Source organism: Blastococcus sp. CCUG 61487 (genome assembly GCF_005222955.1).
GTDB lineage: Bacteria > Actinomycetota > Actinomycetes > Mycobacteriales > Geodermatophilaceae > Blastococcus.
Genome location: NZ_LWUA01000112.1, coordinates 1 through 55,337, shown reverse-complemented (window position 1 = coordinate 55,337; position 55,337 = coordinate 1). Strand labels below are relative to the sequence as shown.

The window sequence follows — 55,337 nt, the reverse complement described above, 5'->3', positions numbered from 1 at the left end:
CCGGTACGCGCGGTCGAACGAGCGGCGGCGCCCCTGCCCGGCCGAGGCCCGCACCTCACCGGCCGCCCAGCCGAGGCCCGCGTAGAGCCCGGTCCAGACGATGCCGAACGTCTGCGGTGGTGGGTACCAGGACGGCTTGTCGAGCCCCGTGAACGGCGCTGTCCGGATCGGTGGCCGCGCCCCCGAGGACGGCGGCGGCGAGCGGTCCGGCGAAGGCGGTCAGGCGGGTGCGCGCTGCGGACATGCACCGATCCTGACCCTGGCTAGGGTCGTCCGCATGCAGAACGCCCCCGCAGCACTGCCCGACCGCGACCGGCTGCTCGAGCTGATCGTCGACCTCGCCGTCGTCCACGGGAAGGTGACGCTGTCTTCCGGGCGCGAAGCTGACTGGTACATCGACATGCGGCGGCTGACGCTGCACCACGAGGGTGCGCCGCTGGTCGGCCGCGTGATGCGACAGCTGACCGGTGACCTGCGCTACGACGTCGTCGGTGGGCTCACCCTGGGCGCCGACCCGGTGGCCACCGCGATGCTGCACGCCGCCGCCGGGGGCGAGGGCTTCCTCGACGCCTGCGTGGTGCGCAAGGCGGGCAAGGCGCACGGCCTGCAGCGGCGGATCGAGGGCCCCGACGTCGCCGGTCGCGCCGTCCTGGTCGTCGAAGACGTCTCGACCACCGGTGGCAGCCCGCTCACCGCGGCGGAGGCGCTGCAGGAGGCGGGCGCGGAGGTCATCGCGGTGGCGGTGATCGTCGACAGGGGTGCGCGTGCGGCGGTGCAGGCGGCCGGCTTCGAGTACCGCGCCGCCTACGAACTCGCCGACCTCGGGCTCGCCTGAGAGCGCCGTGACGATCAGGTGACCTGGTCATCCGGCGTCTTCCCTCGTGGTCGACCGCGAGGGAGGACGCCTGACGATCAGGTTGGCTGATCATCATGGGGCAGGCGTCGTACGGTGTGACGGTGACCACTGCCTGGCTCGCCGACCTGCAGGCCGCGCTCGGTGCGGACGGCGTCCTCACCGACCCGGACGTCACCGCCGGCTACGCCCGGGACGCCGCGATGATGGCGCCCGCGGGCACCCCGGCCGCCGTCGTGCTCCCGCGGAACACCGCCGAGGTCGTCGCGGTGATGCAGGTGGCCTCCCGCCACGGGGTCCCGGTCGTGCCGCGCGGTGCCGGCTCCGGCCTGGCGGGCGCGTCCAACGCGATCGACGGCGCGATCACCCTGGTCATGACCCGCATGGACGCCGTCCTCGAGGTGTCTCCGGAGGACCGGCTCGCCGTCGTCCAGCCAGGCGTGGTCAACAAGACGCTGCGCGACGTCGTCGCCGGCCACGGCCTCTTCTATCCGCCGGACCCGTCCAGCTATGACTGGTGCACCATCGGCGGCAACCTCTCCACGAACTCCGGCGGCCTGTGCTGCGTGAAGTACGGCGTCACCACCGACTACGTGCTGGGTCTCGAGGTAGTCCTCGCCGACGGGCGCGTGCTGCGCACCGGACGGCGCACTGTCAAGGGTGTCGCCGGCTACGACCTGGCCCGGCTGTTCGTCGGGTCGGAGGGCACGCTCGGCGTCATCACCGAGGCGACCCTCGCCCTGCGCCCCGCCCCGCAGCGCCCGGTCACCCTCGCCGCCTCCTTCGCGACGACGGCGCAGACCGGGCAGGTGGTCGAGCGGGTGGTGACGTCGGGGCTGATCCCGAGCCTGCTGGAGGTCATGGACAACACCTGCATCTGTGCCGCCGACGAGCTGCTCAATGCAGAGCTCGACCGAGGCGCCCACTCACTGCTGGTCGCGCAGTCCGACGCCGGAGGCGAGGCCGCCGCGGCCGAGATCGAGGCCCTGACCCAGATCTGCCGCGAGGCGGGGGCGGACTTCGTGCACAGCACCGACGACGCGGCCGAGGGCGACCTGCTGCTCCAGGCCCGCCGGGTGGCGCTGCCGGCGCTGGCCGCGCTGCGCAGCGGCATGCTCGTCGACGACGTCGCGGTCCCGCGCTCGCGCATCGCGGAGTTCCTCGACGGCTGCGATGCGATCGCGCGCGAGCGGGCCGTCGTCATCGGCGTCACCGGGCACGCGGGCGACGGCAACATGCACCCGTGCATCTCGTTCGACGCGGAGAATCCGGACGAGCGGGAGCGCGCCTACGCGGCGTTCGACGACATCCTGGAACTCGGCCTGGCCATGGGCGGCACGATCACCGGCGAGCACGGCGTCGGCTCCATCAAGGTCGACTGGCTGGAGCGCGAGATCGGACCGGTGTCCCTGGACGTGCACCGGGCGATCAAGGACGCCCTCGACCCGCAGGGGCTGCTCAACCCCGGCAAGGTCTTCCGCCGGGCGTCCGTGCGCGACCTGGCGGCGGTCTCCGAGCTCACCGGCAGCTGAGCCGGACCGCGTTCAGCCACATGGCCTGCGCCGGCCACAGCACCCGCGCCGCCTCGTCGAGGGGCACCCAGCGGAACGCGAAGCGGTGTTCGACGACGTCGCCACCCGAGCGCTCCTCCCACTCCCACCGCTCCTCGGCCGGCGGGTCCACCAACCGGAGGTGGAAGGCGTGCAGGACGTGCTCCTCGAGCCCGGCGGGCATGTTCCCGGTCTCCGACCGGTTCCACGCCTCCCCGAGCTTGCGGACGACGACGACCCGCTCGAGCCCGGACTCCTCCGCGACCTCGCGGACGACGGCGTCCTCCGCGGACTCTCCTACGTGGATGCCACCGGCCGGCACCTGCGTGCCCGCGTCCACGTCGAGGTGGTCGAAGACGAGCAGCCGCCCGGCCGGATCGGTGACGAACCCGACCGCCCGCTGGTAGCAGTCCGGATGCCACGGAGCCATCGCCGTCATCCGCTTCACGCGCGTTCCCCGAAGACGCCGGACATGCGGCGAACCCTAGGACCATCGCGCCGAAGCCACCTCGTCGACGCGAGAGCCGCCGTGTGCGGCGGCTCCGGGTGCTGCGCGGCGGCTTCCGGAGCCACGCTGAGCTGCAGATCCGTGGCGCCGGATGACAGGGTGGCCCCGTGAGCACCGATCGGCTGGTCGTCATCGGCGGGGACGCGGCGGGCCTCTCCGCTGCCGCCCAGGCGCGCCGGCTGCGCCCCGCAGGAGACCTGGAGATCGTGGTCCTCGAGCAGGGCCCGGAGGTCTCCTACTCCGCCTGCGGCATCCCGTACTGGATCGGCGGGCAGGTGACCGACCGCGACGCCCTCCTGGCCCGAACCGTCGCGCAGTTCGAGGCCGACGGCATCGTCATCCGCACGCACGCCCGCGCCGAGGAGATCGACCTGGCGGCGGGGGAGGTCAGCGCCTCCGACGGCCGCCGGTACGGGTACGACCACCTGGTCGTCGCCACCGGAGGCCGCCCGACCCGCCCGCCGGTGCCGGGACTGGACGCCGACGGCGTCCACGGGGTGCACCGGCTCGCCGACGGCGCCGACATCCGCGCCGCCATCGCAGCCGGGGCGAAGCGCGCGGTGGTCCTGGGCGGCGGCTACATCGGCCTGGAGATGGCCGAGGTGCTGCTCGGCCGCGGGCTGTCGGTGACCGTCGTCCTCGCCGATCCGCTGCCGATGGGCCAGCTCGACGACGACATGGGCGAGCGGATCTGCAAGGCCATGGGTGACATGGGCATCGACGTGCAGCCGAACCAGCCGGTGCGCGAGATCGAGGTCGACGCCGACGGCGCGATCCGCGCTGTGCGCACGGACGCGGGCAGCTACGACGCCGACCTCGTCGTCCTGGGGCTGGGCATGGGCCCCGAGGCGACGCTGGCCGAGGAGGCCGGTCTGCAGATCGGCACCACCGGCGGGATCGACGTCGCGCACACCCAGCGCAGCCGCTCGCACCCGGAGGTCTTCGCCGCGGGCGACTGCGCGCAGACCTTCCACCGGATCACCGGCGAGGCCGCCCACGTGGCGCTCGGCACGCACGCGAACAAGCAGGGCCGGGTGGCCGGATCGATCATCGGCGGGCGGCCGGCCCGCTTCGCCGGCGTCCTGGGGACGGCGGCGACGAAGGTCGGCGACCTGGAGATCGCGCGCACCGGGCTGTGCACGACCGAGGCCGAGAAGGCCGGCTACGACCACCGCAGCGAGGTGATCGAGGCGACGACGCGGGCCGGCTACTACCCCGGTGCCGAGCCGATCGCGGTCAAGGTGATCACCGAGGGGGGGGGTCCGGGCTGCTGCTCGGCGCCCAGATCGTGGGCGGGCCCGGCAGCGGCAAGCGGATCGACGTCTTCGCCACCGCCATCTGGGCGGGGCTCACCGCCGAGGAACTGGCCGCCTCCGACCTCTCCTACGCCCCGCCGTTCTCACCGACCTACGACCCGGTGGCGGTGGCGGCCCGCGTGGTCAGCCGGATCGAGACCGGCTGACTCGGGGCTCGCGACCCGCCCCGACTCACCCGGAGGAGCCCCCGGCGGGATACTGATCATCAGGTACAGCGCCGTACACGTTCTCCCGAGGAGTGCCGAGCATGCCCATCGCGACCCCTGAGGTCTACGCCGACATGATCCGCCGGGCCAAGGAGGGCGGTTTCGCCTATCCGGCGATCAACTGCACGTCGTCGGAGACGATCAACGCCGCCCTGCGCGGCTTCGCCGACGCGGGCAGCGACGGCATCATCCAGTTCTCCACCGGCGGTGCCGAGTTCGGCTCGGGCACCCGGGTGAAGGACATGGTGGCCGGTGCGGTGGCGCTGGCCGAGTTCGCGCACGTCGTCGCCGAGAAGTACCCGGTCAACGTCGCGCTGCACACCGACCACTGCCCGAAGGACAAGCTCGACGGCTACGTCCGCCCGCTGATCGCGCTCTCCCAGGACCGGGTGAACGCCGGGCAGGAGCCGCTGTTCCAGTCGCACATGTGGGACGGCTCGGCCATCGAGCTCGGCGAGAACCTGGACATCGCCGAGGAGCTCATGGAGAAGTCCGCGGCGGCCAAGCTGGTGCTCGAGGTGGAGATCGGCGTCGTCGGGGGCGAGGAGGACGGCGTCGCCCACGAGATCAACGAGAAGCTCTACACCGCACCCGGTGACTTCGTCGCCACCGCCAAGAAGCTCGGCCTGGGCGAGCGGGGCGTCTACCTGCTGGCCGCGACCTTCGGCAACGTGCACGGTGTCTACAAGCCCGGCAACGTCAAGCTGCGCCCGGAGATCCTCAAGGAGGGCCAGGCCGTCGTCGCCGCGGAGTTCGGCCTGGACGCGGACGCCAAGCCGTTCAACCTGGTGTTCCACGGCGGCTCGGGCTCGTCGGAGTCCGACATCCGGGAGGCGATCTCCTACGGCGTCATCAAGATGAACGTGGACACCGACACCCAGTACGCCTTCACCCGCCCGGTGGCCGGGCACATGTTCACCAACTACGACGGCGTGCTCAAGATCGACGGCGAGGTCGGCAACAAGAAGACCTACGACCCGCGCAGCTACCTCAAGGCCGCGGAGGCCGGGATGGCCGCCCGCGTCGTCGAGGCCTGCGAGGACCTGCTGTCCGCCGGCCAGTCGCAGGGCGCCTGACGATGAGCCACTCCCACGGGAACCTGCTCGGCGAGCCCGACCCGACCCTGCTGCCGGCGAACCCGGAGGCCGACGCCGAGCTGGCCGAGGGCACCCCGGCGGCCGAGGTGGCCTCCCGCCACCCCACCGTCAGCGCGGCGTGGGCGGCGCTGGCGGAGGAGGCGCTGGGCCGGACCGAGCGGCAGCTCCGCGACACGATCGAGGCCTACGCCTACGCCCGCACCGGCTACCACCGCGGACTGGACGCGCTGCGCCGCAACGGCTGGAAGGGCTTCGGCCCGGTGCCGTGGTCGCACGAGCCGAACCGCGGCTTCCTGCGCTGCGTCATCGTCCTGGCGAAGGCCGCCGAGGCCATCGGCGAGCAGGACGAGCACGAGCGGTGCATCCAGCTGCTGCGCGACAGCGACCCTACCCTCGCCCCCTGATCCCTGCTCGTCCGCGGACGAGCAGGGAGCAGGAAGCGTTACGGTGGGTCACAGATAGTCCGGAGTGCTGACGGCGCTCTGACCTGCGAAAAGGTGCTCGACGTTTCGTAGTTGATCGTGATGGTCACTACTCTCCGTGCCCGGCGCCGCCCCACGGCGCCCGCACGAACGGAGACATCGCATGGAGCTCGTGCTCTGGATTCTCGCCGTCGTCCTCGTGGTGGCAGGCGTCCTCGCCATCATCCGCAAGGAACTGCTCTGGGGCATCGTCCTCATCGTCGTCGGGCTGCTGGTCGGCCCGGGCGGGGTGAACGTCTTCACCTGATCCGGCCCCGCGATCCGGCAGGACCGGCGCGGGGCCAGGACCCGCGAGAGGCCCTCTTCCCCACGGGGAGGAGGGTCTCTCGCGTGCGTCAGCGCTCGCCGAGCTCGGGGTGCAGTGCCGTCAGCGTCTCGGTGAGCACGCTGAGCTGGTCCCCGCCGGCCATCAGCGCCGTCAGCATGTCGGCATCGACGTCCTCGCGCGTCAGGTTGCCGGCCACCTGGCCGTTGGCCAGCAGCAGGAAGCGGTCGCCGATCAGGTGGGCGTAGCGCGGGTTGTTGGTGACGACGACGACCGCCAGCCCCTGCGCCCGGGCGGCGAGGATGGCCTGCCCGAACATCGTCTGCCGGGCGACGGTCACCGCCGTCGTCGGCTCGTCGATCACCAGTGCCCGGGCGCCGAAGTGCAGGGCGCGGGCCACGGCGAGGCTCTGCCGCTCGCCGGCCTGCAGTCGGCTGGCCGGCTGGTCCGGGTCCAGGGCGGTGACGCCGACCCGGGCCATCGCGCGGGCCGTGACCTCGCGGGCGGTGTCGAGATCCAGCCGGCGGGCCGGCCACCGCCCGCGGGTGGGTTCGGCGCCGAGGAAGAAGTTCCGCCAGACGGAGAGCAGCGGGGCCACGGCGAGGTCCTCCCACACCGTCGCGATGCCGGCAGCGCGTGCCTGGCGCGGGGAGCGGAAGCGCATCGCGCTGCCGCCGACGAGCAGCTCGCCGTCGTCGTGCCGCACCAGCCCCGACAGCAACGACACGAGCGTCGACTTCCCCGAGCCGTTCTCGCCCAGCACGCAGGAGATCTGCCCGCCCGGGAACGTCGCGCTCACCCGGGACAGCGCCGGCACGCTGCCGTGGCGGACGGTGACGCCGCGCAGTTCGAGGCCGGACGGTGGGTCGGCCGCGGGGAGATCGGTGCTCACGAGCGGGGCACCCCCCTGAGCCGGCTGGCCACCACGCCGTTGGCCAGCACCGCGACCAGCAGCAGCACACCGAGCAGCGCCTGGAACCAGGGCGGGTCCCAGCCGGCCCGATCGATGCCTTCCCGCAGGACGCCGTACAGCAGCGCGCCGACGGCCGCGCCGAAGGCCGAGCCGTACCCCCCGACGAGCAGGCTGCCGCCCAGGACGGCGACCACGACGAACTCGATGCCGATGATCAGCCCCTCGCCGTTCGCCTCGATCCCGCCGAACCGGACCAGCCCGAGCGTGCCGATGAGCCAGCCGGCCGTCGCGCTGAGGCAGAACAGGCCCACGGTGGTCCGTCGCACGGGCACCCCCAGCTCTCGGGCCGCGGTTCGGGCGCCTCCGGTGGCGAAGACGGCGTTGCCGAACTTGGTCCGCCACAGCGCCCAGGTGGCGACGGCGGTGACCCCCAGCCACCACAGCAGCGAGACCCGGAACTCCCCGTCGCCGACGCGGGCCGTCGAGTCGAACACCGTGGTCGCCGACGCCCATCCCGATGCGTCCTCGAGCCCCCCGATCCGGGCGGAGCCGGCCAGGTTCTGCAGCACCACCAGCGTGGTCCCCTGCAGGATGAGCACCGTCGCGAGCGTCACGAGGAAGCTGGGCAGGCCGGTGTTGACCACCAGCACGCCGTTGACCAGGCCCACGAGCAGCGCGCCGGCGAGCGAGGCGGCCAGCGCGGGCCAGATCCCCCAGCCGGCCTGGTCGACGAGCAGCGCGGTGGTCGCGGACGACGCCAGGGCGAGCATCCCCACGGAGAGGTCGAACTGGCCGGCCACCAGGAGCAGGGCCACGGCGACGCCGCCGATGCCGAGCATCGCGGCCACCTCGAGCACGCCGGCGATCCCGGCGCTGGACAGCAGATCGGGGGCCTGCAGCGCGAAGAAGCCCAGCAGGAGGACGAGGGTGAGCACGGCCGGGAGGCTCGGCCGCGCGAGGATCCACCGCCCCCAGGTGGTTCCGGGAGGGGGTGTCGCGGGCCGCCTCGTCCCGGGCAGGCGGTCGACCATCACCGGCGCGCTCCGGTGGGGCGGTGGGACGACGGCAGCGTGTTCTCCTGAGGTCGGGTGACCCAGTCTGCCCGACCCCGGTGGCCCCCTTGCAGGGCCCCGCAGCGAGCGGAGCGAGGTGTGAGGGGGCGAGGGGGCCCGTCTAGGGATGCAGCAGCCAGCGGACCCGGTCGTCGGCGTACCAGGTCCACCGGTGCACGGGCCGCGGGAAGCGCACCCCGTCGCGGATGACACGCGCGGGGTCGCAGGCCACCTGGAGTGCCCGGCCGCTCGTGCGGCGGGTCGGCCGCAGCGGCTGGACCATCACCGTCACCCCGATCGTGTCCACCGCCGTCCAGTCCGGGCGCACGTCGATGCGGGTGATCTCCCCGTGGGCCACGCGGATGTCGTCGTGGTAGGCCTGCAGGCCGAGGCGACGGCTCAGCGAGCGGCGGCCGTCGCCGTCGGCCTCGATCCGGCCGTGGTGCAGCAGCACCCCGCCGTGGTCGTCGCGGACCAGGGTCAGCTCCCGCGGGCGGCCCTCGCCGATGCCCAGGTCGCGGGCCAGGCCGGTGGAGTCCTTGTCGCCGCCCGGCTCCCAGGACACCGGCACCTCCGCCGTCCGGCCCGCCTTGTGCAGCACGGCGAGCACCGCCGACAGCCCGGCGACGGGGCCGCGCACGAGCACCGACGAGGCGTCGGCGGCGTCGGCGACGACGGCGGCCCGCGGCGCCTCGCCGGCCGCCAGCCGCCGCAGATCCAGCTCGACCGAGGCCATGCGGATACCCTGCCATCCGGACCGGCCGGCACCACCGGCCGGCGTGCACCCGACCAAGGAGAACCACTCCCGATGCCGGCAGTCGTGCTGATCGGCGCCCAGTGGGGCGACGAGGGCAAGGGCAAGGCCACCGATCTGCTCGGTGGGCGCGTCCCCTACGTCGTTCGCTACCAGGGCGGCAACAACGCCGGTCACACGGTGATCACGCCGGACGGCGAGAAGTACGCGCTGCACCTGATCCCGTCGGGCATCCTCACGCCGGGCTGCACGCCGGTGATCGGCAACGGCGTCGTCATCGACCCCGAGGTGCTGATCCGCGAGCTGGCGGGCCTGGAGGAGCGTGGGGTGGACACTTCGCGGCTCACCATCTCCTCCGACGCGCACCTGATCATGCCGCACCACCGGGCCCTCGACCGCGTCACCGAGCGGTTCCTGGGCAAGCGCAAGATCGGCACCACGGGCCGCGGCATCGGCCCGGCCTACGGCGACAAGGTCGCCCGCACCGGCATCCGCGTGCAGGACCTGCTGGACCTGTCGATCCTGCGGCAGAAGCTCGAGGGCACCCTGCAGGAGAAGAACCAGATCCTGGTCAAGGTCTACAACCGCAAGGCGATCGACGTCGACGAGGTCGTCGAGGAGTACGCCGGGTACGCCGAGCAGCTCAAGCACCGGATCGCCGACACCCGGCTGCTGCTGGGCAAGGCGCTCGACGCCGGCGAGTGGGTGCTGCTGGAGGGCTCGCAGGGCACGCTGCTCGACGTCGACCACGGCACCTATCCGTTCGTGACCTCGTCGAACCCGACCGCCGGCGGTGCGGCCGTCGGCGGCGGCGTCGGGCCCACCCGGATCGAGCGGGTGGTCGGCATCCTCAAGGCGTACACGACCCGCGTCGGGTCCGGCCCCTTCCCCACCGAGCTGTTCGACCAGTGGGGCGAGTACCTGCGCAAGCAGGGCGGCGAGGTCGGCGTGACCACCGGCCGCGACCGCCGCTGCGGCTGGTTCGACGCGGTGATCGCCCGGTACGCCAGCCGGGTCAACGGGATCACCGACTACTTCCTCACCAAGCTCGACGTCCTGTCCGGCCTGGAGACCGTGCCGATCTGCGTGGCCTACGAGATCGACGGCGTGCGGCACGACGAGATGCCGATGACGCAGACCGACTTCCACCACGCGACGCCGATCTACGAGGAGATGCCGGGCTGGTTCGAGGACATCCGGCACTGCCGCACCTTCGACGAGCTGCCGGCGAACGCCCAGGCCTACGTGCGCCGGCTCGAGGAGCTCTCCGGCGCCCGGATCAGCGTCATCGGGGTCGGCCCCGGGCGTGACGAGAACGTCGTCATCCACGACCTGCTCGGCTGAAAATCGCGCGACGGCGCGGCCGTCGCGCGCCACCATTCCCGGCGTGGATCTCCTCGCGCTGGGCTGGACGGCGGCCCGGGACGGCCAGCTCCCCGCCGGGTGCACGCCCGCCCGGGTGGCCCGCGTCGACCGCGGCCGGCTGACGGTCCTCGGCGGCGCCGGCGAGACCCACGCAATCCCCGCCCAGGCCCTCTACGCCGACGAGCCGACCGGGCCGGCGGTGGGCGACTGGGTGGCGCTGCGCGGCGAGCTCGCCGTGGCCCTGCTGCCCCGGACCAGCGCGTTCGTCCGGACGGCGGCGGGGCGCACCTCGTCGGCGCAGGTGGTCGCGGCGAACCTCGACCTGGTGTTCGTCGTCGACGCGCTGACCGCCGATCCCCGTGCGCGCCGGGTCGAGCGGTACCTGGCCGTGGCATGGAACAGCGGGGCGACGCCGGTCGTCGTGCTCACCAAGGCCGACCTGTGCGACGACGTCGCCGCCGCGGTCGAGTCGGTGCGGGAGGACGCCCTCGGCGTGGACACCGTGCCGGTGAGCGCGCTCACGGGAGAGGGGCTCGACGCGGTGCGCGCGCTGCTCCCGCCCGCCCGGACCGCGGCGATGGTGGGCCCCTCCGGCGTCGGCAAGTCCAGCCTGCTCAACGCCCTGGCCGGTGGGCCGGTGGCGAGCAGCCGCGGCATCCGCGCGGACGGCCGTGGCCGGCACACCACCACCGCTCGCGAGCTCCACCTGCTGCCCGGCGGAGCGCTGCTGGTCGACACCCCGGGCATGCGGGAGCTGGCGCTCTACGAGGACGCGGCCGGGGTGGCGACGATCTACGGCGACATCGCCGAGCTGGCCGAGCACTGCCGGTTCCGCGACTGCGGGCACCGCTCCGAGCCGGGGTGCGCGGTGGCCGCCGCCATCGACGACGGGCGGCTCGACCCCGCCCGGTTCTTGGGCTGGCGCAAGCTGCAGGCCGAGGCGCACCACCAGCGGCTCCGCGTGGACGCCCGCCTGCGGGCGCAGGAGAAGGCCCGGCTCCGGTCGTTCAGCCGCGCCCTGCGTGAGCAGCCGAAGCGGCCGCGGTGAGCCGGTCGGCCGCGGGCACGGGCAGCCGGCTCCGCAGCGCCGTCACGACCTGGTCGGGGGAGTCGGTGATGATGCCGTCGAGGCCCAGGTCGAGCAGCTCCTGCGCGTGGGCCACGACGTCGCCGGCCCCGCCGGCCTCGTCGCCGTTGCGGAGGTGCGCGGGCAGGAAGGCGTTCTCCGCGCGCAGCGTCCAGCAGAACACCGACAGCGCGGCCCGGTGGGCCTCGACGACGAGCGGGCAGCTGCCGTCGGAGGCGGCGGCGGCCAGGATCCGCTTCCGGCCCGGGCCGATGCCCTGGGCGTAGGTGGAGATCTCGCGCAGCCCCGCCCGGGTGACCATCCGGTCGCCGTGCTCGAAGTCGCTGACGAGCTGGACCAGCCGCGGCCCGTGCTCGCCCAGCCGATCGCGGAGCTCCCGGAGCAGCGCGGTGTCGAACGACTGCACGATCACCGGGCCGGCCGCGTGTGCGACGCCGAGCCTCCGCAGCTCGTCGGCGGCCAGCGCCGCGAGGGTCGGCCCGGAACCGCTCGGCCAGACGACGTTCTTGAGCTCCACGAGCACCTGGACGTGGTGCTCGGGGGTGGAGCGGCGGCGGGCCAGCTCGATGACCTCGGCGAGGGTGAGGATCCCGTACTGCCCGTCGTAGGCGGTGTTCAGCGGCCGCAGCTCGGGCATCCGCTCGACGGAGCGCAGCGTGCGCAGCTCGTCGAGGGCGAAGTCCTCGGTGAACCAGCTGGTCACCTGCTCGCCCCGGACCAGCCGCGTGGTGCGGCGGTCGGCGAACTCGGCGCGCTCGGCGACGTCGGTCGACAGCGACAGGTCGCTCTCGTGCCGGACGACGAGGACGCCGTCGCGGGTGACGACGACGTCGGGCTCGATGAGGTCGGCGCCCTGGTCGATCGCCAGCTCGAAGCTGGCCGCCGTGTGCTCGGGACGGTAGGCGGGGGCACCGCGGTGCCCGATGACGGCAGGACGGGGAAGGCGGGTCACGGGCGGCATGGCCAGCGACTCGGTCGCGCGCATGGATCCCACAACACCTCAATCGGGTGGCCAGGCGGTGAACTGGAGCGAACGTGTTGCGCACGGTCCGATGCACTCGGCGTTGACCAGGCACGGCGCACGCCCCTAGTGAGCCAGCTCACATGGTTGAGATCTGGTTGCCGGCCGTGTCGCGCCGGATCCAAGTTCTCCCGCCCGTCCCGCTGGTCTCGCCGGTAGATTTCCGCCACGTGCGCGTGCTCGTGATCGGCTCCGGTGCCCGGGAGCACGCCCTGTGCGTGGCTCTGACCTCCGACCCCGCCGTGTCGGCGCTGGCGTGCGCGCCGGGGAACGCCGGCACGCGGACGCTCGCGGAGTCCTTCCCGCTCGACGTCCGCGACCCGGACGCGATCGCGGGCCTGGCCCGGGCCTGGCGGGCCGACCTGGTCGTCGTCGGCCCCGAGGTGCCCTTGGTGGCCGGCGCCGCCGACGCCGTCCGGGACGCCGGCATCGCCTGCTTCGGCCCCTCGGCCCAGGCGGCGCAGCTCGAGGGCAGCAAGGCCTTCGCCAAGCACGTCATGGAGGCCGCGGGCGTGCCCACGGCGCGGGCGTGGCCGGTCGGCGGTCCGGCCGAACTGGAGACGGCGCTCGACGAGGTGGCCGCGCTCACCGGCGGGGCGCCCTACGTCGTCAAGGACGACGGCCTGGCCGCCGGCAAGGGCGTGCTGGTGACGCCGGACCGCGACGCCGCGGTGGCCCACGGGCGGGCGGTCCTGGACGCCGGCGGAGCGGTCCTCGTCGAGGAGTACCTGGACGGCCCGGAGGTCTCGCTGTTCGCCGTCACCGACGGGACGACGGTGCTGCCGCTGATCCCCGCGCAGGACTTCAAGCGCCGGGACGACGGCGACGGCGGACCGAACACCGGCGGCATGGGCGCCTACGCGCCGCTGCCGTGGGCGCCCGCCGGGCTGGTCGACGAGGTGCTGGCGACCGTCCTGCAGCCCACCGTCGACGAGATGGCCCGCCGCGGCGAGCCGTTCAGCGGGCTGCTGTACGCCGGGCTGGCGCTCACCTCGCGCGGCGTGCGGGTGGTCGAGTTCAACGCCCGCTTCGGCGATCCCGAGACCGAGGTCGTGCTGCCCCTGCTGGAGACGCCGCTCGCCGGGCTGCTGCACGCCGCGGCCACCGGCACGCTGGCCGACCACCCGCCGCTGGAATGGCGGCCGGGTGCGGCGGTCACCGTCGTCGTCGCGGCGCACGGGTACCCGGAGGCGCCCCGCACCGGCGACCTCGTGACCGGCGCCGACGGCGAGGGGGTCCTGCACGCCGGGACGGCGCTCGGCGACGACGGCACGGTCGTCTGCGCCGGGGGACGGGTGCTCGCGGTGACCGCGGTCGGGCCCGACCTGGCCGCCGCCCGCCAGGCCGCCTACGAGCGGGTCGCCGCCGTCCGGCTGGAGGGGTGCCACTGGCGGACCGACATCGCGCTGGCCGCCGTCGAGGGGCGGATCCTCCCGGGCTGACCGGCCTGCGGAAGACTAGGGGGCGTGCCGATGGCGACGAGGTGGGCCGGATGATCGAGCGCTACACGCTCCCCGAGATGGGGCGGGTCTGGAGCGACCAGCACAAGTACGACCTGTGGTGCCGCGTGGAGACGCTCGTGCTCGAGGCGCACGCCGCCGCCGGACGGGTGCCCGCCGACGTCGTGGAGCCCGTCCGCAACGCGCCTCCGCCGACCCCGGAGCGGGTCGCGGAGATCGAGGAGACGACGCAGCACGACGTCATCGCGTTCCTCACCGCGTGGGCGGACAACACCGAGCCCCGCTCGGCCGCCGCCTACGTGCACCACGGCATGACGTCGTCGGACCTGCTCGACACCGCGCTCGCCGTCCAGCTCACCGACGCCACCGACGTGCTGCTGGCCAAGGCCGACCGGCTGGTCGCCGCGCTGCGCGACCACGGGCTGGCGCACCGGGAGACGATCCGGGTCGGCCGCACCCACGGCGTGCACGCCGAGCCGGTCGTGTGGGGGCACCGGGTCGCCGACCTCGCCTTCGCGATGGCCCGGTCGCGGGACCGGCTGAAGGCCGCCCGCGAGCGGGTCGGCGTCGTCGCCATCTCCGGCGCCGTCGGCACGTACTCCCTCATCGACCCGTCGGTCGAGGTGGCGGTCGCCGACGCGCTGGGGCTGAAGCCTGCCGACGCGTCGACCCAGGTGGTCATCCGCGACTCGATCTCGGAGTGGGTCTCGGCCCTGGCCGTGATCGCCACCGTCTGCGAGGCGATCGCGCTGGAGGTCCGGCACGGGCAGCGGACCGAGGTGCGCGAGCTGTCCGAGGCGTTCGGGTCGGGCCAGAAGGGCTCGAGCGCGATGCCGCACAAGAAGAACCCGATCCGCTCCGAGCGCATCGCGGGCCTCGCGCGGGTGGTGCGGGCGGCGATCGTGCCGGTGATGGAGGGCATCCCGCTGTGGCACGAGCGGGACATCTCGCACTCGTCGACCGAGCGGGTCTTCCTGCCCGACGCCGCGATCACCACCGACTACCTGCTGCACCTGACCACCGGGCTGGTCGAGAACCTGGTCGTCGACGCCGACCGGATGCGGGCCAACCTCGAGTCGACCGGCGGGCTGATCTACACCTCGTCGGTGCTGCTGGAGCTGGTCGAGGGCGGGCTCTCCCGCGAGGACGCCTACGCGCTGGTGCAGGGGGCGGCGATGGAGACCTGGAACTCGGGTGTCCCGTTCCGCGAGACGCTGCGCGCCCGGGCGGCGACCGACGGCGTGACGCTCGACGAGGCGCGGCTGGACGAGATCTGCCGGCCGGAGCGCTACGTCACCAACCTCGGGCCGCTGTTCGACCGGCTCGCGGCGCTGAGCTGATGGACCTCCCGCTCGTCGCCCGCGGCAAGGTGCGGGAGATCTACGACGCCTCCACCCCGGCCGCCCCCGACCGGCTGCTGCTCGTCGCCTCCGACCGCATCTCGGCGTACGACCACGTGCTGCCCACCCCGATCCCCGACAAGGGGAAGGTGCTCACCCGGCTCTCGGTGTGGTGGTTCGACCAGCTGGCGCCGGTGCTGGCCCGGTTCGGGGCGTCGCACCACCTGGTGTCGGCCACCGACGTGCCCCCGGCCGTCGAGGGCCGGGCGATGCTGGTGCGCCGGCTGGAGATGCTGCCCGTCGAGTGCGTGGCCCGCGGCTACCTGTCGGGGTCGGGAACCGTGGAGTACCGGCGCACCGGCTCGATCTGCGACGTGCCGCTGCCCCCCGGCCTGGTCGAGGGGTCGCGGCTGCCCGAGCCGGTCTTCACGCCGTCGACGAAGGCCGCCGTCGGCGAGCACGACGAGGCGATCGACTTCTCCGCCGTCGTCACCGCCGTCGGGGAGGAGCGGGCGATCCAGCTGCGCGAGCTGACCCTGGCGCTCTACGCGCGGGCGGCCGAGATCGCCGAGGCCGCCGGGATCATCCTGGCCGACACCAAGTTCGAGTTCGGCCTCTCCGGGGACGAGCTGGTGCTCGGCGACGAGGTGCTCACCCCCGACTCGTCCCGCTTCTGGCCGGCGGCCACCTGGTCGCCCGGTGACGTGCAGCCCTCCTACGACAAGCAGTTCGTGCGGGACTGGCTGACGTCGTCCGGCTGGGACCGCGTCTCGCCGCCGCCGGAGCTGCCGGCCGACGTCGTCGCAGCCACCCGCGAGCGCTACGTCACCGCCTACGAGACGCTCACCGGTACCGCGTTCGGCTGACCGCGGCCGAAGGGGTTCCGTCTCCGCGGGCCTGACTGCAGACTGCGCCGATCGCAGCCACGGGAGCGCGCGCGGTCGAGGAGCGGACAGGTGAGCGGACGGGGACGGAAGCAGCCGCAGCGGAAGTCGCGGCCGCACGGATCGCAGCCCAAGGCCAGGAAGAAGCCCGCGGCGGCCAGGAACCCGTCGTCGGGCGAGACCGTCGAGATCTCCGGGACGACGGCCCCGTCGGAACCGGACGCGAAGCGCGGTGCAGGTGCGCGGCCGGCGAACCGCAAGCCGGCGCGTCCCCAGCGTTCCGCCGCGGAGAGCTATGCGGCCCGCTCGCGACGGCGGAAGCGGAACCAGAAGATCGGCGTGATCGTCGGTGCCCTGGCGCTCGCGGGCGCCGCCGTCGGGACGATCATCGCGGGACAGGGAGGGAACTCGACGCCGGCCGACACCTCGGCGGAGGTGCAGGCGGTCACGCCGACCACCCCGGCTCCGGGTGCCGCTCCGACCGCTGCAGCGCCGACGACCGGCTCTCCCGCCCCGCCGCCGGCCCCCGGCTCGGCCGCGACGGCCTCGGCGGCCGGGCTCTCGATGACACTGACCTGCCCCGAGGGGGCCGGCGCCTCGCCACGCTTCCCCCACGAGATCACCGCGCCGACGCCCTACGAGGTGACGATCGACTACGGCGACGGCGACATCTACACCGACACCAGCAGCCGCCTGGGCGCGATCTTCTCGCACACCTACGAGCAGCCGGGCACGTACCGGGTGAGCGCCGTGCTCACCGACCCGGCGGGCCGGACGGCGGCGGCCGACTGCACCTACACCTGGCGGCAGTGACCGCTCGGATGCCTCACCGGTAGGTGATCTGCGGTCCCCAGCCGGTGATCGCGATCGTGCCGCCCTGGAAGTTCTGCCGGTAGGCGCCCGCCCAGAAACCCTCGCCACCGAGTGGGTAGCCCAGCCGGCCCATCGGCCCGCCGTACCGCAGCCAGGTGTCGCGGAGGCCGCCGAAGACGGCGTGGATCCCACCGGCCGGCGACCAGTAGACGGAGGCGCCCTGGAACTCCTGGCGGCAACCGCTCGCCGTGCAGATCTCCTCGGTCAGCGGGTAGCCGAACCGGCCGGCGTCCCCGCCGTGCCGGGCCCAGACCTGGCCGTAGGGGGTGAAGACGGCGTGCATGCCGCCGACCGGGGACCAGTGGATGGTGCCGCCCTGGAAGTTCTGGTGGCAGCCGCGGCCAGGCGTGCAGATCTCGTTCGAGGTCGGATACCCCAACCGGCCGGCGTCTCCACCGTGCCGGGCCCAGACCTGGCCGTAGGGGGTGAAGACGGCGTGCATGCCGGTGGCCGGCGACCAGTGGATGGTGCCGCCCTGGAAGTTCTGGTGGCAGCCGCGGCCTGGCGTGCAGATCTCGTCCGTCGTCGGTGCGCCCAGGCGGCCGGTGATGCCGCCGCCGCGGTTGCCCCAGAAGTCGTTGTAGGGCGTGAACACCGCGCGCACTCCGGTGGCCGGCGTCCAGAACAGGATGCCGCCCTGGAACTGCTGGTAGCAGGCGCCGACGGGGCCGCACTCCTCGTCCTTGGTCGGGTAGCCGAGCCGGCCCTCCTCCCAGCCGTGCCGGGCCCAGACCTCCTCGTACGGCGTGAAGACCGAGTGCGTTCCGGTGGCGGGGGACGAGTAGATGGACCCGCCCTGGAACTCCTGGAAGCAGCCATCGGCGCGCAGGCCGCAGATCACGTCGTCCGTCGGGTAACCGAGCCGGCCGCTCTCCCGCGAGTGCCTGGCCCAGGCGATATGCACCTCGTCCAGGACGATCCGGGGATCCGCGATCTGCCACGCCCAGAGGCCACCGCCCTCGAAGGACTGCGCGCAGCCGCCGTCCCGCAGTCCGCACTCGAGGGGGGCGATCGGGTAGCCGAGCTCGCTCGAGACGCCGCCGGCCGCCACGTAGGTGGTGGCGAAGTCGTAGAGGACGGCAACGGCTGGGCCGCCGTCCCGCTGCGCGATGAGGCCGTTGACGTGGTCCTGCTGGCGTCCTCCCGGGACGGCGCGCTCCGGAACCGTCACCGCGCCGAGGTCGCTCTCGCCGGCGCCGCTGCCGCGCACCAGGTGCAGCAGGTAGAGCCGCGCTATGGGGCTGAGCGGTGCGGGGGTGGCCCGGACGACGTCGGTCAGGGCGCTGTCCGGGCTGACGTCGTAGTCGAAGGGCGTGGGCCGGTCGACCAGTTGGACCTGGTAGCCGTACTCGCGGCCGGTCACCAGACCCCGGTCCACCCACCTGGGGTCGTTGGTCGTGGCCACCAGGGCGCCGTCCCGGTACACGCGCCAGGGCCCGGAGCTGCCGTGGCGCTGCCAGACGAGCGACACCGCGGCCGGATCGTCGACCGGGAGCACCCTCAGGTCCGACGGCGTCAACAGCCGCTGGTTCCGGGTGAGCCACTGCGGGAGCCCCTCGAAGCCGCCGCCGTTGAGCCCCGCGATCGCGTACCGGTAGGCGGTGCCGTCGAGCAGCCCGGAGTCGGTCCAGGTGAGCGCGGAGGTGGTGTCCACGACCACGCCGTCCCGGTAGATCCGGTACTGGACCGCGCCCGGGGCCGCCGTCCAGGTCATCGTCGCCGACCCCGGCGCCGGGATGGTGATCGCGGGGGTGCGTGGCGTGCCCGGGTCCACCCAGAGGGCGACGGTGACGGTGCCGGTCGCGGTGTTGCCCTGTCCGTCGGTGACCGTGTAGGTGAACGTGTCCGTGCCCTCGGCGCGATAGGGGAAGCGGTACATGAGTCGCCCGCCCTCGAGGGTGGCGGTCCCCCGCGCCGGAGGCGTCACAGCGGTGTAGGTGAGCGGGTCGCCATCGGGGTCGCTGTCGTTGGCGAGCGCGTCGATGGGCACGGGGCCGGCGTCGACGATGCTGCTCCTGACGTCGACGGCGTCGTCGACGGCCACGGGAGCGGCGTTCGCCGCCCATGCGGGGGCTGCGGGCAGAAGGACCAGCGCGGCGGCAGCGACGACCGTCAGCGAACGCACTTCGAACTCCTCGGCGGGGCGCGCAGCTGACCAGGCCGTTCGCCCGCTCAACACCCCCGTCGGGGAGGAGGCGGCTCAGTGTGCACAACGCGAGGCCCGGAGGGAAGAAAAAAGTTCCGGGTAGTCTCGTCAGCGTGTCCCGGGTGGTCGTCGACGTCGTCCTGAAGCCGGAGATCTCCGACCCCCAGGGTCAGGCGGTCCTCGGCGCGCTCGGCCGGCTCGGCCACGACAGCGTGCGCAGCGTCCGCCAGGGCAAGCACTTCGTGCTCGAGGTCGACGGCACACCCGACGAGGCCGAGCTCAAGCAGATCGCCGAGACGCTGCTCGCGAACCCGGTGATCGAGGACGTCGAACTGCATCTCCCCAAGGACTGAAGCGAACCGTGCGCATCGGTGTCATCACCTTCCCGGGCTCCCTGGACGACGTCGACGCCGCCCGCGCGGTGCGGCTCGCCGGCGGTGAGCCCGTCTCCCTCTGGCACGGCGACCACGACCTGAAGGACGTCGACGCCGTGGTCCTCCCCGGCGGGTTCTCCTACGGCGACTACCTGCGGGCCGGTGCCATCGCCGCCCGCTCGCCGCTCATGCAGGACGTCGTCGCGGCCGCGGGGCGGGGCCTGCCCGTGCTCGGCATCTGCAACGGCTTCCAGGTGCTCTGCGAGGCAGGCCTGCTGCCGGGCGCGCTGACCCGCAACAGCCACCTGCACTTCCGCAACCGCGACCAGTGGCTCCGCGTCGAGCGTGCCGACACCGCCTGGACCAGCGCCTACGAGCAGGGGCAGCAGATCCTCATCCCGGTGAAGAACGGCGAGGGGCGCTACGTCGCCGCCGACGCCGACCTCGACCGGCTCGAGGGCGACGGCCGGGTCGCCTTCCGCTACGTGGGCGGCAACCCCAACGGGTCCAGCCGCGACATCGCCGGCGTCACCAGCGAGAACGGCCGAGTCGTCGGCCTCATGCCGCACCCGGAGCACGCCGTCGAGGAGCTCACCGGCCCCAGCACCGACGGCCTCGGCTTCTTCACCAGTGTCCTGAAGGCGGTCGTGAACGCGTGATCGACACCGTCGAGAACGCCGCCACGAGCCCCGACGACCCGCAGCCCTGGGCGGAGCTCGGACTCAAGGCCGACGAGTACGCCCGCATCAAGGAGATCCTCGGCCGCCGCCCGACCACCGCCGAGCTGGCGATGTACAGCGTCATGTGGAGCGAGCACTGCTCCTACAAGAGCTCCAAGGTGCACCTGCGCCGGTTCGGCGACCTGCCGAAGAGCGACGCCCTGCTCGTCGGCATCGGCGAGAACGCCGGCGTCGTCGATGTCGGTGACGGCCTGGCGGTCACCTTCAAGGTCGAGTCGCACAACCACCCGAGCTACATCGAGCCCTACCAGGGCGCGGCCACCGGCGTGGGCGGCATCGTCCGCGACATCCTCACCATGGGCGCCCGCCCGATCGCGGTCATGGACAGCCTCCGCTTCGGCCCCGCCGACGCTCCCGACACCGCGCGGGTGCTGCCCGGCGTCGTCGCCGGCATCGGCGGCTACGGCAACTGCCTCGGCCTGCCCAACATCGGCGGGGAGCTGCTGTTCGACGAGTGCTACGCCGGCAACCCGCTGGTCAACGCGCTGTCCGTCGGCGTCATGCGGCACGAGAACGTGCACCTGGCCAAGGCCGAGGGCGTCGGCAACAAGGTGATCCTCTTCGGCGCCCGCACGGGCGGTGACGGCATCGGCGGCGTCAGCGTCCTGGCGTCGGAGACCTTCGACGACTCCGCGGACGGGCAACGAGGCCCGGCCAAGCGCCCCGCCGTCCAGGTCGGCGACCCGTTCACCGAGAAGCTGCTCATCGAGGCGTGCCTCGAGCTGTTCGAGCAGAAGCTGGTCACCGGCATCCAGGACCTCGGCGGCGCCGGGCTCTCCTGCGCGACCAGCGAGCTCGCCAGCGCCGGCACCGGCGGCATGCACGTCGACCTGGACGCCGTCCCGCTGCGCGACAGCACCCTGACGCCGGCCGAGATCCTGATGAGCGAGTCGCAGGAGCGGATGTGCGCGATCGTCGAGCCGGACAAGGTCGACGCCTTCCTCGCGGTGTGCCGCAAGTGGGACGTGCTGGCCGCCGTCATCGGTGAGGTCACCGACGGAGACCGGCTCACCGTCGACTGGCACGGCGAGCGGATCGTCGACGTCCCGCCGCGGACCGTCGCCCACGAGGGCCCGGTCTACGAGCGGCCCATGCAGCGCCCCGCCGACCTCGACGCCCTGCAGGCCGACGACGCCGGCGCCCTGCCGCGGCCGACCACGCCCGCGGAGCTGCAGGCGCACTGGCTGGCCGTCGTCAGCAGCCCGGACGGCGCGGACAAGAGCTGGGTGACCGAGCAGTACGACCGCTACGTCCGCGGCAACACCGTGCTCGCCCAGCCCGAGGACGCCGGGGTGGTCCGCCTCGACGAGGCCAGCCACCGCGGCATCGCCCTGGCCCTGGACGGCAACGCCCGGTTCGCCCGCCTCGACCCCTACACCGGGGCGCAGCTGAACCTGGCCGAGGCCTACCGCAACGTCGCCGCCACCGGCGCGAAGCCGCTCGCCGTCACCAACTGCCTGAACTTCGGCTCCCCGGAGAACCCCGAGGTCATGTGGCAGTTCGCCGAGGCCGTGCGCGGCCTGGCCGACGGCTGCCGCGAGCTGGGGCTGCCGGTCACCGGCGGCAACGTGAGCCTCTACAACCAGACCGGCGACGTCGCGATCAACCCGACCCCGGTCATCGGCGTCCTGGGCGTGCACGACGACGTCCGCACCCGCGTGCCCTCCGGCTGGCGCACCCCCGGCGAGACGGTGCTGCTGCTCGGGGAGACGAAGGCCGAGTTCGGCGGCTCCGCGTGGGCGTCGGTCGTGCACGGCCACCTCGGCGGACGGCCGCCCGCCGTCGACCTGGCCGCCGAGCGCGCACTAGCCGGGCTGCTCGCCGCGCTGGCCTCCGAGGGGCTGGTCTCCTCCGCGCACGACCTGGCCGACGGCGGGCTGGCCCAGACGCTCACCGAGTCCGCGCTGCGCTACGACGTCGGCGCCCGGCTGCGCCTCGACGGCGACCCGTTCACGGCCCTGTTCAGCGAGTCCGCCGGCCGCGTCGTCGTCACCACCGGCGACCCGGGCGGGGTGAAGAAGGCGGCGCAGTGGGCCGGCGTGCCGGTCACCGAGCTGGGGACGACCGGTGGCGACGCCCTGGCCCTCGACGGGCTGCTCGAGCTGCCGCTGGCCGAGCTGCGGGCCGCCTGGAGCGCCACGCTGCCCGCGCTCTTCGGAGCCCCCGAGGCTGGTGCCGGGACCCGCCCGGTCGGCACGGTCCCGGCGGGCACCGTCCCGACCAGCTGATGGCCGGGGCCGCGCCGATCCCGGCCGAGGACCTGCGCGCCGCAGTCGAGCCGGTGCGCGCCTGGCTGGACGGCGCGGCCGAGCAGCCACCGCGCGCCGTCGTCGGCACCGCGGTGAGGACGAGCGCCCGCTGGCTCGCCCAGCAGGTCCCGGGCCGGTCGGTCGAGGTGCGGGTGCCGCCGCACGTCGCCGTCCAGTGCATCGAGGGGCCCCGGCACACCCGCGGCACGCCGCCCAACGTGGTGGAGACCGACGCCGCCACCTGGCTGCGCCTGGTCACGGGCGCGCTGGCCTGGGAGCAGGCGCTCGCCGACGGCCTGGTCAGCGCCAGCGGCAACCGGGCGGACCTGGGCGAGGTCCTCCCGCTGCGCCCCCTCGGTCGCCCCTGAACCCCGTCGGGCATGCTCGGCACACCGTGCGGAACCGGCCGCCGGCGTTCCGCGGAGGTGTCATGCAGGCGTCGTTCACGCGCGACGGCGAGTTCCTGGTCCCGTCCCCGGTGGCCGCCAGCCCCTGGTCCGACGAGATGCTCAACGGCCACCACATGGGCGGGCTGATCGGCTGGGGCGTGCAGCACGACGGCGCCGACCCGGAGTTCCAGCTCTCCAGGATGACCGTGGACATGGTCCGCGCGGTGCCCATGGTCCCGCTGCTGGTGGAGACCCGGCGCACCCGGGACGGCCGCCGGCTGCGTGCTGTCGACGTCAGCGTGCGCGCCGGCGACATCGAGGTGCTGCGCGGCTCGGCCGTGCTGCTCCGCCGCTCCGAGCACCCGGACTCCGGGCCGTGGACGCCGGAGCCCTGGGACGTGCCGGCGCCCGAGTCGATCGAGGGCGGTCCCACCGGCCCGATGACCTGGGAGGTCCGGCGGATCAACGAGTGGGGTGCGCCCGGCCCGGGGCGCGTCTGGCTGCGCGAGACCGCCGACTTCGTGGCCGGCGAACCCCTGACGCCGCTGCTGCGCGCGTCCCTCATGGCCGACTTCACCAACCCGCTGTCGAACTCCGGGCCCGACGGGCTGGCGTTCATCAACACCGACGTGACGATGTACCTGGCGCGCGACCCGCGCGGGGAGTGGATCGGCCTGGAGAGCGCCGGTCACCTCGGTGCCGACGGCGTGGCGTTCGGCACCACCTGGATGTACGACCGGGACGGGCTCATCGGGCACTGCGTGGCCGGCGCGCTGCCCGATCCGCGGATCCGGGAGCGGATGCGCGAGGAGCGCCGATAGGCAGACCGGCCCTAGGCTCGGCGCATGGCCTACGAGGTGCGCGGTGTCGTCGCCCGCGGCAAGGGTGAGCCGGTCACGATCGAGACGATCCTGGTACCCGATCCCGGGCCGGGGGAGGCGGTCGTCGACGTCCAGGCGTGCGGGGTCTGCCACACCGACCTGCACTACCGCGAGGGCGGCATCAACGACGACTTCCCGTTCCTGCTCGGCCACGAGGCGGCAGGTGTGGTCTCGGCCGTCGGCGAGGGCGTCACGAACGTCGCGGTCGGCGACTACGTCGTGCTCAACTGGCGCGCCGTCTGCGGACAGTGCCGCGCCTGCCTGAAGGGCGAGCCGAAGTACTGCTTCGACACCCACAACGCCGCGCAGCGGATGACGCTCGCCGACGGCACGGAGCTGTCGCCCGCCCTCGGCATCGGCGCCTTCGTCGAGAAGACGCTCGTGCACTCCGGGCAGTGCACCAAGGTCGACCCGGCCGCACCGCCGACCGCGGCCGGCCTGCTCGGCTGCGGGGTCATGGCCGGGGTCGGTGCGGCGATCAACACCGGCGCCGTCCAGCGCGGGGAGAGCGTGGCGGTGTTCGGCTGCGGCGGCGTGGGCGATGCCGCCGTCGCCGGTGCGAAGCTCGCCGGAGCGACGACGATCATCGCCGTCGACATCGACGACCGGAAGCTGGAGTGGGCGAGGGGCTTCGGGGCCACTCACACGGTGAACTCGAAGCAGACCGATCCGGTCGAGGCGATCAAGGCGCTCACCGGCGGGTTCGGAGTGGACGTCGCGATCGACGCCGTCGGCCACCCCGCCGTGTTCGAGCAGGCCTTCTACGCCCGCGACCTCGCCGGCCGGGTCGTCATGGTCGGCGTGCCGACGCCGGGCATGGAGATCACCCTCCCCGCCACCGAGGTCTTCGGCCGCGGCGGCGCGGTGAAGTCCTCCTGGTACGGCGACTGCCTGCCCAGCCGCGATTTCCCGATGCTCGTCGACCTCTACCTGCAGGGCCGGTTCCCGCTGGACGACTTCGTGACCGAGACGATCGGCCTCGACGACGTCGAGCAAGCCTTCGAGAAGATGCACCGCGGCGACGTGCTGCGCAGCGTGGTGGTGCTCTGATGGCTCCCCGCATCGACAAGGTCGTCGTCCCGGGTGTGTTCTCCCTGGACGGGCAGGACTTCGACGTCGAGAACAACGTCTGGCTGGTCGGGGACGACGACGAGGTGCTCGTCATCGACGCCCCGCACGACGCCGCCCCAATCGTCGAGGCGATCGGCGGGCGGCGGGTCACCGCGATCGTGCTCACCCACGGGCACAACGACCACATCACCGCCGCGCCCGCGCTGCGCGAGGCGACCGGCGCGCCGATCTGGTTCCACAGCGCGGACCGGATGCTCTGGGACATGACGCATCCGGACGCCGAACCGGACCGGGAGCTGGCGCCCGGGACGCGGTTCGCCGTCGCCGGCACCGAGCTCGTCGCGCTGCACACGCCCGGGCACTCCCCGGGCAGCACCTGCCTGCACGCCCCCGACCTGACCACCGTGTTCACCGGCGACACGCTGTTCAACGGCGGGCCCGGAGCCACCGGGCGGTCGTTCAGCGACCACCCGACGATCCTCGCCTCGATCAGGTCACAGCTGTTCAGCCTGCACGGGGACACCGTGGTGCGGACAGGTCACGGTGACGACACCACGATCGCCGCGGAACTGCGCAGCATGGACGACTGAAGCCGCCTGGGGTCAGGGCAGCGGGGCCCGGCCGGAGGTCGACGCGAAGCCCAGCCAGGTGTGCCGGTTGCCGGCCCAGCACCAGCCGACCTTGGGCGCGCCCCGGCGCTCGCGGCCGTCCCGGCCGGTGCCGTTGCTGATCCACAGCGCCGGCGTCCGCGCGTCCAGCCGGCCGTTCGCCTTCACCAGGCGGGAGCCGATCGTCATGAAGCAGACGTTGCGCTCCAGGACGTCGGGGCACTGCAGCAGCCAGTGGATCCCCTCGGTGAGCACCAGCGGTGTGCGGCCGGCCGCGGTGATCGCGGGCAGCGCCTCGTCCGGGCTCCAGTTCAGCATCTCGTCGCCGCGGTCCAGTCCGCTGACCGCGTAGACCGGGGAGGAGGGCAGCGCGACGCCCTCGATCGGGGCGAACGCGTCGACGTCGGTCATGTCGGCGACGACGAAGCCCGGCCTGCCGTCGAGCTCGAGCAGCGGCGCCAGCGCCGAGGCCGGCGCCAGGTCGGGACGGAGGGCGAGCAGATCGCCCGGGGCGAGCGAGCCGGCCGCGGCGCGGAGGTCGTCGGCGGACAGCCCGGCGAGGTCGTGCACGCCGAGCGCGACGAGGCGCTCGGCCTGCGCGGTCGCGGGCGGCAGGGCAGCGGTGAGCGGGGCGGTGGGCGAGGGCACGGGCGGACCTCCGGGGCTCGTGGGGACCGTTCGACAACGCCGTCCCACGCCGATCCGTTCCCGCGTGACGCGCCGCCGAGCAGGGACGACACCCCGCAGAGGTGACGCGGCACACCCGATCGGCACTGGGCAGGGCGGCGGACCCCGGTAGGCTCGACCCGTGCCTCGTGGTGACGGTCTCCTGACGCACGACCTCGACCCCCAGTTCCCCGGCCCTCAGGACGCCTGCGGCGTCTTCGGTGTCTGGGCGCCCGGGGAGGAGGTCTCGAAGCTGACCTACTTCGGCCTGTACGCGCTGCAGCACCGGGGCCAGGAGGCGGCCGGCATCGCGGTCTCCGACGGCGCCTCGGTCGTCGTCTACAAGGACCTCGGGCTGGTCAGCCAGGTGTTCGACGAGGCCACCCTGGGCAGCCTGCGCGGCCACATCGCCGTCGGGCACACCCGCTACTCCACGACCGGCGCCTCGACGTGGGAGAACGCGCAGCCCACCTTCCGCACCACCGAGGCCGGCACCGGCCTCGCGCTGTGCCACAACGGGAACCTGGTGAACACCGCCGAGCTGGCCGTGCAGGCCGCCGACGCCGGCGTTCCGGGTGCCTTCCTGGCGACCAACGACTCCGATCTGGTCACCGCGCTGATCGCCGCCCGGCCCGACGTCTCCGTCGAGGCCGCCGCGATGGAGGTGCTGCCGCAGCTGCGCGGCGCCTTCAGCCTGACCTTCATGGACGAGGACACGCTGTACGCGGCGCGCGACCCGCAGGGCGTCCGCCCGCTGGTGCTCGGCCGGCTGGAGCGCGGCTGGGTCGTGGCGAGCGAGACCGCGGCGCTGGACATCGTCGGTGCCTCCGTCGTCCGCGAGGTGGAGCCGGGCGAGCTGATCGCCATCGACGAGAACGGCCTGCGCAGCCAGCACTTCGCCCCGGCGGAGCCCAAGGGCTGCGTCTTCGAGTACGTCTACCTCGCCCGCCCCGACACCACGATCTCCGGCCGCAGCGTGCACGCGGCCCGCGTCGAGATCGGCCGCCGGCTGGCCAAGGAGCACCCGGTCGAGGCCGACCTGGTCATCCCGGTGCCCGAGTCCGGCACCCCGGCCGCCGTCGGGTACGCCGAGGCGAGCGGCATCCCGTACGGGCTGGGCCTGGTCAAGAACTCCTACGTCGGCCGCACCTTCATCCAGCCGAGCCAGACCATCCGCCAGCTCGGCATCCGGCTCAAGCTGAACCCGCTGCGCGACGTCATCCGCGGCAAGCGGCTGGTCGTGGTCGACGACTCGATCGTCCGCGGCAACACCCAGCGGGCGCTGGTGCGGATGCTGCGGGAGGCCGGCGCGCTCGAGGTGCACGTCCGGATCGCCTCACCGCCGGTCAAGTGGCCGTGCTTCTACGGGATCGACTTCGCCAGCCGGGCCGAGCTGGTCGCGAACGGTCTCGACGTCGACGGGGTGCGCGCCTCGATCAACGCCGACTCGCTGGGCTACGTCTCCGAGCAGGGGCTGATCGCGGCCACCGAGCAGCCGGCGAGCCGGCTGTGCACCGCGTGCTTCACCGGTGAGTACCCGATCCCGCTGGAAGAGCCGGAGGTGCTCGGCAAGCACGTCCTCGAGGGCCTCGGCCAGCGGGCCATGACCGGGTGGACCGGCCAGCAGGCCGGCAGCGCGACGGTGCCGGGGGGCGCCGAGGACGCGCTCACGCGGCCGTGACGACCGAGCGCTTCACCTACGCCGACTCCGGGGTCGACATCGACGCCGGGGAGCGCGCCGTCACCCTCATGCGGGCGGCGGTCGAGCGGACGAACCGGCCCGAGGTGGTCGGCGGGCTCGGCGGCTTCGCGGGCCTGTTCGCCCTCGACACCCAGAAGTACCGCAAGCCGCTGCTGGCCTCCTCGACCGACGGCGTCGGCACGAAGATCGCGCTCGCCCGGCAGCTCGACCGGCACGACACCGTCGGCATCGACCTCGTCGCCATGGTGGTGGACGACCTGGTCGCCTGCGGTGCCGAGCCGCTGTTCCTCCAGGACTACGTGGCCTGCGGCAAGGTCGTCCCCGAGCGGATCGCCGCCATCGTGACCGGCATCGCCGCCGGCTGCACCCAGGCCGGCGCCGCCCTGGTCGGCGGGGAGACCGCCGAGCACGGCGACCTCATGGAGCCCGACGAGTACGACCTCGCCGCCACCGCCGTGGGCGTGGTCGAGGCCGACGCCGTCCTCGGTCCGGAGCGGGTGCGGGACGGCGACGTCGTCGTCGCGATGGCGTCCTCGGGCTTCCACTCCAACGGCTACTCGCTGGTGCGCCGGGTGGTCAGCGCCGCGGGTCTCGACCTGGCCGGCACGCCCGCCGGCCTCGCCCGGCCGTTGGGCGAGGAGCTGCTCGAGCCGACCCGGATCTACGCCAGGGACTGCCTGGCCCTGGTCGAGCGGCACGGTGTCGAGGCGGTGCACGCGTTCGCCCACATCACCGGTGGTGGGCTGGCCGGCAACACCGCCCGGGTCGTCCCGCCCGGCCTCGAGGCCGTCCTCGACCGCGGGACGTGGGCGCTGCCGGCCGCCGTCCGCCTCATGGAGGAGCACGGCGTGCCGCGCGAGGAGTCCGAGCGCGCGTTCAACTGCGGCGTCGGCATGGTGGCCGCCGTGGCGCCCGAGGTGGCCGACACGGTGGTCGCCCAGCTCACCGCCGCGGACGTGCCGGCGTGGGTCGTCGGCAGCATCCGCGCCGTCGAGGGCGACGGCGCCACCGCCCGCCTCGAGGGCTCCTACCGCTGAACGGCGTCAGGGACGCCGGCTGCCGGACCGTGCTCGAGCGGCACGCGACGACACCGCGTCCCCGAGGGGGCGCGGTGTCGTCGGTGCGTGACGTGTCCGGTGTGCCGCGTCAGCGGCTGGCGGCCCAGTCGTCGTCAGCGTCGCCGTCGTTCCAGCGGTCGCGGTACTCGTCCTGGTCCTCGTCGTCCGTGGCCCGCGCAGGGGCGTAGGACGGCGTGGAACCTGCGAGCTCCCTCTGCAGGGCAGAGAGATCGGTGTTGGGTGAGCTGTACTTGAGCTCACGGGCCACGCGTGTCTGCTTGGCCTTCGCTCGGCCGCGCCCCATCGGCTCGACCCCCTCGCTACGGAGTGCGGAGGTCCAGCCCCCGGGCTGGACGGCCCGCGTGGCGACCCCGACTGAGTGACTATGTCTTGGCCAACCTTACGTCACGGATCGGCGTCGAGCACACGTCCCTCCCCCGAGCGGGGCGGGGCGTTCAGCCGGGGAGCCGGATGGTCGCGAGCCGGCCCACCGACCTGATGCGCTCCTCGGCCAGCCGATCGGCGGCCACCGCGGGCGACACGCCCTCGGCGTCGGCGAGTGCGAAGACCCGCAGGGCGACGTCGACGATGCCCTCGGCCCTGGCCTTCGCGCGCGGGAACGAGAAGCCGTGCCGCTCGTCCTCGACCTGCATGACGCCCCCGGCGTTCACCAGGTAGTCCGGGGCGTAGAGGATGCCGCGCCCGCGCAGTTGCTCGGCCACCTCCGGGGTGGCCAGTTGGTTGTTCGCGCCGCCGCAGACGATCCGCGACGGCAGCACCGCGACCGTCTCCGGGTCGAGCGCCCCACCCAGGGCGTTGGGGGAGTAGACGTCGTGCGGGGTGCGGACCAGCGTCGCGGTGTCGGGCACCACCGTCACCTGCGGGTGGCGGGCGCGCACGCGCTCGACGGCGGCCGGGTCCACGTCGGCGACCAGGATCTCGGCGCCGTCCTCGGCGAGGTGCCCGACGAGGTGCGAACCGACCTTGCCCACTCCGGCCACGGCGACGGTGCGGCCGGCCAGCGACCGGGTGCCCCAGCAGTGCAGCGCCGCGGCCTGCATGCCGAGGAACACGCCGTAGGCGGTGAGCACCGAGGAGTCGCCGCACCCACCCCGGGCCTCCGACCGGCCGTGTGCGAACCGGGTCTCCCGCGCCACCACGTCGAGGTCGGCGTTGGTGGTGCCGACGTCGGAAGCGGTGAGGTACCGGCCGCCGAGCGCCTCGACGAAGCGCCCGTAGGCCCGCAGCCGCGCCTCGGTCCGGTCCGTACGCGGATCGCCGATGATCACGGCCTTGCCGCCGCCGAGGTCCAGCCCGGCGAGGCTGTTCTTGTAGGTCATCGCCCGCGACAGGCGCAGCGCGTCGGCGACCGCGTCCGCTTCGGACGTGTAGGGGTAGAAGCGCGTGCCACCCAGGGCAGGACCGAGGGCGGTGGAGTGCACCGCGATCACCGCGCGGAGGCCGGACTCCCGATCGCTGCAGAACACGACCTGCTCGTGGCCCGAATCGAGGATGTCCACGGCTGCAGAGCGTAGATCGGCCCGCGGCAACGGTCGGCGGGACGTCGAAGTCGACATACCGATCGTGTTGAGACGGTGACTGAACGTTCTCGTCACGGCGCGGCGAATGTTGCGCGTGTTGCCTTTGTGACGAACGGTGACGGTGCGAACCTCGCCGGGCACGCCTCGCCCGTCCCCTTCCCCGGGAGCTCGTCATGTTCCAGCGCCGCCCGTCAGGACCGGCGTCCGCGCGCTCCGGTGACCGCCGAGCCCGTCCGGTGCGGGCCGCGCTGGTCGCCGTCCTCGCCGGCGCCACCCTGGTCGCCACCGCCTCGCCCGCCCTCGCCCTGCCGCCCCCGCCGCCGAACCCCACCGACAGCCAGCTCGACGCCGCCAAGTCGCAGCAGGCGGCCGCCGCGGCCGAGGTCGGACGCATCGCCGGGCTGGTGGCCGCCGCCGAGGCCGAGCTGGAGCGGGTGGGCGTGCAGGCCGAGGCCGCGGGCACCGCCTACCTCGCCGCCGAGGAGGCGCTGCTGGAGGCGCAGGGCCGGGCCGAGGAGGCCGCCGCGCAGCTGGAGCTGGCGGCGCAGGGCGTGGCCGCGGCCCAGGTCCGCATCGCCTCCTTCTCGCGGGACAGCTACATGCAGGGCACCGCGCTGAGCAGCTCCGCGGCGCTCCTGGACGCGAACGGGCCGGGGGAACTCCTGCAGCGCGCGGCGCTGCTCGACTACGTCGGCGCCAACAAGGTCGAGGTGCTGGCCGAGATGGAGGTCGCCCGCATCGCCCAGGCCAACGCCGAGTCGGCGGCCCGCGCCGCGCGCGACGAGATGGCCGCCGCGGAAGAGGCGGCGGCGACGGCCAAGGCGCAGGCCGACGCGCAGCTGGCCGCGCAGCAGGGCGCCTACGCCGAGATCGAGGCGCAGAAGTCGGCCTACGAGGAACAGCTGCAGGGCGCGCAGATCCAGCTGCTGCAGCTCCAGGGCGCCCGCGACGCGCACCTGGCCTGGCAGCAGCAGAAGGCAGCGGAGGAGGCGGCGGCACGGGCGGCGGCCGAGCGCGCCGCGGCCGAGGCGGCCGCGGCCGCTGCGGCCGCGCGGAACTCCTCCGGCTCCGGCTCGTCGACCGGCGGGGGCGGCTCGTCGGCCGGCGGGGGCCCCTACGTGCGGCCGACGTCGGGCCGGGTGTCCAGCTGCTTCGGACCGCGCTGGGGATCGCTGCACGGCGGGGTGGACATCGCCGCCCCGATCGGAACTCCCGTGTACTCCGCCCACTCCGGCGTGGTGCAGCGGGCGGGCGCCGCCAGCGGGTTCGGCCTGGCGATCTGGATCCTCGGGGACGACGGCTACGTCACCGTGTACGGCCACGTGAACACCTACTTCGTGCGGGCCGGCGACCGGGTCCGTGCCGGCGAGGTGATCGCCGAGGTGGGCAACCGCGGGCAGTCCACCGGGCCGCACCTGCACTTCGAGGTCCACCCGCGCGGCCTCATGTACAGCGGCCACAGCAACCCGGTGCCGTGGCTGCGGGCACGCGGGGTCGATCTCGGCACCGTGTGCTGAGGACGACTGGCCGGAGACGACCGGTTGCCGGAGACGACTGGTTGCCGCAGACGACTGCGGTCCGCCACCTCGGGGATGGGTGGCGGGCCGCAGTGCCCCTGATCCCGGCCGGACGGGCCGTCGGGCTAGCGTGCCGAGGATGAACGCACCGGCAGATCCGCGCGCCACCTGGCAGCTGCCCGCACCGGGCACGCTGCCGCGCACCGCCGACCTGGAGCCGCTGGTCACGCGCGTCCTCGCGCCGAACCCCTCGGGGATGACCCTGGACGGTACGAACACCTACCTCGTGGGCGCACCGGGCAGCGGACAGGCCGTGCTCGTCGATCCCGGACCCGACGACCCCGCGCACCTCGCCGCGGTCGAGGAGGCGCTGGCCGCCCGGGGCGCCCGGTGCGCCGCGGTGCTGGTCACCCACCACCACGGCGACCACGCCGAGGCGGCCCTGCCCTGGTCGGCCCGCTTCGGCGCCCAGGTGATGGCCGGCCGTCCCGAGGTCGCCGGGCCGGAGGGGCGGGTCCTGGCCGGGGGCGACCGGCTGCGGCTGGCCGGCACCACGGTCGACGTCGTCCCGACCCCGGGGCACTGCGACGACCACCTGGCCTTCCGCATCGAGTCCGGCGCCGTCCTCGTCGGCGACCACGTGCTCGGCCGCGGGACGTCGGTGGTCACTCATCCCGAGGGAGACGTCGTCGCCTACCTGGAGTCGCTGCGGCGGGTGCGCGACCTCGGCCCCAGCGCGCTCTACTGCGGCCACGGGCCGGAGCTGACCGAGGACCCCGGCGCCGTCCTCGACTACTACGTCGCCCACCGGGCCTACCGCGAGGGCCAGGTGCTCGCGGCGCTGCAGGACGGCGCGACGACCGTCGACGAGCTGGTCGCGAGCATCTACGCCGAGGTGCCGCGCAATGTCTGGTTCGCGGCCGCGCAGTCGACCAGGGCGACCCTGGACAAGCTGCGCGCCGAGGGCCGTGTCGAGCAGGCGCCGGACGGCACGGTGCGCCCGGCGTGAGTCGAGCCGTGAGCTCCGGCCAGGTGCCGGTCGTCCGCAGCGCGGAGAGCGAGCGGGACCAGCGGCGGGCGGCGGCGGCGCTGGCCGCCGCGGGCGTGCGTCGCGGGGACCGGCTGCTGGTCTCCGCGGCGGCGTCGCCGGCGCTGCTGGCCGTCGTCCTCGGTGCGCTGCGCACCGGCATCGTGCCCGTCGTCCTCGATCCGGGCCTGCCGGCCGCGGAGCGGGCGGCGCTGGCCGAGGACGCCGACCCCGCCCTGGACGTCGCCGACGACCCCGCCCGGCTGCTCACCGGCACCGACGAGGCCGACCTCGCCGACGTGCCGCTCGCCCGGCCGATGCACTACACGTCGGGGACGACGGGACGGCGCAAGGGCGTGTGGTCCGGCGTCCTGGCCGACGACGACGCCCGCGCGCTCGCGGCCGAGGAGATCGACCTGTGGGGCTTCGGCCCGCACGACCGGCACCTCGTGCTCTCCCCGCTGCACCACAGCGCGCCGCTGCGCTTCGCGATCCACACCCTGCTGGCCGGGGGAGAGGTGGCGCTGCCGGGCCCGTTCGACGTCGCCCGCGCCGCGGAGGCCATCGGGACCCTGCGGCCCACCACCACCTTCTGCGTGCCGACCCACCTGCAACGGCTGCTCGGCCACGGCCCGCCGGTCGACTGGTCGTCGTTCCGGCGGCTCGTGCACGCCGGGGCCCCCTGCCCCGAGCCGCTGAAGCGGGCCGTGCTCGCCGCCCTCCCGGAGGGCAGCGTCTGGGAGTTCTACGGCTCGACCGAGGCGCAGTTCACCGTCTGCTCGCCGGAGGACTGGCTGGCCCGCCCCGGCAGCGTGGGCCGCGCGCGACCCGGCCGGCGGCTGGAGACCGACGCACGCGGGCAGCTGTGGTGCGCGGTGCCGCGCTGGGCCCGCTTCGAGTACTGGCGGGCGCCGGAGAAGACGGCCGCGGCCTGGCGCGGGGACCTGGTCACCGTGGGCGACCTGGGCCGGGTCGACGACGACGGCGTGGTCTGGCTGGACGGCCGCCGCGAGGACCTGGTGATCTCCGGTGGGGTGAACGTCTACCCGGCCGAGGTGGAGGCGGTGCTCGACGCGCACCCCGGCGTCGTGGAGAGCGCCGTCTTCGGGGTGCCGGACCCCGAGTGGGGGCAGCTGGTCGTGGGCGCCTACGTCGGCGAGGCCGACCCCTTGGAGCTGTCCACCTGGGCGCGGGAGCGGCTCGGGGCGGCCAAGCGGCCCAAGGCGCTGCACCGCCTCGACCAGCTGCCGCGCACCTCCACCGGCAAGGTGCGCCGGCTCGACCTGCCCGGCGTGCTGGGCCTCGACGGGACCTGAGCGGTGAGCCGGCCCGACGTCCTCGTGGTGGGCGCCGGCACGTCCGGGTGCGCCCTGGCCGCCCGGCTGGCCGATGCGGGCCGTGAGGTGCTGCTGCTCGAGGCCGGGGCGGTACCGCTGGGCCGCGAGGAGTGGCCCGCCGAGGTGCTCGATCCGGCGAGCCTGGCCGCCGCCGCGCCGGGCCACGCGGCGAACTGGGACCTGGCCGCCGAGGTCATCCCGGGCCGGGCCGCCCGGGTGCCGCGGGGCCGCATCGCCGGCGGTTCGAGCGCGGTGAACGCCGCCGTCTTCGTGCGCGCGCGGCGGGCGGACTTCGACGCGTGGGCGGCCGGACCGTTGTGGACCTACGACGCGGTGCTCCCGGCCTTCCGCCGGCTGGAGACCGACCACGACTTCGGGACCTCCCCGGACCACGGGGACGACGGGCCGGTGCCGGTCCGCCGGCTGCCCAGCCCCTCACCGCTGGCCGACGCCTTCGCCGCCGCCTGCGCCGAGCTCGGGCTCCCCGACGAGCCGGACAAGAACGGTGAGTCCCCCTCCGGCTACGGCCGCATCCCGTTCAACGTCGACCGCGGGGTGCGGATCAACGCGGCGATCGCCTACCTGGCGCCGCGGCGGGCGCTGCCCAACCTGACCGTGCGCGGGGGTGTCGCCGTCCGGCGGGTCCTGGTCGAGGACGGCCGCGCCGTCGGCGTCCTGACCGACGACGGGCCCGTCCACGCGGGCGAGGTCGTCCTGAGCGCGGGCGCCGTCGGCTCGGCCTACCTGCTCCTGGTGTCGGGCCTCGGGCCCGCACGCGACCTCCGCGCCGCGGGGATCGAAGTCGTGGCCGACCTGCCCGGCGTCGGCTCGGCGTTCAGCGACCACCCGCTGGTCTACGTCCCCTATCGGCCCGATTCTGCGCTGCCCCCGGCGACGGCGGCCCTGCACGGGCTGCTGCACCTCCCCCTGGCCGGGAGCCGCCGGGAGGTGGAGCTCATGCCCTGGCTGCGCCCCTTCGCCGGCGACGCCGAACCCGCCGTCTCGGTGGGGCTCCAGCACCCGGTCGGCCGCGGCCGGCTGAGCCTGGCACCGGACGACCCGATCGGCCCGCCGCGGCTGGAGTACGGCCACCTCGGCGAGGCCGACGACCGGCACGGCCTCCGCGAGGGCGTCCGCACCGCGGCGGCGTTGCTGGGCAGCGCGGCGTTCGCGGAGGTCGCGGCACGTTCGGCGGCGCTGCCCGACGCGGTCCTGGAGGACGACGCGGTGCTCGACGCCTGGCTCCTCGAGCGGGTGACGACGGCGGTGCACCTCTCGGGCACCGCGCCGATGGGGCCCGACTCCGACCCCGGCGCCGTCGTCGACCAGCACCTGCGGGTGCGCGGCGTGGCGGGGCTGCGCGTCGTCGACACCTCCGTGCTGCCGACCGTGCCCAGCCGGGGGACGGCGGCGACGGCGATCCTGCTCGGGGAGCGCGCCGCCGAGCTCATGACCTGAGCCGGCTCAGCCGCGGAGCCCGGGCCGAGGTCCCGGCGGCGCGCATGCCGCAGCCACCGGGACCTCGGAGACCGGGGGGACGACTCAGCGGACGGCGGGCATCTCGTTGGTCGTCGTGCTGGTCGCCGGCGACCAGGCATCGGGGTGCGGGCGGCCGGCCTGGGCGACCCAGGTCTCGCTCCGCGTCGACGCCGAGTCGCGCGCGACTGTGGCGGGCCGGGCGCTGAGGCTCACGATCACGGCGAGCAGCACGAGCAGCCCCACGAGGACACCGGCGATGACCAGGAGCGTCGAGAGCATGGATCGAACGTAGTTGTGCGGACCGTTCCGTGTCATCGCGACGCATCGGGCAGATTCCGCCGAAGATCGCCGTCGGGTTCCGCACAGTTCGCCGCTCGACCTCGGCGTTTCCGCGAATCCGGGCGCAGCAGTGCACAACGGTCCGGGCCGCCGTCGGCCCACGCTAGCCGCCCGTGCCGCGTCCGGCCAGCCCCCGCCGCGGACCGCGCCGGAGGTGTCGCGTGGTCGGGGTGGAGCGGGGTAGGGAGCGTCCCGGCGAGAGGAGATCGACGTGGTGGACCTGCCGCGCACGGCCGGCCGGATGGCGGCGGTGCCGCTCGGGGCGCTGGCCCGGTGGCGCCGGGGCAAGCCCATGCACCCGCGGGGTGCGGTGTTCCGCGGCGTGCTGGAGCGCTTCGGCGGCGGCCCCGCGTGGGGGGTGCCCTTCCTCGATGCGTCCGGCCGCGAGGAGGTCGTCGTCCGCTTCTCGCGCGGCGCCGGGCTGCCGGCGCCGCTGCCCGACGTACTGGGCATCGCCGTCCGGCTCGGCGCGGGCTCGGCGGCGCCGGTGGACCTGCTGCTCTCCTCCACCGGGCGCGGTGCCCTCACCCGGCTGGTGCCGGTACCGCGCGTCGACGCGGCGACCGTCCACTCCTCGATCATGGCGTACCGCACGGCGGCCGGGCCGCTGCGGCTGGCCGCCCTGCCGGTGGCCGACGACGTCCCCTCCGAGGCCGGGCCGCTGGTGCGGGCCGCCGGGGAGCGCCCCGTGGTGTTCGACCTGGCCGCAGCCCGGGGGCTGGGGGAGTGGCGGACGTTCGGGCGGCTCACCGTCGGCCGTCCCGCGGAGCCGCTCGATCCGGACGTGCGCTTCGACGCGGTGTGCCATCCGCCGCCCGGCCTCGCGCCGGACGGGCCCCTGGCCCGGTTCCGGGCCCCGGCCTACGCGGCGGCGCGGCAGGCGCGCAGCGAGGTCCAGGCGGGCTCGGCGACGTCCGCCGGTTGACGCCCCGGATGCCCGTGGTCACCCGTTGGAGTCGCCGGCGGGTTTGCGAGCGGCCGTCGGGGTAGGTGCTGGGGCCGTCCCCGTGCCATCCGTGGCCGGGGACGATCCAGGTCGAGCCGCCCGGTGCTCGCCCGCCCGAGGAGCAGACAGAAGTCAGTGATCGACCCCGATGCCCGTCCGGGCGAGCAGTCCGCCGCCGCGCCCGGCCGGATCCGCGTGGCGAGCGTGCCGTTCGGCGACCCGTACGTCGACGCCGTCCTCCCCGCCGACGTGGTCCGCGTCGGGCCGTCCGAGGGGCCGAGCCCGTGGCTGGACGAGGACCACCTGACCGCGCACGCCGGCGAGATCGACGTCCTGCACCTGCACTCCGGTCAGGGACTCCTGGAAGGCCACGACCTGGAGGGCTGGACCGAGGTGGTGCGGCGTCTCGGGGTGCCGCTGGTGGTCACCGTGCACCAGCTCCGGAACCCGTTGCAGAGCTCCCGGCGCGGGCACGACGACGAGCTCCGCACGGTGCTGGCGACGGCGGAGGTGGTGATCACGCTGACGCCGTCGGCGGCCGACGAGATCGCCGACAGGTACGGCCGGACCGCGATCGTGCTGGCCCATCCGTCGCTCGCCGTGCCCGATCCGCAGCTCGGGGCCGAGCGGGGACTGGTGGGCGTGCGGCTGGGGGCGGCCACGGCCGCGGTGCCCGACCCGGTGGCGGTGGCGCGGGCCGCGGCCTCCGGGGCCGTCTCCGGCGGCGGCCGGCTGCGCGTGCTCGCCGCGGCCGGTGGGGAGGTGCACCCGGGTGTCCGCGAGATGGCCGATCGGGGCGAGCTGGAGCTGGTGCACCACGAGCCGCACGAGCTGGCCGGACAGCTGCAGCAGCTGCACGCCGCGGTGCTGCCGGAGCGGTGCGGTACGCACTCCCGCGACCTGGAGGTCTGCCGCGACGTCGGCACCCGCGTGGTGGCACCGAGCTGCGGGTTCTTCGCCGACCAGTGGTCGGAGGTCGTCACCTACGCCAACGACGAGGTCCACGGGTTCGACCCGGTGTCGCTCACCGCGGCCGTGTCGGCCGCCCTCACCCGGCCGATCCTGCGCCCGGCAGACCGGGCGTGGCGGGAGGAGCAGCGGGAGGCGGTCCGGCGGGTGCACGCCGAGGTCTACGACCAGCTCGCGGCTCTGGTGCTGCCGACGGCCGGCGAGCCCGGAGCGGGCGCCTAGCGGGGGTGCCCCGGCCGGGGGCCGGGTGGAGTGTGTGGGCAGGGGCGGGGTCGAACCGCCGACCTCTCGCTTTTCAGGCGAGCGCTCGTACCGACTGAGCTACCTGCCCCTCCCGGTGCGCGAACACCGGGCGGCGACCCTGACGGGACTCGAACCCGCGACCTCCGCCGTGACAGGGCGGCGCGCTAACCAACTGCGCTACAGGGCCTTGCTGTGGTGATGTGCCCCCAACGGGGTTCGAACCCGTGCTACCGCCTTGAAAGGGCGGCGTCCTGGACCACTAGACGATGAGGGCTCGTTCTGCCGGGGGCAGACGAAACAATACATGGCGTTCGCGGACCCCTCCGCGGAGGGGCGCTACCGACCGTACCGCTCAGCCCAGGGACGCGGTCAGCTCCACGGAGTCCTCGCCGACCGAGGAGCACTCCAGCCGCAGCGGACCGGCCGCCACGCTCTCCCCCTCGCTGCACGAGACGTTCGCCGACCCGACGCTCAGCGACGCCCGCCCGCCCTCGACGCCCCCGAAGGAGAGGGTGGTGCCCAGGATGTCGGCCTCCGCGCCGTCGCCGCGCAGCGTCACCGTGCACGAGCTCGTGGAGCAGGAGACGTTCTCGGAGGTCACGGTGCACCCGGCCAGCGAGCCGAGCGCCAGCCCGCCAGCGAGCAGGCCGCCGGCCAGCCGGGCGCGGGACGTCGTCGTCACGGACATGGCCCGAGGGTAGGGCCGCACGCTCGCCGGAGCAGCGAGGCGCCCGGTCGGCCGGGCCTCACGAGCCCCCGTCGTCCTCGTCCCCGTCCTGCTCGCCGCCGTCCTCGTCCTCGTCCGCGTCGGGCGGCACGACGATCCGCTCGATCATCACCTCGGCCTCCCCGAGGCCGCCCAGGGTGATCTCGTCGTAGGCCCGGAGGTCTCCGGTCTCGGCGTCGAAGTAGAGGACGGTGCAGGTCAGCGGCTCGGGGTACTCGCCCTGCAGCGCGCGCAGGCCCGCACCGCCGGTGGAGCCCTGGACCATGAGCAGCGTGCCGCCGTCGAGCTCGGAGACGGCCCGGTTGTGCGTGTGCCCGGCCAGGATCAGCGGTACCTCGCCGTCCAGCGGCGGTGCCTGCTTCGGGTCGTGGACGAGCGCCACGTCGGGGAGCACGTCCAGCGTCTCCACGAACTCCGCCAGCCGCTCGCCCGACGCGACGAGCACCTCGGGGCCCGCGTCGTCGTCCCCTGTCGACTTGTCCGGGGTGAACCGCGGATCGCGCGCGCCGACGATGGTGAGGCCGCCGATCTCGGTGGCCGAGTCGTCCAGCACCGTCGTGTTGGGCTGGGCGGCGATCCGCTCGGCGGTGGCGGCCGAGTCGTGGTTGCCGCGGATGAACACATAGGGCACGTCGAGGGTGCCGACGGAGGAGATCAGCGTGTTCTCCGGGGAGCTGCCCCAGTCGGTGATGTCGCCGGTGTCCAGCACGCCGTCGACCTGGAACTGGCTCACCACCTGCTGGACCAGGTCGAAGCCCGCGGGGTTGAGGTGGATGTCGGAGACGTGCAGCAGGGTGACGGTCCGGTCCGCGATGCCGGGCGCGGGCAAGGCCGAGAGCGTGCTGTACAGCGAGCCGACGTTCGCGACGAGATCCTCCAGCGACGCGCGGTAGGCGTCGAAGCGGGCCGCGATGTCCTGCGCGTTGCCGATGAGGCTGTTCGCGTTCACCAGCAGGCCCGTGTAGGTAGGGGTCGCCATGGCCTCCGGGCGCCAGGTGGCGGCGCCGACTCCGCCGATGCCGAGCAGCAGGATGCCGGTCAGCCCGGCCGCGATGAGCGGCTCCCGGCGCCGGCGGATCACCAGCCACGAGACCAGGGCCGCGCCGGCGAGCGCCACCAGCACGGTGATCACGACCAGCTTCACGACGGCGCCCTGCAGGTCCTCGGTCACGCGGTCGACCACCCCGGCCAGGCGCACGGGGTCGTTCGCCAGCTCCTGGGCGCGGACCTGGTCGACGCGCTGCAGCTGGACGTCCAGGCGCAGCGGACCGTCGAAGACGTCGACGGCGAGCGAGCCCAGCGGCGGGACGGCGACCTCGGCGCCGCCGGATCCGGGCCGGATGGCGAGCGAGGCGTCGAACGGCCCGATGGGGGCGGAGATCCGGGCGAAGAGCAGCACCGCGACGAGCGCGCCGACCAGCGCCAGCCCGATGCGCGCGAGCCAGAGCCCGGCGACCCGGCCGCGCCGGCGCCACGGCGACGTCGCCTCGACGTCCGGCTCGCTCTCCTGGACGCTCGCCCCGCTCACCTCGACCACGCTAGCGACGAAGCGGGGTCGCGGCGGGTCGAACGCGCGGCCCGCCGCGCGCCGGGCTCAGGCGCGGCGAGGGGCCGGGCCGCGGAAGATCCAGCGCAGTGCCAGGAAGCGGAGCAGGCCCACGGTGGCCGTCACGACGACGACGGCGGTGATCTGCAGCGCCACGTGCGCACCGGCGGCGGTCGTCTCGAGCCAGCCGAGCGTGGCGCTGGTGGCCAGCAGGCCGATGACCGTGACCCCGCCCGCCTCCCACTGCGCGGTGAACCAGCCCACGCGGTCCTCGGCGTGGAAGGTGAGCCGGCGGTGCAGCTCGTTGGCCAGCACGGTGGAGGCGGCCGTGGCGACGAGGTGGGCGGTCAGGTAGCCGTTGCTCTCCAGGGGGATGAACAGCAGCGCGTAGACGATCGTCGTCGAACCACCGACCAGGACGAACCTGACGAACTGGGCGAGGACGTCGTCCTGCCGGAGCCGGGCGGCGAACCGTTCGCTCCGGGAGACGGGAGCCGCGGAGGTCTCCACCGGGTCGCCTGCTGCGTCGCTCGCCGAGGGGCGGCGGCGCAGCAGGGAGGGGCGGGTCACGGGGCTCCTTCGGGCGGCATCGGGCCGGGTCGGTCCGGGCTCCTCCTCGTGGAACCCGTCGGCACAGGTCAGCATGCCGGTTCCGGCTGACGAAAGGGGAATCGGTTCCACCGGGACCACCCGGACGTGACCGCGCCGTGACGGCGCGAGTCGTCGCGGCGACCCGGGGGTAGGGGGCCGCTCATGAGCCTCATGGGTTTCCTGGATCGGGTGGCGGACGTGGCGGCGTTCGACAAGGCGATCGAACCGGCCCGCCGCGCCGTGCTCGGCGCGCTCAGGCCGCCGGCGGTCAAGGACCTCCTGCACGGCACGTGGCTGGGCCACGCACTGCACCCGGTCGTGGTGCAGGTCCCGGTCGGCAGCTGGGTGTCGGCGGGCGTGCTGGACGCCGTTCCGCGGATGCGCCCCGCAGCCACCGCGCTGATCGGCCTGGGCGTGGCCGCCGCCGTGCCGGCCGCCGCCACGGGGGCCGCCGACTGGTCGGAGCAGGGGGCCGGGGTCCGGCGGCTGGGCGCGCTGCACGCCGTCGCCAACACCGTCGCGCTCGGGCTCTACGTCGGCTCGCTGGCCGCCCGCCGCCGCGACCGCGGCGGGCTGGGGCGCGTGCTGTCCTACACCGGTCTGGCGATCGCCGGTGGCTCGGCGGCGGTGGGCGGGCACATGTCGTACGCCCAGTCGTCGGGCGCCTCGCACGCGGCGACGGCGATCCGCGCGCTGCCCGACGACTGGCTGGACCTCGGCCCGCTCGACGACTTCGCCGAGGGGCGGCCGGCGCGGCGCACCGGTACGGGTGGTGCCGCCGACGTCCCGCTGGCCGTCGTCCGGCGCGGCACCCGGGTCGACGTCTTCGTCGGGGCCTGCTCGCACCTGTCCGGCCCGCTGGCGGAGGGGACCGTGGAGGAGGTGCGGGGTTCGACCTGCCTGGTCTGCCCGTGGCACGGCTCGGCGTTCGACCTCGACAGCGGGGAACCGCGGCGCGGGCCTGCGGCCAACCCGCAGGAGAAGCTCGAGGTGCGCATGCAGGCCGGGCGGGTGATGGCGCGGGTGCCGAGCCGGCACCGGTGAGAGAAGCCGGCCCGGCCGGCCCGGGGGGAACGGGTCAGCCGGGCCGGGGCACGGGGCCGCCCGGGCACGAGGCAGGGGCGGACGGCGATAACGGTACGTAACCGACCGCCTGCTCCGGCATCCCCTGAACGGGTGGTCCGTACGGTCCGGATCACGCAGCGCGACCGGATGCGGTTGCCGCGATCGGCGGCGGGGCACCCGGTCGAGGTGTTCGTCTTCTTCTCCAGCCGGCTGGGCTGCCTCGGCTCGCTGGCCGTCTCCGCACTGCTCACGATCGTCCTGCTGCTGGCGTTCGACGTGCTGTGAGAGCTCCCGGTGACCACCCTGGGGGTCGGACCGGACGAGGGAGTGGAGCAGGACATGGCTGAATCGATCGCGGGCGTGCAGATCCCGGACAGCGCACTGGCCCGGGAGGCGACCGACCTGGTGCGCGAGGCGGCCTCGCCGCTGCTGTTCGACCACTCGCGGCGGGTGTTCGTGTGGGGAGCGCTGCGGGGGCAGGAGCAGGGGGTGCAGTTCGACCCGGAGCTGCTCTACGTGGGCGCGATGTTCCACGACCCGGCCTGACCGAGCGGTACCGGCGCACCGACCAGCGCTTCGAGATCGACGGCGCCGACGAGGCGCGGCGGTTCCTGCACGCCCACGGCGTCACCGGCGAGGCCGCCGATCGGGTCTGGACGGCGATCGCGCTGCACACCACGCCGGAGATCCCGCTGCACATGCCAGGCGAGATCGCGCTCGTCACGCGGGGGGTGGAGCTCGACGTGCTCGGCATCGGCTACGACGCGGTCTCCGAGGAACAGCGCGCCGCCGTCGTCGCCGCCCACCCGCGGCCGGACTTCAAGAACCGGATCCTCGCCGCGTTCACCGAAGGCATCCGGGACCGCCCGGAGACGACGTTCGGCAACGTGAAGGCCGACGTGCTCGCCCACTTCGTGCCCGGCTTCGTCCGCGGCGACTTCGTCGAGGTGATCCGGAACTCCGCCTGGCCCGAGTAGCCGATCGGCGCCGGGGAGGCGGTCGAGGGGGCGGTAGCCTCGCACCGGGCCGCAGACGGCCACAGAGCTCGCGGTTCTGGGTGAGTGGTCTGGGAATCCTCTGCACCCACGGGGCCTCTGGTGGATGCAGAAAACCCTTTCTACCTGCCCTTTCGAGGCGTCGGCGAACGGTCCACTCACCACGTCCGGGGACGCTGAGCTGTGCTTGGTGGAATGCGCGCACGCCGCTTCAGGAACGGCCAGCCGAGCCGCCTACGCGTCCCGGAAGATCGGGGCGATGAACACATCCACTCCCTGGCGCTCCAGGAGCTCGACGAGCCTGACCATCGTGACCTGAGTGAAGGTGAACAAGCTGTCGCTGTCGAACAGCTTCCCTTTCCTTGCCATGCCGAGCACCACGGCGCCGCCTCGGGTGGGGACTTCTGCCGGAGATCCGCCCCTGTCAACGACGCGATCCACGAACTCCCGTCGCACCTCTTCGTAGTTGAGCAGTGCGTCGGTGGACACAAGAGCCTGAGCCAGGAGATGACTGGCGAGGGATGACTTCTCGGCGTCCTTGACGTGGAGCAGCACCTGATGCGGCAGCAGCACATCGCAGACCTCGATGCCGCGCGGGTGCATCGGCGTCCGGATCATCTCCTTGTCCATGAGACGGCCGCCGAGTTCCTCCGCGACGTACTTGTTGTAGGCGGCCTCGTCCATCCCTTCCGGCCAGGTCGGCAGCTGCACGGGAGGTGTGCGGTCGAAGATCCGCCGCACCCGCTCGTGCAGCCTCTCGGCGTACTGCTGGTCCATCTGGAACCAGCGCCCGTCGTGGAAGACGAACCGGCGGTGGTTCTCGTGGACCTCGAACGCCAGCCACCGGTCCGCCGGGATCTCCTGGCTCATCGGTTCGGTAGCACCCGCGTCCCGGTACAGCTGCACCTTGAGCCGGCGGAGGCGGTCCAGCTTCGTCGCGGCGGGCTCGTCTTCCAGGACAACGCGGAAGTCATCGATCGTCGGGACGCCGTCGCCGCTCTTGCCGCCCCTCCCCTTGATCTTGAAGGAGTCGGGCATCCCGTTGTCGTTGATGCGCTCGTGCGGCCAGGCGGTCGTCAGCAAGGCGTCGGATGCAGCACCGGCCAGCGCGGCGTTCAGGTGGCCGTTCAGTTCCTCGATCAGGCTCTCCGGGTGCTTGATCGCGACGAGCTGTTCCAGTGACTCCAGGCCAGGACTGGCCGGCTTGTCCAGGATGGTCTCGAGCAAGTCGAGGTCGCCCAGCAGATGATCGGGCTTTCGCCCCAGCGGGATGTTGAGTGCGTCCGCACCACGGATGGTCACGGGCTTCTCGCCGCCGGTCAGCTCCGGAATGGCAGCTCGCCCCACGATCCTGGAAACCAGCTCGCCGATGTCCCCGACGCCGAACCCGCGGATGTGATCGCCGCCCGGGCTGGTGAGGCGGTCGGTCCGTCCGCGGTAGTCCAGGGTGCTGCGGGTGATGGAGTTGAGCGCTGCCTGATCGGCCGTCCGCAGGGCGAAACGCTGGCCGAAGGCGCCGTCGATCTTGTCGTGGTCCAGGAGCTGGAAGCCCATCCCGTAGGTCAGCGCCCAGGCCCCATCCTCACCTCGCCGGATGAGCAGGACCGCCGCGGCCGTCTTGTTGGTCAGCGCGAGCTCTTCGCCGGTCAGTTCCTGAAGGGGCTTCGCCCACTGCACCTTGTCGCTCTTCGTCTTCATCGTGCCGCTGAACAGGAGGGCCTCCCGCTCCCCAACCTTCGTCGGGGTGGCCGTGAAATCGTCCTGCTCCCGGTACTTCTCCCGGATGGCGTCCTCCAGGGCGACGAGGTGCTCGAATCGGTACAGGGTGGTCCGATTTGCCGGGGACTGCTTGGGGGCCACGGTTTCAGCCTGTCCGTAGAAGGTGTGGGAGGAAGCGGCGCGATTCAGACGAGCCGGAGTTCGGGTCGCGGGTCGTCATCGCCGAGTAGCAGCCGCAGTCGGGGCAAGGGCAGGTGAAGTTCGTCGGCCAGCTGTCGCATGGTGAGGCCGTGCTCCTTGGCGAGCTGGAAAGCGCGGCGCAGCAGGACTGGAACCTCGCCTGGGTAGCCGTCGACCGACTCCCGTCGGAACAGGCCGAGCTGGCGGAGCTGGTTGAGTCGCTGGAACGCCCGCCGGTAGGCGGCGTCGGAGATGACGTTGACCTCGCGGCAGCGGTAGACCAGCGAGTCCACGGCCACACCCCACTCCCGGCTGAGTCCGTCGAGTGCGTGCATGTCCATCCGGGTGGGCAGCCGCGGCACCACTGCCTCGCGGGGGGTGAGCAGCTCGGCCGCGAACGCGTCGGCCTCCTTCTCCTGCACCGGATCGCCGGGCGTGGTGTCGGCGTGCAGCAGCAGATGCCCCAGCTCGTGCGCGGCGGTGAAGCGGTGGCGGTAGACGTCGTCGGCTCGGTCGGGTGTGAGCACGATGACCGGCCGCGGTAGTTGGGAGGTGGAGAAGGCGTCGACCTTCGCGGTCTCCGTGCCGGCGAAGGGCACGAGGGTCACGATCAGCCCGTGGGCTTCCATGGTGCGCACCAGGTGCGGTATCGGTTCCCTACCCAGCCCCCAGTGATCGCGCAGGAGGCGGGCGGCGGCGGCGGGATCGGCCGGCACCGCGCCGGCGTCCACCTCTCCGCCGGAGAAGCCCGGCAGGTCCACGGGGGGCAGTTGGACCCGCTTCTCCAGTGCGTGGGTGAGCTCCCACACCTGCTCGGTGAAGGCGATCGCCTTCGCGCGCTGCGCGGCGGGGGTGGACCGCAGACTGCGGAAGTGAGCCGCGGCCGCGTCCAGGCGGGCGTAGGGCCGGCCGGCCGCCAGGAAGCCCGGGGACACGCCTAGCACGTCGGCGACCCGCGCGAGGTGGTCCAGCCGGGGAGTGGTTCCGGTCTCCCACTGCCCGACGGCGGCCGGCGACACTCCGAGCGCATCGGCGACGGCCCGTTTGGTCAGCCCGGCCAGCCGGCGTGCCTGGGTCAGTCGTGCCGGGTCGAAGGCGTCAGCGACGGCCTGCAGACGAGCGGACTCTGTCCCGGCCGGGTGCGGATCGACCAGGCGCAGCTGCTCGGGTGGCTTCATGACTGCCCGTCCTCGTCACCGGCCTGCTCCACCTCCGGCTGCGACTCGCTCAGCGGGGCCGGGACGGTGCGGGGCCGAGCGGTCAGACCGAGGTCCTCGTTGAGTGGCGCAGCGTCGAAGCGGCCCACGCGGGAGCCCTCGACGGGGTCGAGGGACCGCAGCTTCGTCGGAGTCGGCACCGCGAGTCCGGCGGTGCCGGGTTCCGCGGTCGGCATCGCCTCCCAGGCGTGCCAGAAGACGTGACCGGTGTCCTCGCTGATCAGCTCCGCGTCGCCCCAGCCGAGTTCGAAGAGGCCGTCGGTCGGGTTGCTGCCGAATGCCACGGTGACGACCCGGCCGAAGCTCGCCAGCTGGGCGGAGACCTCCTGCTCCTCCGCCAGCTGTGCCTCGAGCTCGTCGGTGTCCAGCGTGCTCTGCTCGAGCACCAGTTGGGTCGACGCCGGCACGCCGGCGCCCAGGCCGAGGAGGGACTTGCGCAGGACGGACACCGGCGTGGGCATCCGGGCATCGACCCGGCGCTTCGCGGGTGTGTTGCTGAACCGCCATGGCATCAAGACCACGGCCATGTCCTCGACCACGACGTAGGGGAACCGGCTGACCACCCCGGTGGGCTTGCGGATGACCACCCCCGGCAGACCCTCTGTGGCGGCGATCAGTTGCTCGTGCTGGGTGACCATCAGGGCCGCGCCGTAGGCGTCGTTGGTCCTCAGTTCGCCGCCGAGATGAGCCCGCAGTGCCCGGTGGTGCGCCTCCTGCATGCCGGCGGCGATCGCCTGCCCCAGATCAGTGGCCGCTGCGCCGAAGCGCCGCCGTGCCCACTCGCCTGCCTTGTAGGAGCCCACGGGCCCTCCTCATCGCTTGCCCTTTGCTCGGCGGATGCACGTTAGCACTTCAGTTTCACGCAGGAGTTGAGCGAACGGTGTGTCGGTCAAGATGTTCGGCTGGTGGCCGCTACGTCGTCCGGTGGCTGCTGATCACCTCCTTGGTGCCACCGGCCGGGGACGTCGGCCTTGCGCTGCCCTTCGTCTTGGCGCGTACTCGGTGTCGCTGGGGTGGCTGCGGCCTTGTTCACCTCCTTTCTGCCGGAGCCCGTCCCCGCCGCGCCCGATGGCTGCTCATCGCCTCCTTCGGTGCCATCGGCGCGCGACGTCGCGGTCCCGCCCGCACGTGTGTGCTGGGTCCTGTCGTTCGCTGTGGAGTTGTCCGCGGTCACCGTGATGGGGATGAGCTGCGAGGTGCCCGCCCCGAGGGCGGTCCGGGCGTGACGCCGGCGGTCACCGGCGCGAGACCGGATGTGGAGGTCTGTGCGCGGTTCCGGGCTGCTGCGCAATCACCCGCCGACGACCTGGAGAACGCCCGTCATCGAACGTTCGGGCGAATGCAACCGCACCGATCGCCCGCACCTTGCCCCCGTCACACACCCGACCAAGGGAGAAGACGTGGGGCGACGGGTAGCCGCCAAGAGCACCCCGCCGGCGACGGCCACGGCGAAAGCCTGGCCACCGCTGGCCGACGCGATGGCCGCTGTGATCGCGCAGTGGCGCGACGAGCGGGTAATCAGCGAGCAGACGATGCTGCGTGCCACCGAGACGGTCGGCCGGTACGTGCGCCGACTGGAACGCACCGGTGTCCACCGGTTCGGGCAGGAACGGCCAGAGGACGCCGCGGCGTTCGTGCACGCCCCAACGCGGGCCGGGCTGCCGCCGGAGCTGGCCACGATGCACGCCCGGCGCACCTGTCTGCGGATGCTGTACCGATCGCTGCGATCTCGCGGCTGGTACGACGGGGATCCCACGCTGGACTTGGTCCTGCCCCCCCGCGGCGTGCTCGCCGCACGGCCGCTGACCGCTGACGAGGCGGCGCTGTGCCGCATGTCGAGCCGGATGGGCGTGGGAGCGAAGACGCTGCGGCTGGCGGTCTGCTGGGCGCTGGGGGAGACCACCGCTGTGTCCAGCGAGATCAGCGCGCTGCGGATCCGCGACCTGGACCACCCACGCCGACCCGAGGCGGTGCAGCTGCCCGGTACCCGCCGCCACGACCCGCGCACCGGGGAGCTGACCGCATGGGGCCGGGCAGTGCTGGTGCGTCACCTGGACGCACTGCATGCGGCCGGTGCCACCCCGGACACGCTTCTGGCCTACCGCGGGGCGGCGAGGCCCGGTGGGCACGTCGGGCAGGCGAGCGTCTGCAATGCGCTCGGCACCGTGCTGGACCTGGCCGGGTTGAGCGCGGAGCCGGATGTACGCCCGGCGTCGCTGCGCCACTGGGCGGGCCGTGAGCTGTTCGATGCCGGTGCGCCGGTCGAGGAGGTGGCCCTGCGGCTGGGGGCGCGCAGCCTGGACTCCGCCGCGGAGGACATCGCGCTGGCCTGGCGGGAGGCGCGATGAGCCGCCCGCGCAGCGCTGTGCCCTCGACCGTGGAGCAGGTGCGGGCGGTCATGCGGCACCGCCTGATCTACGAGCTGGGCACACTCATTCCGGCGGATCCGCCGGTGGGGCGCCGACCCGTGTACCCCGGCTACCTGCTGATCGCCTTCGGCGTGTTGGCCCGGATGACCCGTTCGGGCGCGAAGCTGGACGCCGAGCTGCGCACCGGCGGCCTGTGGCCGCTGATGCAGGCCGAGGCTGCCGCCATGCGGGACGAACTGCCCGACGAGCTGTGGGCGCCGCCGGGGGACCGGGCGCCGACCTGGGCCGCCTGGCAGTACGCCCGCAACACCCACCTCACCACCGATGTGGCGCTGGCCGAGATGCACCGGCTGTTCATCGCCGGCTCGGTGGCGCAGGCCCGCTCGTTGGGGCTGCTGGATCCGAAGGGCCCGGGTTCGCTGAACCATCCGGCCCGCTCCCGAACGGTCTACGGCGACGGCACGGTCGTCCGCTCGCTGTACAAGCCGCCGCCCGTGGTGTGGATCGAGGACCCGGAGACGGGGGAGCGCGTGCGCCGCTACCGCGACAAGGGCACCGGCGAGTTGGTGGACACACCGACCCGCCGCTACGACCCCGACAGTGCCGAGTGGCACGGGCACACCGGCCCGGTGCACGGCACCAACCTGGTCGTCGTCTACGCCCGCGGCGATGCCGCCTTTCAGCGGGTCGTGCTCGCGGTAGGGCGGGCCGAGCGGCCCGGTCGGGAGGCCGAGGCCGCGGTCCTGCTCATCGGTGATGTGCACCGCGTCGCCGGCGCCGGCGTGCAGGCCGTGGTCTACGACGGCGCGCTGCGCGGCGTGCACCTGGAGAAGCTGATGACCCGGCACGGGCTGGTCGTGGTCAACAAGGTCGCCGCGGCACCGCTCAGCGACGCGGAGAAGGCCGAGCGTGGAGGGCTCAAGGCCGTCAAGAGCTACCCGCTGGGCAGCTGGGAGCACGACACCGACGACGGCGCGTGCACCCACGCCCTCGCCGCCGTCGACGGCGCGATCGTGGAGGTCACGCTTGGCGACACCGGCGATCCGGTCGTGGCACACCGGCTCACCCGCCGGCAGGTGAAGCGTCCCCGCCGCGGCAACGGCAACTACCACTTCTCCGCCGCCTTCGTGGTGCCGTGCGCCCGGGGGGACTTCGACGCCTGGATCACCCCGCACGGTGAGCCCGGCGACCCCGATGCCCGCCGCGCCGAGAACGTGCGGCTGATCGCCGAGGGCGAGGAGGACTTCGCCCGGCTCTACGGGATCCGCAACGACTCCGAGGCGTTCAACAGCGCGTTCAAGCGGTCGCTGCTGGTGAACAGGGCGATGAGCTTGGGGTGGCGGCGTCAGCTGCTCGACGCGGTGTGCTTCGCGTTGCTGTCCAACGCCGTCGTGGCTCACCGGGCGGCACAGGTAGGCGTGGCCACGCCCGCGAGCAGTCGGGGCAGGTCGCTGCACTCCGCCTGATCGGCAACTGTCCAGAACAGGCATCAGCCCTGTTCCGTGCCGCGTCCCGCCGCTGAACTGCGCGTCCTATCCGGGTGGTTCGGCCAGGATGCCGGCGACGATCGTGGCGGTGTCGGCGACGCTGAGGCGGGGCGGGTCACCGCTCCACAGTCGAAGGGCGAGGCGGCGTGCGGCGTCAGTGGGCGCGCTGGCCAGGAAGGCGGCGTACTGACCGCGGTGCTCGAGGTAGGCAGCGGTCCGCTCGTCCCACTCCGACACCTCCGGCTGATCGCGGAGCTTGGCGGCCGCTTCGGTGTGCGCGGCGACGACGTCTGCCCAGCTCGACCACCTCGCTGCGATGGTCTCGGTCGCATGGGCGCGTGAGCAGCCCTCACCGACCGGGCCGAACGGTGAGCACACGGGCAGCACGAGGAACGCGACGCGGAAGCCTGTGTCCCGTCCGCATGACGGGCAGCGGCCCGGATGGGCGCTGGGCGGACTCACGGTGACCGTGCCGCCGTCGACACCCAGCTGTCCCGGAGCAGGTGCGACCCACTCGATCGCACCTTCGGTGTGCCTCTGCCAGCGCCAGCGGTGCTCCGCGGCGGGCGGGCGCGCCTCGGGTTCGTTGATCACGGCGACCGCGGGCAGGTCGGGTGCCTGCTCAACGCTCGACCCGCCTCACGGTGCTGGTGAACCTGGTCGTGGGGATGCCGTCCTCCCGCACAAGCAGCTGCAGCTCCATGCCGCGCCCGACGACCGGTGCCGGCCAGCTGAGCAGGGCCAGGGGTTCACCGTCCCGGCGGAGGTGACTGCCGTCGCGGCGCAGCCGTACTGCCGTCATCGATCCGGCGTGGAACTCGTAGACGGCGCCCTCGGTCACCACTCGCATGGTGGTCGCACCGGGCGGGGCTGCCTTCGGTGGCACCGGGCCGGGGATGCGGAGCCGGATGACCACCTGCGGCTCTCCCGCTTCGTTGTCGTTGACGTCCGGCCGTTCGTGTCCGGCCTGGTCGTGGGGTGGCTCGGTCACGGGGTCTCCTCGGGCCGGTCGGTGTCGTCGGAGGAAGCGGACAGAGCGGACTGCAAGCGGTCCTGGCAGTCGCGCAGTCGTGCCTCGGCGGTGTGCAGGCGTTCCTGGAGCTCGCCGTACGCGTCCTGCGTGTCAGCGAGCAGGCCGGTGAGTGCCCGGTCGTCGAGTTGCAGGAAGTACGGGCCGGGCGGCAGGCCGCCGCGGACGACCCGCGGCCACTGCCGGGAGGCGAGCAGCTGCCGGAGCTCGTCGAGCGCGGCCCGTCCGTCACGGACGACCGCTGCCTGCTGCACCGGGGACCCGGAGGTGGCGAAGGTCAGGCAGAGCTGCAGGACGTCACACAACTCCGCCGCCCGGTCGGTCACTGCGATCCCCGGCGGCGACGAGCCTGATGGAGGGGACAGGCCGGGTGCACTGTCAGTTGGCGTGTCTGCCAGCGGGGATGCACCGGGCGGCCGCGCCGGTAGAGGGTGACCACCTGCAGGTCCCCGTAGGGGTTCCCGGACGCCGCCGCTGTCGCGCCGGCGGGTGCGGTGAGCAGCGCTATGGCGGTGCGGGCGGTCTGCAGGGCGACGTGGCCGAGGCTGTCGGTCCAGGCGCCTTCGTAGGTCGGGTGGGAGCAGCCGACGGGGGTGAGCTGGGCGTCGGGGCGGGCGGGCGGCCACGGCACTGTGCGGGCGCCGCGATGCAGCTGCAGGCACTCCCAGCAGCCGCCGCCGGCGGCGGGCAGCGCCGTGATGGCACCTCCCCAGGCGCCGGCGGTTGCCGAGGCGATCAGCAGCGGGGTCCCGGTGACGCCCAGGTGGGCGGCGAGGTAGCGGTTGGCGGCGGGGTTGGCGGTGCAGTCGATCACCAGGGTGCTGGCCGTCAGCCCGGGCAGCTCGCGGCCGTCGTCGGCGCCCAGGGGGCGGAGCCCCGTCGTGAGCTGGAGGTGGGGGTTCACGTCGATGAGGGAGAGTGCGACGGCGAGTGCCTTGGGGCTGCCGGCGTCGCGGATCGTCAGCAGTTGCCTGGCGCCGGTGGCGGGGTCGTGCAGGTCGCCGTCGATGAGGTGTAGTCCGCCGACGCCGGCGCGGGCCAGCTCGAGGGCCACGGGCCCGCCGAGGGCGCCGACCCCGACGACTGTCGCCGTGGCCTGGGCGAGGCGGGCGGGGTCACCGGGCAGCCGGGCGGTGAGAGCGTCCCGGTCGATGGCGTAGCTGCGCCGCACCCGTACCTGGGGCGAGCGCGGCGGTGTGCCCGCCGGCACCTCGTGGGCTGGCATCGCAGGCTCGTCTCCGTCGAACAGGGACAGCTGCCCACCACCGACCTCAGCAGGGGACACGTCCTGGGTGGGCGGTTCGGCAGGCTCAAGCAGCGCCTCCAGGCTGCGCGGCTTGGGCACGCCGCGGGTGAGCAGCAACCACTCCTCGCACGGCCGCCGGCCAGGGCCCTCGCTGTCCACCAGCACCGCGACGGCGTTCGGCTCGTCCTCGCCGCCGAGCTCGGCCAGCTGCTCGGTCGCCCGGGCCCACAGCACGGCTCCGTCGACGCCGTCGGCGGGGGTGTCGGGCAGGCGGACCCAGCTGATGCGGCGGGCGTTGTGCCGCGTGAAGGCCTGGCTCTCCCACAGCACCTGCTGCTCCGGGCCTCGAAGCGTGATCAGCGCGGAGACCGGAGCGATCGTCCTGCTCACGGTGATCAGGTCCGCCCAGCCGCCGGGCACCTCGGGTGCCGGCACGCAGTTGGTGTCGACCAGGAGCGCCCCCAGCGACAGGTGCGACCGGGTCCATGCCGCTTCGGCGCCGGCTTCCAGCGCCAGGGTCGCCGGCCTGGCACCGGTGTCGCGGCCGGCAGCCAGCAGCCGCGGCAGCTGACCGGTCAGCAGCCCGGCGAGGGTACTGCCGGCCTGCCAGTCTTCGGGGTCGGCCAGCAGACACAGCTGGCCGGTGACCGGGTGGCGGTGCCGGGAGAGCCCGGGCAGCGGTTCGGGCAGCACGACCTGCGGGGCGAACCACGGGTACGCGGCCGGGAAGTCGACTCTCAGCCGAAGGGTGGCCGGGTCCCCGGGCTGTGCCGCGGGGTGCGGCCAGTCGACGTTCAGCACCAGCAGTGGCACAGCGCCAGGTCCATCGTCGGGCTCCACGGGGTCGTGCGTGTCCTCCTGAGACCAGGTGGCGTCGGCCGCGCCGAGCGCGGCCTGCTCCGCCGCCCACACGTCCGGATAGGCCAGCCACCAGGCCGCGGTGGTGCTGGCCGTCGTCGAGGCGCTCATCAGCCCACTGGCCGCGGGTGCTCGCCGGAGGGTGCGGCGTACACCGGCGGGGCGATCGCGACCGTTTCCACCACCGTCTCGTCGGTTGTCGTCTCCGTGTGCGTGGTTGAGGTGGTGGTGTGTCGGGTGATGCGCCGCTGGCCGGGCTCGCGGGAGGTGGCCGAAGGCTGCGGGGCGACCGGTGCCGGCGGCGCCGAGGGTGCGATGGGTTCGCCCTCGGTCGTGCTCGATGACGGCGGTGCCGCGGCGCTCTCGTGGTGGTCCTCGCCACTGGCCGCGGCGGACTCGGGCGTGCCGACGCCCTCCGGCATTGCCGCCGTCTCATGGTTGCCGGGGCCCTGGGCCTGCGGCTTGTGGTTCTCCTCGGTCACTGCGCCGGTCCTCTCAGGTCGGCCGCTGTGGTCAGCGGCGGAACCCGATCGCAGCCCGCGCGCGCGAGAGGCGCATCAAGATCACTGATGTTGCCCGGCCATCGCCGGGCAACATCCAACCCGTCCGGGTGACTAGCCGAATGCCATGTCAGCCGGGGGCCGGCACCTCTGCCAGCCATGAACCGACCCGGTGCCAACCACCTCGACCGCCGCCGGCGGCTGACCCCGCGCGACTACATCCCGCTCGGCTTCGGTCTCGTCGCCGAGGCACCGTGCCGGGTGCCGGCCGGCGGCGACGCGGTCTCGGCGAACGTCGCCCGAATCCAGCACGAGCTCGTCGTCCTCTACCGGAACGTCCGGGAGCACGGCGCCGGTCGGCGCACCGCCCGGGCGTTCGGCGTCTCGCAGACGGTGTGGACGCGGTGCCTGGCCGGGGAGCGCTTCATGGGCGAGACCGTTATGGCCGCGCTCCTGCGTGCCGTCTACGGCTGGTGACCGTCGGCCGGTGCCGCCCGGCGAGCGCCTCGAAGGAGAAGGGCCCTGGGCCGTCTCAAGGACGGCCCAGGGCCCCGGCGCCCGAGCGGGCGCGGCCCCTTGCGGGGCGGCGGTTCATCACCGCACGGACTGCATCGGCCGGGCCGCGGTCGACCTTGAGCGGCAGGCGGCCGGTTCACGACAACGAGTGAGTCCCCGGCCGCGGTGAGGGCGGCGCCGGCCGTCTACCGGTCGGTCGCGACGCCGAGCAGCCGCGTCTCACCAGCTGGAGGGAGCTCGCCGATCCGCGCCGGCCAGTGCACGAGCGCGACACCCATGGGAGCGGACCGGCCGGGTGTCCCGTCGGGATGGTCGAAGGCCACCCGGCCGGGGATGGCCTCCCAGCGAGCGCCGGCGTCTCGGACCCACGTAATCCACCAGCGCTCGGTCGGCTTGCAGGGAATCAGGCCGATCACGTCGCAGTGTGCGGTGGTGGCCACCGCCTTGGCGAGGAACCGCGGCAGCAGATCGCGCCGGTACGGGCAGTTCATCCAGCAGGCTCCGCCGGCGGCCAGCTCGGCCCAGTCCACCTCCGGGTTCAAGGCGTCCCGAAGACGAGGGTCGGTCTGGTCGGGCCCGATGAAGAGCTCGGTCAGCGCGGTGTCCCGGGTGGCGGCGACGTCGAGGGTGATGTGCGGGAACGCGGCCCAGACCAGCGCGCGTAGCGCGACAGGGGTGGCCCACAGCTGAGCCAGCAGGCTCGCCTCCTCGCGCTGCTGTTGCTTGCGGCGCTTGCGGTACAGCCGTTGTCGGCAGCTCAGTGAGCAGTACGTGCGGGGCCGGCCGGTGTCGGGGTGAGCCAGGGGGCGCTTGCAGGCCAGGCAGGTACGTCGTCGCGGCACGTCGGCAGCCTGCCTTTCGTAGCGCGCGCGGTGGCTACGAAACGCCGAGTCTCCGATCGGGCCCGATGGTGGCGACTGCCTACCGGTTCGCGGGCCGGGACGGGTCGTCGTGTCCCTGACACGACTAATGGGGCTTACCGA

At 73.8% G+C, this 55,337-nt stretch carries 57 protein-coding genes and 3 tRNA genes (1 of these 60 running past the window's edge); 34 read left to right on the top strand and 26 right to left on the bottom strand.

Translation table 11 applies throughout. The annotated features are described in order from the left end of the window. Positions 1-168 carry the beginning of a TspO/MBR family protein gene (locus A6V29_RS07485; protein ID WP_212719117.1) on the bottom strand. Its footprint begins 219 nt before the window's first position, so 168 of the gene's 387 nt are visible here — the first part of the coding sequence; its start codon is at positions 166-168; its stop codon lies beyond the left edge, outside the window. 109 nt (positions 169-277) lie between these two features. On the opposite strand from A6V29_RS07485, the gene pyrE reads away from it, so the two are divergent. Both pyrE and A6V29_RS07475 read left to right on the top strand, forming a co-directional pair. Further along, positions 278-835 (top strand): orotate phosphoribosyltransferase, encoded by a 558-nt coding sequence (gene pyrE / locus A6V29_RS07480; protein WP_212719108.1) that lies wholly within the window; start codon positions 278-280, stop codon positions 833-835. A 122-nt stretch (positions 836-957) separates the two neighbouring features. Then, complete coding sequence (locus A6V29_RS07475; protein WP_137159718.1) at positions 958-2,385, top strand: FAD-binding oxidoreductase; 1,428 nt, start codon at positions 958-960, stop codon at positions 2,383-2,385. On the opposite strand, the gene A6V29_RS07470 is transcribed toward A6V29_RS07475, so the two are convergent. Continuing rightward, the gene (locus tag A6V29_RS07470) at positions 2,372-2,842 is read right to left on the bottom strand and encodes an NUDIX domain-containing protein (protein ID WP_249933096.1); all 471 of its coding nucleotides are present in this window, start codon (positions 2,840-2,842) and stop codon (positions 2,372-2,374) included. The genes A6V29_RS07475 and A6V29_RS07470 overlap by 14 nt on opposite strands. Before the next feature lie 176 nt (positions 2,843-3,018). Here A6V29_RS07470 and A6V29_RS07465 point away from each other — a divergent pair, with 176 nt between their 5' ends. The 4 genes from A6V29_RS07465 (at position 3,019) to A6V29_RS20700 (ending at position 6,259) form a co-directional block, all read left to right on the top strand. Further along, complete coding sequence (locus A6V29_RS07465) at positions 3,019-4,494, top strand: FAD-dependent oxidoreductase (protein WP_249933090.1); 1,476 nt, start codon at positions 3,019-3,021, stop codon at positions 4,492-4,494. Then, complete coding sequence (gene fbaA / locus A6V29_RS07460; RefSeq protein ID WP_137159716.1) at positions 4,475-5,509, top strand: class II fructose-bisphosphate aldolase; 1,035 nt, start codon at positions 4,475-4,477, stop codon at positions 5,507-5,509. Before A6V29_RS07465 ends, fbaA begins: the two co-directional genes overlap by 20 nt. 2 nt (positions 5,510-5,511) lie before the next feature. Next, complete coding sequence (locus tag A6V29_RS07455) at positions 5,512-5,934, top strand: DUF3151 domain-containing protein (protein WP_137159715.1); 423 nt, start codon at positions 5,512-5,514, stop codon at positions 5,932-5,934. Between the two features lie 181 nt (positions 5,935-6,115). Continuing rightward, positions 6,116-6,259: a GPGG-motif small membrane protein gene (locus A6V29_RS20700; protein WP_170977739.1), complete on the top strand. Its 144-nt coding sequence runs from the start codon at positions 6,116-6,118 to the stop codon at positions 6,257-6,259. Positions 6,260-6,347: 88 nt separating this feature from the next. On the opposite strand, the gene A6V29_RS07450 is transcribed toward A6V29_RS20700, so the two are convergent. From A6V29_RS07450 to A6V29_RS07440, 3 genes are all read right to left on the bottom strand, one after another. Beyond that, on the bottom strand, positions 6,348-7,169 hold the full coding sequence (locus A6V29_RS07450) for an ATP-binding cassette domain-containing protein (protein ID WP_137159714.1): 822 nt from the start codon (positions 7,167-7,169) through the stop codon (positions 6,348-6,350). After that, positions 7,166-8,125 carry an ABC transporter permease gene (locus A6V29_RS07445; protein WP_249933089.1) on the bottom strand — a complete coding sequence of 320 codons (960 nt, stop codon included), beginning with the start codon at positions 8,123-8,125 and terminating at the stop codon, positions 7,166-7,168. The genes A6V29_RS07450 and A6V29_RS07445 overlap by 4 nt, the downstream gene beginning before the upstream one ends. A gap of 238 nt (positions 8,126-8,363) precedes the next feature. After that, entirely contained in the window at positions 8,364-8,978 is a 615-nt protein-coding gene (locus A6V29_RS07440) for a hypothetical protein (RefSeq protein WP_137159713.1), read from the bottom strand. A 72-nt stretch (positions 8,979-9,050) separates the two neighbouring features. Here A6V29_RS07440 and A6V29_RS07435 point away from each other — a divergent pair, with 72 nt between their 5' ends. Together A6V29_RS07435 and rsgA are read left to right on the top strand one after the other, a co-directional pair. Beyond that, entirely contained in the window at positions 9,051-10,340 is a 1,290-nt protein-coding gene (locus tag A6V29_RS07435; protein ID WP_137159712.1) for an adenylosuccinate synthase, read from the top strand. A 43-nt stretch (positions 10,341-10,383) separates the two neighbouring features. Next, complete coding sequence (gene rsgA, locus A6V29_RS07430; protein WP_137159711.1) at positions 10,384-11,409, top strand: ribosome small subunit-dependent GTPase A; 1,026 nt, start codon at positions 10,384-10,386, stop codon at positions 11,407-11,409. Here the strand turns inward: rsgA and A6V29_RS07425 are convergent. Beyond that, positions 11,369-12,433 (bottom strand): glycerophosphodiester phosphodiesterase family protein, encoded by a 1,065-nt coding sequence (locus tag A6V29_RS07425; RefSeq protein ID WP_137159710.1) that lies wholly within the window; start codon positions 12,431-12,433, stop codon positions 11,369-11,371. The genes rsgA and A6V29_RS07425 overlap by 41 nt on opposite strands. A gap of 206 nt (positions 12,434-12,639) precedes the next feature. On the opposite strand from A6V29_RS07425, the gene purD reads away from it, so the two are divergent. The 4 genes from purD to A6V29_RS07405 all read left to right on the top strand — a co-directional run bounded on the left by purD (position 12,640) and on the right by A6V29_RS07405 (position 16,966). Further along, positions 12,640-13,911, top strand: a complete 1,272-nt coding sequence (gene purD, locus A6V29_RS07420; protein ID WP_137159709.1) for a phosphoribosylamine--glycine ligase — start codon at positions 12,640-12,642, stop codon at positions 13,909-13,911. Between the two features lie 50 nt (positions 13,912-13,961). Further along, positions 13,962-15,269, top strand: a complete 1,308-nt coding sequence (gene purB, locus A6V29_RS07415; protein WP_137159708.1) for an adenylosuccinate lyase — start codon at positions 13,962-13,964, stop codon at positions 15,267-15,269. Then, complete coding sequence (locus A6V29_RS07410) at positions 15,269-16,135, top strand: phosphoribosylaminoimidazolesuccinocarboxamide synthase (RefSeq protein ID WP_137159707.1); 867 nt, start codon at positions 15,269-15,271, stop codon at positions 16,133-16,135. The genes purB and A6V29_RS07410 overlap by 1 nt, the downstream gene beginning before the upstream one ends. A 90-nt stretch (positions 16,136-16,225) precedes the next feature. Further along, a complete protein-coding gene (locus A6V29_RS07405; RefSeq protein ID WP_137159706.1) occupies positions 16,226-16,966 on the top strand; it encodes a PKD domain-containing protein in 741 nt (246 codons plus the stop codon). Positions 16,967-16,979: 13 nt separating this feature from the next. On the opposite strand, the gene A6V29_RS07400 is transcribed toward A6V29_RS07405, so the two are convergent. Further along, on the bottom strand, positions 16,980-19,151 hold the full coding sequence (locus tag A6V29_RS07400; protein WP_137159705.1) for an Ig-like domain-containing protein: 2,172 nt from the start codon (positions 19,149-19,151) through the stop codon (positions 16,980-16,982). Positions 19,152-19,285: 134 nt separating this feature from the next. Here A6V29_RS07400 and purS point away from each other — a divergent pair, with 134 nt between their 5' ends. The 7 genes from purS (at position 19,286) to A6V29_RS07365 (ending at position 25,466) form a co-directional block, all read left to right on the top strand. Next, a complete protein-coding gene (purS, locus tag A6V29_RS07395) occupies positions 19,286-19,525 on the top strand; it encodes a phosphoribosylformylglycinamidine synthase subunit PurS (protein ID WP_040338692.1) in 240 nt (79 codons plus the stop codon). Between the two features lie 8 nt (positions 19,526-19,533). Beyond that, complete coding sequence (purQ, locus tag A6V29_RS07390) at positions 19,534-20,205, top strand: phosphoribosylformylglycinamidine synthase subunit PurQ (protein WP_137159704.1); 672 nt, start codon at positions 19,534-19,536, stop codon at positions 20,203-20,205. After that, complete coding sequence (purL, locus tag A6V29_RS07385) at positions 20,202-22,514, top strand: phosphoribosylformylglycinamidine synthase subunit PurL (protein ID WP_137159703.1); 2,313 nt, start codon at positions 20,202-20,204, stop codon at positions 22,512-22,514. Before purQ ends, purL begins: the two co-directional genes overlap by 4 nt. Next, a complete protein-coding gene (locus A6V29_RS07380; RefSeq protein WP_137159702.1) occupies positions 22,514-22,903 on the top strand; it encodes a sterol carrier family protein in 390 nt (129 codons plus the stop codon). The genes purL and A6V29_RS07380 overlap by 1 nt, the downstream gene beginning before the upstream one ends. A gap of 62 nt (positions 22,904-22,965) precedes the next feature. Further along, a complete protein-coding gene (locus A6V29_RS07375) occupies positions 22,966-23,745 on the top strand; it encodes an acyl-CoA thioesterase domain-containing protein (protein ID WP_137159701.1) in 780 nt (259 codons plus the stop codon). A gap of 24 nt (positions 23,746-23,769) precedes the next feature. Further along, positions 23,770-24,855, top strand: coding sequence for an S-(hydroxymethyl)mycothiol dehydrogenase (locus A6V29_RS07370; RefSeq protein WP_137159700.1), 1,086 nt, complete (start codon positions 23,770-23,772; stop codon positions 24,853-24,855). After that, positions 24,855-25,466, top strand: a complete 612-nt coding sequence (locus A6V29_RS07365; RefSeq protein WP_137159699.1) for an MBL fold metallo-hydrolase — start codon at positions 24,855-24,857, stop codon at positions 25,464-25,466. The genes A6V29_RS07370 and A6V29_RS07365 overlap by 1 nt, the downstream gene beginning before the upstream one ends. Positions 25,467-25,478: 12 nt before the next feature. Here A6V29_RS07365 and A6V29_RS07360 read toward each other — a convergent pair whose 3' ends face one another. After that, positions 25,479-26,132 (bottom strand): DUF5701 family protein, encoded by a 654-nt coding sequence (locus A6V29_RS07360; protein WP_137159698.1) that lies wholly within the window; start codon positions 26,130-26,132, stop codon positions 25,479-25,481. A gap of 160 nt (positions 26,133-26,292) precedes the next feature. On the opposite strand from A6V29_RS07360, the gene purF reads away from it, so the two are divergent. Together purF and purM are read left to right on the top strand one after the other, a co-directional pair. After that, positions 26,293-27,831 carry an amidophosphoribosyltransferase gene (purF, locus tag A6V29_RS07355; protein ID WP_137159697.1) on the top strand — a complete coding sequence of 513 codons (1,539 nt, stop codon included), beginning with the start codon at positions 26,293-26,295 and terminating at the stop codon, positions 27,829-27,831. Then, positions 27,828-28,889 carry a phosphoribosylformylglycinamidine cyclo-ligase gene (gene purM, locus A6V29_RS07350; RefSeq protein WP_137159696.1) on the top strand — a complete coding sequence of 354 codons (1,062 nt, stop codon included), beginning with the start codon at positions 27,828-27,830 and terminating at the stop codon, positions 28,887-28,889. Before purF ends, purM begins: the two co-directional genes overlap by 4 nt. A gap of 109 nt (positions 28,890-28,998) precedes the next feature. Here purM and A6V29_RS07345 read toward each other — a convergent pair whose 3' ends face one another. Next, positions 28,999-29,178 carry a DUF3073 family protein gene (locus tag A6V29_RS07345; protein WP_249933088.1) on the bottom strand — a complete coding sequence of 60 codons (180 nt, stop codon included), beginning with the start codon at positions 29,176-29,178 and terminating at the stop codon, positions 28,999-29,001. Positions 29,179-29,365: 187 nt separating this feature from the next. Continuing rightward, complete coding sequence (locus A6V29_RS07340; protein WP_137159694.1) at positions 29,366-30,430, bottom strand: Glu/Leu/Phe/Val family dehydrogenase; 1,065 nt, start codon at positions 30,428-30,430, stop codon at positions 29,366-29,368. A 194-nt stretch (positions 30,431-30,624) separates the two neighbouring features. Between A6V29_RS07340 and A6V29_RS07335 the strand changes: the two genes are divergently transcribed. From A6V29_RS07335 to mftG, 4 genes are all read left to right on the top strand, one after another. Then, positions 30,625-31,968 carry a M23 family metallopeptidase gene (locus tag A6V29_RS07335; protein WP_137159693.1) on the top strand — a complete coding sequence of 448 codons (1,344 nt, stop codon included), beginning with the start codon at positions 30,625-30,627 and terminating at the stop codon, positions 31,966-31,968. A 139-nt stretch (positions 31,969-32,107) separates the two neighbouring features. After that, positions 32,108-32,977: an MBL fold metallo-hydrolase gene (locus A6V29_RS07330; RefSeq protein WP_137159692.1), complete on the top strand. Its 870-nt coding sequence runs from the start codon at positions 32,108-32,110 to the stop codon at positions 32,975-32,977. Further along, entirely contained in the window at positions 32,974-34,311 is a 1,338-nt protein-coding gene (locus tag A6V29_RS07325; protein WP_249933087.1) for a class I adenylate-forming enzyme family protein, read from the top strand. The genes A6V29_RS07330 and A6V29_RS07325 overlap by 4 nt, the downstream gene beginning before the upstream one ends. A 3-nt stretch (positions 34,312-34,314) precedes the next feature. Next, entirely contained in the window at positions 34,315-35,790 is a 1,476-nt protein-coding gene (gene mftG, locus A6V29_RS07320; RefSeq protein WP_137159691.1) for a mycofactocin dehydrogenase MftG, read from the top strand. 84 nt (positions 35,791-35,874) lie between these two features. Here mftG and A6V29_RS07315 read toward each other — a convergent pair whose 3' ends face one another. Next, the gene (locus tag A6V29_RS07315) at positions 35,875-36,090 is read right to left on the bottom strand and encodes a hypothetical protein (RefSeq protein ID WP_137159690.1); all 216 of its coding nucleotides are present in this window, start codon (positions 36,088-36,090) and stop codon (positions 35,875-35,877) included. Positions 36,091-36,361: 271 nt separating this feature from the next. Between A6V29_RS07315 and A6V29_RS07310 the strand changes: the two genes are divergently transcribed. After that, positions 36,362-37,075 (top strand): phosphodiesterase, encoded by a 714-nt coding sequence (locus A6V29_RS07310; protein ID WP_137159689.1) that lies wholly within the window; start codon positions 36,362-36,364, stop codon positions 37,073-37,075. Between the two features lie 156 nt (positions 37,076-37,231). Then, the gene (locus A6V29_RS07305; protein WP_249933086.1) at positions 37,232-38,287 is read left to right on the top strand and encodes a glycosyltransferase family protein; all 1,056 of its coding nucleotides are present in this window, start codon (positions 37,232-37,234) and stop codon (positions 38,285-38,287) included. Positions 38,288-38,322: 35 nt separating this feature from the next. Here the strand turns inward: A6V29_RS07305 and A6V29_RS07300 are convergent. The 6 genes from A6V29_RS07300 to A6V29_RS07275 form a co-directional block, all read right to left on the bottom strand. Beyond that, positions 38,323-38,396, bottom strand: a tRNA-Phe gene (locus tag A6V29_RS07300). Between the two features lie 25 nt (positions 38,397-38,421). Beyond that, positions 38,422-38,495: transfer RNA gene (locus A6V29_RS07295), tRNA-Asp, on the bottom strand. A gap of 14 nt (positions 38,496-38,509) precedes the next feature. Further along, a tRNA-Glu gene (locus A6V29_RS07290) sits at positions 38,510-38,582 on the bottom strand. A gap of 78 nt (positions 38,583-38,660) precedes the next feature. Beyond that, the gene (locus tag A6V29_RS07285; protein ID WP_137159688.1) at positions 38,661-38,996 is read right to left on the bottom strand and encodes a hypothetical protein; all 336 of its coding nucleotides are present in this window, start codon (positions 38,994-38,996) and stop codon (positions 38,661-38,663) included. A gap of 58 nt (positions 38,997-39,054) precedes the next feature. After that, a complete protein-coding gene (locus A6V29_RS07280) occupies positions 39,055-40,563 on the bottom strand; it encodes a metallophosphoesterase (protein WP_137159687.1) in 1,509 nt (502 codons plus the stop codon). Positions 40,564-40,629: 66 nt separating this feature from the next. Then, positions 40,630-41,151, bottom strand: coding sequence for a GtrA family protein (locus tag A6V29_RS07275; protein WP_249933085.1), 522 nt, complete (start codon positions 41,149-41,151; stop codon positions 40,630-40,632). Between the two features lie 183 nt (positions 41,152-41,334). Here A6V29_RS07275 and A6V29_RS07270 point away from each other — a divergent pair, with 183 nt between their 5' ends. The 4 genes from A6V29_RS07270 (at position 41,335) to A6V29_RS07265 (ending at position 43,214) form a co-directional block, all read left to right on the top strand. Next, complete coding sequence (locus A6V29_RS07270) at positions 41,335-42,216, top strand: Rieske (2Fe-2S) protein (protein WP_137159686.1); 882 nt, start codon at positions 41,335-41,337, stop codon at positions 42,214-42,216. A gap of 132 nt (positions 42,217-42,348) precedes the next feature. Next, positions 42,349-42,522 (top strand): hypothetical protein, encoded by a 174-nt coding sequence (locus A6V29_RS20695; protein ID WP_170977735.1) that lies wholly within the window; start codon positions 42,349-42,351, stop codon positions 42,520-42,522. A 54-nt stretch (positions 42,523-42,576) separates the two neighbouring features. Continuing rightward, entirely contained in the window at positions 42,577-42,783 is a 207-nt protein-coding gene (locus A6V29_RS21210; protein ID WP_212719104.1) for an HD domain-containing protein, read from the top strand. Then, a complete protein-coding gene (locus tag A6V29_RS07265; RefSeq protein ID WP_212719103.1) occupies positions 42,696-43,214 on the top strand; it encodes a hypothetical protein in 519 nt (172 codons plus the stop codon). Before A6V29_RS21210 ends, A6V29_RS07265 begins: the two co-directional genes overlap by 88 nt. A gap of 252 nt (positions 43,215-43,466) precedes the next feature. On the opposite strand, the gene A6V29_RS07260 is transcribed toward A6V29_RS07265, so the two are convergent. The 3 genes from A6V29_RS07260 to A6V29_RS07250 are packed head-to-tail and all read right to left on the bottom strand — an operon-like array spanning position 43,467 to position 47,151. After that, positions 43,467-45,092 (bottom strand): DUF6119 family protein, encoded by a 1,626-nt coding sequence (locus A6V29_RS07260; protein ID WP_170977736.1) that lies wholly within the window; start codon positions 45,090-45,092, stop codon positions 43,467-43,469. Between the two features lie 44 nt (positions 45,093-45,136). Beyond that, complete coding sequence (locus tag A6V29_RS07255; RefSeq protein ID WP_137159684.1) at positions 45,137-46,309, bottom strand: helix-turn-helix domain-containing protein; 1,173 nt, start codon at positions 46,307-46,309, stop codon at positions 45,137-45,139. Next, positions 46,306-47,151, bottom strand: a complete 846-nt coding sequence (locus A6V29_RS07250; RefSeq protein ID WP_137159683.1) for a hypothetical protein — start codon at positions 47,149-47,151, stop codon at positions 46,306-46,308. Before A6V29_RS07250 ends, A6V29_RS07255 begins: the two co-directional genes overlap by 4 nt. Positions 47,152-47,748: 597 nt before the next feature. Here A6V29_RS07250 and A6V29_RS07245 point away from each other — a divergent pair. Both A6V29_RS07245 and A6V29_RS07240 read left to right on the top strand, forming a co-directional pair. Beyond that, the gene (locus tag A6V29_RS07245; protein WP_137159682.1) at positions 47,749-48,696 is read left to right on the top strand and encodes a site-specific integrase; all 948 of its coding nucleotides are present in this window, start codon (positions 47,749-47,751) and stop codon (positions 48,694-48,696) included. Further along, complete coding sequence (locus A6V29_RS07240; protein WP_137159681.1) at positions 48,693-50,183, top strand: hypothetical protein; 1,491 nt, start codon at positions 48,693-48,695, stop codon at positions 50,181-50,183. The genes A6V29_RS07245 and A6V29_RS07240 overlap by 4 nt, the downstream gene beginning before the upstream one ends. A 66-nt stretch (positions 50,184-50,249) precedes the next feature. On the opposite strand, the gene A6V29_RS07235 is transcribed toward A6V29_RS07240, so the two are convergent. The 5 genes from A6V29_RS07235 to A6V29_RS07215 are packed head-to-tail and all read right to left on the bottom strand — an operon-like array spanning position 50,250 to position 53,820. Next, positions 50,250-50,798, bottom strand: a complete 549-nt coding sequence (locus A6V29_RS07235) for a hypothetical protein (RefSeq protein WP_137159680.1) — start codon at positions 50,796-50,798, stop codon at positions 50,250-50,252. A gap of 28 nt (positions 50,799-50,826) precedes the next feature. Further along, positions 50,827-51,195, bottom strand: coding sequence for a hypothetical protein (locus A6V29_RS07230; RefSeq protein ID WP_137159679.1), 369 nt, complete (start codon positions 51,193-51,195; stop codon positions 50,827-50,829). Then, on the bottom strand, positions 51,192-51,560 hold the full coding sequence (locus A6V29_RS07225) for a hypothetical protein (RefSeq protein WP_137159678.1): 369 nt from the start codon (positions 51,558-51,560) through the stop codon (positions 51,192-51,194). Before A6V29_RS07225 ends, A6V29_RS07230 begins: the two co-directional genes overlap by 4 nt. Beyond that, positions 51,557-53,449, bottom strand: a complete 1,893-nt coding sequence (locus A6V29_RS07220; RefSeq protein ID WP_137159677.1) for a ThiF family adenylyltransferase — start codon at positions 53,447-53,449, stop codon at positions 51,557-51,559. Before A6V29_RS07220 ends, A6V29_RS07225 begins: the two co-directional genes overlap by 4 nt. Continuing rightward, complete coding sequence (locus tag A6V29_RS07215) at positions 53,449-53,820, bottom strand: hypothetical protein (protein WP_137159676.1); 372 nt, start codon at positions 53,818-53,820, stop codon at positions 53,449-53,451. Before A6V29_RS07215 ends, A6V29_RS07220 begins: the two co-directional genes overlap by 1 nt. Positions 53,821-53,997: 177 nt before the next feature. Here A6V29_RS07215 and A6V29_RS07210 point away from each other — a divergent pair, with 177 nt between their 5' ends. Further along, positions 53,998-54,315 carry a hypothetical protein gene (locus A6V29_RS07210; protein WP_137159675.1) on the top strand — a complete coding sequence of 106 codons (318 nt, stop codon included), beginning with the start codon at positions 53,998-54,000 and terminating at the stop codon, positions 54,313-54,315. 224 nt (positions 54,316-54,539) lie between these two features. Here the strand turns inward: A6V29_RS07210 and A6V29_RS07205 are convergent, their stop codons facing one another. Beyond that, positions 54,540-55,196, bottom strand: coding sequence for a DNA N-6-adenine-methyltransferase (locus tag A6V29_RS07205; protein ID WP_137159674.1), 657 nt, complete (start codon positions 55,194-55,196; stop codon positions 54,540-54,542). Positions 55,197-55,337: the final 141 nt, after the last annotated feature.

What these genes read in the sequence shown, in the direction of transcription:
- pyrE (WP_212719108.1), top strand. Translation starts at nt 278, where the DNA reads ATGCAGAACGCCCCCGCAGCACTGCCCGACCGCGACCGGCTGCTCGAG.
- A6V29_RS07470 (WP_249933096.1), bottom strand. Translation starts at nt 2,842, where the DNA reads ATGACGGCGATGGCTCCGTGGCATCCGGACTGCTACCAGCGGGCGGTC.
- fbaA (WP_137159716.1), top strand. Translation starts at nt 4,475, where the DNA reads ATGCCCATCGCGACCCCTGAGGTCTACGCCGACATGATCCGCCGGGCC.
- A6V29_RS07455 (WP_137159715.1), top strand. Translation starts at nt 5,512, where the DNA reads ATGAGCCACTCCCACGGGAACCTGCTCGGCGAGCCCGACCCGACCCTG.
- A6V29_RS20700 (WP_170977739.1), top strand. Translation starts at nt 6,116, where the DNA reads ATGGAGCTCGTGCTCTGGATTCTCGCCGTCGTCCTCGTGGTGGCAGGC.
- A6V29_RS07440 (WP_137159713.1), bottom strand. Translation starts at nt 8,978, where the DNA reads ATGGCCTCGGTCGAGCTGGATCTGCGGCGGCTGGCGGCCGGCGAGGCG.
- A6V29_RS07435 (WP_137159712.1), top strand. Translation starts at nt 9,051, where the DNA reads ATGCCGGCAGTCGTGCTGATCGGCGCCCAGTGGGGCGACGAGGGCAAG.
- A6V29_RS07425 (WP_137159710.1), bottom strand. Translation starts at nt 12,433, where the DNA reads ATGCGCGCGACCGAGTCGCTGGCCATGCCGCCCGTGACCCGCCTTCCC.
- purB (WP_137159708.1), top strand. Translation starts at nt 13,962, where the DNA reads ATGATCGAGCGCTACACGCTCCCCGAGATGGGGCGGGTCTGGAGCGAC.
- A6V29_RS07410 (WP_137159707.1), top strand. Translation starts at nt 15,269, where the DNA reads ATGGACCTCCCGCTCGTCGCCCGCGGCAAGGTGCGGGAGATCTACGAC.
- A6V29_RS07380 (WP_137159702.1), top strand. Translation starts at nt 22,514, where the DNA reads ATGGCCGGGGCCGCGCCGATCCCGGCCGAGGACCTGCGCGCCGCAGTC.
- A6V29_RS07375 (WP_137159701.1), top strand. Translation starts at nt 22,966, where the DNA reads ATGCAGGCGTCGTTCACGCGCGACGGCGAGTTCCTGGTCCCGTCCCCG.
- A6V29_RS07370 (WP_137159700.1), top strand. Translation starts at nt 23,770, where the DNA reads ATGGCCTACGAGGTGCGCGGTGTCGTCGCCCGCGGCAAGGGTGAGCCG.
- A6V29_RS07365 (WP_137159699.1), top strand. Translation starts at nt 24,855, where the DNA reads ATGGCTCCCCGCATCGACAAGGTCGTCGTCCCGGGTGTGTTCTCCCTG.
- A6V29_RS07335 (WP_137159693.1), top strand. Translation starts at nt 30,625, where the DNA reads ATGTTCCAGCGCCGCCCGTCAGGACCGGCGTCCGCGCGCTCCGGTGAC.
- A6V29_RS07330 (WP_137159692.1), top strand. Translation starts at nt 32,108, where the DNA reads ATGAACGCACCGGCAGATCCGCGCGCCACCTGGCAGCTGCCCGCACCG.
- A6V29_RS07315 (WP_137159690.1), bottom strand. Translation starts at nt 36,090, where the DNA reads ATGCTCTCGACGCTCCTGGTCATCGCCGGTGTCCTCGTGGGGCTGCTC.
- A6V29_RS07285 (WP_137159688.1), bottom strand. Translation starts at nt 38,996, where the DNA reads ATGTCCGTGACGACGACGTCCCGCGCCCGGCTGGCCGGCGGCCTGCTC.
- A6V29_RS07270 (WP_137159686.1), top strand. Translation starts at nt 41,335, where the DNA reads ATGAGCCTCATGGGTTTCCTGGATCGGGTGGCGGACGTGGCGGCGTTC.
- A6V29_RS21210 (WP_212719104.1), top strand. Translation starts at nt 42,577, where the DNA reads ATGGCTGAATCGATCGCGGGCGTGCAGATCCCGGACAGCGCACTGGCC.
- A6V29_RS07255 (WP_137159684.1), bottom strand. Translation starts at nt 46,309, where the DNA reads ATGAAGCCACCCGAGCAGCTGCGCCTGGTCGATCCGCACCCGGCCGGG.
- A6V29_RS07240 (WP_137159681.1), top strand. Translation starts at nt 48,693, where the DNA reads ATGAGCCGCCCGCGCAGCGCTGTGCCCTCGACCGTGGAGCAGGTGCGG.
- A6V29_RS07220 (WP_137159677.1), bottom strand. Translation starts at nt 53,449, where the DNA reads ATGAGCGCCTCGACGACGGCCAGCACCACCGCGGCCTGGTGGCTGGCC.
- A6V29_RS07210 (WP_137159675.1), top strand. Translation starts at nt 53,998, where the DNA reads ATGAACCGACCCGGTGCCAACCACCTCGACCGCCGCCGGCGGCTGACC.